This is a genomic window from Ochrobactrum sp. C6C9, assembly GCF_022627935.1.
In the GTDB taxonomy this organism is placed as follows: domain Bacteria; phylum Pseudomonadota; class Alphaproteobacteria; order Rhizobiales; family Rhizobiaceae; genus Brucella; species Brucella teleogrylli.
In genome coordinates this window covers 111295-166596 of sequence record NZ_JABXGB010000011.1, presented here as the reverse complement: position 1 = coordinate 166596, position 55302 = coordinate 111295, and the positions used below count along the sequence as shown (strand labels likewise).

Below are 55302 nucleotides of genomic sequence, written 5' to 3'. Positions count from 1 at the left end.
ATGTAACAGCGGTTTCCTCTTTTACCAAGGGGCAGGCCGGTGAGACTCGGCGGAAAATTTTGAAAAGAACGAATGAATTGCGCCAAGGCGAAAAATGAGAGGGCCTTCGCAAACACGAAAGCCCTCTTTTGAAAGCAAAATGTCCGGTCAGATGTCGTAAGTGTGCGCGGCGTTGATGGTTGCGACAAACTGCTTGGTACGCTCGCGGGATGGGCGCGTGAAAACTTCATGCGCAGAGCCGGTCTCGACAATATTGCCCGATTCCAGAAACACCACATTCTGCGAAATCTTCGAGGCGAGGCGCAGATCGTGGGTGGCAATCACCATCGTCGTGCCTTCCTTGGCAAGTTTGCTCAGCACATCCACCACTTCCGAGGCAAGTTCAGGATCGAGCGCCGAAGTGGGTTCGTCGCATAGCAGCACGCGTGGCGAAGGCGCCAGCGCACGGGCAATCGCGATGCGCTGCTGCTGCCCACCGGACAAGGTCGATGGCCAGGCGTCGGCCTTATGGGCCATGCCCACTTTCTGCAACAGTTCCATCGCGCGTTCGCGGGCCTTGGCTTTCGGCCATTTCAGCACGGTGACGAGGCTTTCCATGACATTCTGGATCGCGGTCTGATGCGGAAACAGCTGGAAATTCTGAAACACCATGCCGGTCTGGCGGCGAATGGACTGAATGGCCTGCCAGCTTGGCTTGCGCCCCGGCTCGAAAGTCAGCGTCTGTCCGCCGAGCGACAACGTGCCGGATGTCGGTACTTCCAGCAGGTTGATGCAGCGCAGAAGCGTACTCTTGCCGCCACCTGATGGGCCGACAAGGGCCGTCACCGAGCCTTCAGAGATCGTGACATTGATGTCGTTGAGGATAACAGCGTCGTCGAAACGCTTGACGATGTGTTTCAGCTCGATCATGCGTTTGTCTCCAGCGTGCCGCCATAGCGCCCGAAGCGTCGTTCAAGCCGTACCTGAAGGGCAGACAGAACCGAACTCAGCGCCAGATAGATCAGCGCGGCCTCGATATAGAGGATCAGCGGTTCGTAGGTTGTAGCGACGATGCGCTGTGCCGACTGGAAAAGCTCCGGCACGGTGATGGCGGCGGCGAGCGAGGTATCTTTCACAAGCGAAATGAACGTGTTGGAAAGCGGCGGCACAGCGATTCTCGTCGCCTGCGGCAACACGGTGCGGGTCAGCGCCTGACGCCAGCTCATGCCAATGGAATAGGCGGCTTCCCATTGGCCCTTGGGCACGGACGAGATGACCGCGCGGATAATTTCCGAACTATAGGCACCGACATTCAACGTGAAGCCAATGAGGGCTGCCGGGAACGCATCGAGATAAATGCCAATGCTCGGTAAGCCATAGAAGATCACGAAAAGCTGCACCAGTAGCGGCGTGCCACGGAATATCCAGACATAGAAGCGAGCAATTGATGAGAGCCAGACCGGCGCGAAAAGCCGGACGAGGGCCGTCAGAAGCGCCAGCGCCAAACCAAAAACGAAGGACAGCAATGTCAGTGGAATTGTGAAGATCAGCCCCGCCCAGAGAAGGGTCGGGAGCGACTCGATCATGAGTTGTAGCCAATCAGGCACTTAGGTCTGCTCCTTCGCACGCAAAGCAGTGTCGGTTCAAATCGAGATGATCAGGCACCGGCAAGGCACTCTCATTCATCTTATACTGTTTGTGGAAAACGATCTCTGAAATTCAGTGGGAATAATTTTCTACTACACAATAAAAGAAGCCGGAAATGAATTCCGGCTTCATCGTTTATGTATCCGGAAGCTTACTTGGAAACGTCCTGACCGAAATATTTCTGCGCAATCTTGTCGTAGGTGCCATCGGCCTTGATATCGTCCAGCGCCTTGTTGATGGCTGCGACGAGGTCGTCGTCGCCCTTGCGAACGATGATGCCCGAAGCGTCAGCATTTTCCTTCTCTGCGGCGATCTTGACCGGAGCCTTCGGCTGCTGCTTCTTGAAGTCAAGGAAGGATAGGCTGTCATTGAGCGTCGCATCGGCGCGGCCCGTCAGCACGAGCTGGATCGACTGGTCGAAACCATCGGTCGCCACAAGTTCCGCGCCGGCTTCCTTGGCGAGCTTGCCGTAGTTGCTGGTCAGCGACTGTGCCGACTTCTTGCCCTTCAGATCGGCAAAGTCCTTGATCGTGTCGTTCTTGTCGTTGACGATCAGAACAACCTTGGAAACGATGTAAGGGTTGGAGAAGTTGAACTTCTTCTTGCGCTCTTCGGTGATGCCAACCTGATTGATGACGGCATCATAACGATTGACGTCGAGACCGGCGATGAGGCCGTCCCACTTGCCTTCGATGAATTCCGGCTTCACGCCGAGCTTGGCAGCCACGGCTTCACCGATTTCCACGTCGAAGCCGACGAGCTTGTTTTCCTTGTCGTGATAGGTGAAAGGCGCATAGGTGCCTTCCGTGCCGATCTTCAGAACGCCCGCCGACTTGATGGCGTCGAGATTTTCTCCGGCCATTGCGCCGGTGAAGAGAGCTGCCTGAATGATGCCTGCGGTAGCGATGATCTGAGCGAATTTCATTTTCGGTATCCGTGAACTGGTTGATGTTCTATTGATCGCAGAAATTTAATTCTAAAGATGCGTCCAAAACGACGGTAAAGACGCAATTATTAGGATTGAATCCTAATTATAGATCGAATTTTGGTGAATAATTCTAACATTTTTCGGGGTGGACCGAAAGGGTGGAAAAACCGTTCGCAAATGCGTCGGCACGCATTGATTTTGCCCGGTTTTATCCCGGTTGAATGCACAACGCCGCCAGACATGAGCTGGCGGCGTTGTGCTTTGTTAATATTCATCTCGGTTATTCAGGCTTGCCGTATCCGCCACCAGTCGGCGTGATGACGGTGAAGGCTTCACCTGCTTCCAGAACAGTCTGGTCGCAATTTCCTAATACGTCGATGGACCCGTCCTTGCGACGCACTTCATTACGGCCGGTCTGGCCAGCTTCGCCGCCTTCCAGACCGAAAGGCGCCACCCGGCGATGACCGGAAAGAATGGCAAATTCCAGCGTTTTCAGCGCGCGGATCGTGCGCCTGGTGCCGTCGCCCGCGTGCCATTTGCCCCTGCCGCCGGAGTCCTTTCGAATATGGAAGTCTTCCAGCAAGACGGGGAAGCGGGTTTCCAGAATTTCCGGGTCGGTCAGGCGCGAATTGGTCATGTGGGTGTGCACAGCATTGGCACCGTTGAAACCGGGACCGGCGGGCGCGCCGGAACAGATGGTTTCGTAATACTGATATTCATCATTGCCGAAAGTTAGATTGTTCATCGTGCCCTGCGCTGCGGCCATCGCCTTGGTCGCGCCGAACAGGCAGTTGGTGACAGCCTGACTGACTTCGACATTGCCCGCCACGACCGCCGCTGGATATTGCGGAGAGAGCATCGAGCCTTCCGGCACAATGATCCTGATCGGTCGCAGGCAGCCCGCATTCATCGGAATGTCGCCCTCAACCAGCACGCGGAAGACATAAAGCACAGCCGCGCGGGTGACGGGCTCTGGCGCATTGAAATTGTCGGAACGCTGTTCCGACGTGCCGGTGAAATCGACCGTCGCTTCGCGCTTTTCCTTGTCGATGGTGACGCGCACCTCGATTTGGCAGCCCTGGTCCATCTCATAGGTGAAATGGCCGTCCGGCAGCTTGTCGAGTACGCGGCGCACGCTTTCGGCGGCATTGTCCTGAACGTGGCCCATATAGGCTTTCACGACATGCTCGCCGAATAGGCCGATCATCTTTTTCAGCTCGGTCACGCCCTTTTCGTTGGCCGCGATCTGCGCCTTCAGGTCGTTGACGTTCTGCGTCAGGTTACGGACAGGGTAGGTCGCGCCAGTCAGCAGAGCGGCAAGCGCCTCTTCGCGGAAGGTGCCGCGATCGACCAGCTTGAAATTGTCGATATAGACGCCTTCCTGCTCGATATTGACCGCAAGCGGCGACATGGAACCCGGCGCAATGCCGCCAATATCCGCATGGTGCCCACGGCTTGCCACCCAGAAGCGGATTTCACGATTGTCGTCGTCGAAAACCGGCGTGCAGACGGTGAGGTCGGGCAGATGGGTGCCGCCATTATAAGGTGCGTTGATGAGGAACACATCGCCCGGCTTGATGTCGCTGTTTTCGCGGATGGCGGTGGCGACCGACGCATCCATGGAACCGAGATGCACCGGCATATGCGGCGCATTGGCGACAAGATTGCCTGCCGCGTCGAAAACCGCACAGGAAAAGTCGAGACGCTCCTTGATATTGACCGAATAGGCAGTGTTTTGAAGCGTAACGCCCATCTGCTCAGCAATGGACATGAAGAGATTGTTGAAAATCTCCAGCATGACCGGGTCGGCTTCGGTGCCGATGGCCGTGCGCGCAGGCAGCGCCTTGATGCGCGTCAGCACGACGTGGTCATGCGCAGTCAGGCGGGCCTGCCAGCCATCTTCGATAACGATAGTCTGGTTTTTCTCGATGATGATCGCCGGGCCGGTGACAGTCTGGCCGCGTTGCATCTGCTCGCGCAAGACAACGCCCGCGTCGTGCAACTCGCCCTGCGAGAAGAAGCGGGTCCGCTTGGCGGTTGCAGCTTCCAGATCGCTGTCGAGCGATTGGGCGCTTTCGGTTTCGCCTGCGCCACCACCCACGGCTTCGACTTCCACCGCGTCGATAACGAGAGCCTTGTTCTCCGCAATGAAGCCGAAACGGCGCTTATGGGCCGCCTCGAACTCGGCGCGAAGGCGGTCGGCATTGTCCTTAGCAGGGAAGGTGGCTTCAACGGAGAGCACGGTGTCGGTGCCCGCATAGCGGATGTGGGCGCGCAGATGACGCTGCACGGCTGCGGCTTCTATGCCTTGAGCCAGAAGTTCGGCCACGCATTCCTGCGCCAGTTCTTCACCCAGTTCTTTCAGGGCTGAAGGCGCTGCCGGATCGAGCGCGACGCCGAGCGCCTTTTGACGGGTGGCGCGAATATCGGCCAGACCCATGCCATAGGCGGACAGCAGACCGGACATTGGATGGAGGAGAATATTCTTCATGCCAAGCGCATCGGCAACGAGACAGGCGTGCTGGCCACCCGCACCGCCAAAGCAGTTGAGCGCATAGCGCGTCACGTCATAGCCGCGCTGGACGGAAATTTTCTTGATGGCCTCGACCATATTGGCCACTGCAATGCGGATGAATCCATCGGCAACGGCTTCCGGCGAGCGACCATCGCCAATTTCGGCTGCGAGCGCGGAGAAAAGTTCCCGCACCCGCTCCACATCGAGCGTCTGGTTCTGGTCCGGGCCAAAGATTGCCGGGAAAAATTCCGGCAGAAGCTTGCCCAGCATGACATTGGCATCGGTGACGGCGAGCGGTCCACCGTTGCGATAGCAGGCCGGACCGGGATTGGCGCCCGCCGAATCCGGGCCGACGCGGAAACGTCCGGCGTCATAATGCAGGATCGAGCCGCCGCCTGCGGCAACGGTGTGGATCAGCATCATCGGTGCCCGCACGCGCACGCCAGCCACTTCCGTTTCGAAAGCGCGTTCATATTCGCCATCGAAATGCGCGACGTCCGTGGAGGTGCCGCCCATGTCAAAGCCGATGACTTTCGGAAAGCCTGCCGTTTCGCCGGTTCGGGCGAGGCCGACAACGCCACCAGCCGGGCCGGACAGGATTGCATCCTTGCCCTGAAACAGATCAGCGGCCGTGAGACCACCCGACGACATCATGAACATGACGCGCGCGCCGGTGCGCTCGACATCCAGCTCATTGGAAACCTGCGCAACGTAACGGCGAAGAACCGGCGACAGATAGGCATCGACGACTGTAGTGTCGCCACGACCGACCAGCTTGATCAGCGGCGAAACCTCGTGGCTAACGGAGACCTGCTCGAAGTCGAGACCGCGCGCAATGCGAGCAATTTCAGCCTCATGTGAGGGAAACTTAAAAGCATGCATGAGCGCGATGGCGACGGATTTGTAGCCCTGTTCCTTCAGCGCAACCAGTACGGCTTCGGCCTCGGAGGGATCGAGAGCCGTTTCAACCGTGCCATCCGCCTGAACGCGCTCATTCAGTTCCACGACCTTTTCATAAAGCGCTTCCGGCTTGATGATTTCGGTCGCGAAGATGTTCTTGCGTTCCTGATAGCCAATGCGCAGCGCATCACGGAAACCCCTTGTGGTAACAAGGGCCAGCCGCTCGCCCTTGCGCTCCAGAAGCGCATTGGTGGCGACCGTCGTGCCCATGCGAACTTCGCCGATGGCACCGGCGGGAATCGTTTCACCGGAGTTCAGGCCCAGATGCAGGCGAATGCCGTGAACGGCGGCATCCTTATAGGCAGACGGGTTTTCGGAGAGAACCTTGCGTGCATGGAGCTGGCCCTGCGGATCCCGCCCGATGACGTCCGTAAACGTACCGCCGCGGTCGATCCAGAAATCCCATACTCCGCGTCCCGTTCCGCTCATCGCTGGCTCCCTCACACAAGTTATAAAGCGGGTCGCATTTATCCTATTAGGGTGACGCGCTCTCAGTATTTGTTTATACGCACATCCCGAAAACCGTTTCACCCTTTTCGGGGTATATTCCAAAATCTTCTTGGCGACTGGCTGCGCGACAGCCTTGACCCCGCTTTGATCCCATTGGCAGGACTTCCCGATGAGCGTGCTTTTTGAGAAAACCTATCCGCGTACCGTTCATGCGCTTGTCGATCATTTTCTGAAACCGGAAATGCGCGACGCGAAGGTGGAAGCCTGGCTGTTCGATGACCAGCCGAGCCGCTTTGCAGCGGAAACGAAGCTGCGCGAAGCAGGCGTCGAGGCGCGCCTGCGCTCGGCTTACAAGCCGCTCCTGCATTTCTTTCTGGAAGAAGTCGATGGCGCGGCGCTGAAGTCGGCTGCGATCCGCTATCCACGCCACGAAGCCTGCGTGCAGAACCGTTTCCTGCTCGAAACCTATCCTTTGTCAGTGCTGCTGCCGGAGGCGGAGGTGGCTTTTGCAGCTTCGGACAAAGACGATTTTCATTATGAAGTCGATCTGACCTTTACCGATGGTCATAGCGAGAAGCACCGGGTTTTTGCCCCGAACCGCGTGCATGTGGATTTCATCGGCGAAACGCTGGTCTCGCCAACCGGCTGGCTGACGGTCACGCAAGGCGGCAAGACTGAAAGCGCGCGCTATGAAACATCCTATGAAAAGCTCTTTCATGACACGGTTTCGACCATCGCGGCCCATGACTGGAAGCGTGGCGAACCTTATTTCGATGAACTGAACATTACGGTCAGCTTGCCCATCACCGACCGTCGCCTGCCTTACGATGAGGAAACGCTGAGCCTCACCGAAGCCATGCACGAGGATATCTATTTCTCGCTGCTTGAAGTATTTCAAAAAAAGTCCAGTCGTCCAGTGGGTGATCGTGGGTTGCAACCGGGCCAGATTGTGCCAGAAGTCTGCTTTCGCGATGCCGAGCCGTCGGTCAGAGTGGAAACGAGACCGCTTTCCACCGATGACGCGCTGACGGCAGAACAGGTGCTGGAGACGGCGCAAGCGCCGCTTTCCGCCGATCAGATCCGCCGTGAACTCGCCCGTCTGGGCGGTGAGCCGTTCGAGGCAAAAACCCGTTCGGGCAGAGCGGTGCGCGCGACCTATCGCAAGGGCAGCGATGCCGCGATGATGATCAGCGCCGGTCAGCATGCCAATGAAACGACGGGCGTTGTCGGCGCGTTGCGTGCGGCCAATCGGCTTGTCACGCGCGAAGGCGCGCATTTCACGATCTCCCCGCAGGAAAACCCGGATGGATACGAGATACACAAGCGGCTTTGCGCACTGCAGCCGCACCACATACATCATGCGGCGCGCTATACGGCGCTGGGTGATGATCTGGAATATCGCAGCGGCGAGGGGCTCTACGAAAAGGCCATTCGTGTCGAGGCTGAAAGGCTGACGGATGCGAAACTGCACGTCAACCTGCATGGTTATCCGTCGCATGAATGGACGCGCCCGCTCTCAGGCTATGTGCCGCGTTCCTTTGCCATGTGGACGCTGCCGAAAGGCTTTTTCCTGATCATCCGCCACCATGCCTCATGGGAGAGGCACGCAGAGGAACTGATCGACCGCGTAACGAAACATCTGGCCGCGATTGACGGGCTGGTCGCTTATAACAACGCCCAGATCAGGCTTTTCGAGCAGCATGCAGGCGAAACGGGTTTCCGCATCATCAACGGATTTCCGTGCCTTGTCGGCGTCGATGACCGACATACGGTGCCAATGACGCTCATCACCGAATATCCGGACGAAACGGTCTATGGTGATGCTTTCGTCAAGGGCCATACCGCGCAGATGGAAACCGTGCTGGCATCCTACGATGCCTTGCAGGCGCTGTTCCCATCCACGCCGGTTGCCTGAACGGTCTCGATTTCGAGAGTGAACTTTTATAAAGGAAAAAAAGCGCCGTTTAGCGGCGCTTTTTCATGTTTAACATCTGCTGGTTGAGATCAACCGCTGATCAGCTTCACTTCCATGAAGTCTTCGAGGCCCCATTTGCCGCCTTCGCGACCGTTGCCCGACTGCTTGTATCCGCCGAACGGGCTGCCCGGAGCGCGGGACGTGCCGTTGATCTGGATCATGCCTGCGCGAAGCTTGCGCGCAACGCGCTTGGCGCGTTCCGGGCTGCCGGTCTGGATATAGGCGGCCAGACCGTAAGGCGTATCGTTGGCGATGGCGATAGCTTCTTCTTCCGTTTCAAACGGGATCATGGCCAGCACTGGTCCGAAGATTTCTTCGCGGGCGATGGTCATGTCGTTGTTCACATCGGCGAAGACGGTCGGCTTGACGAAGTCGCCTTCGGTGAAGCCATCCGGGCGGCCAGTGCCGCCGGCAACGAGGCGTGCGCCTTCATCGATGCCTTTCTGGATCAGCTTTTGGACCTTTTCGAACTGAATCGACGAGGAAAGTGGCCCGATATGATCGCCTTCTTCCGCAGGATCGCCAACCTTAGTGCCTTCGGTGACCTTCTTCGCGAGTTCGACGGCCTTGTCATAGACCGAGCGCTCAACCAGCATGCGCGTCGGCGCATTGCAGGACTGGCCGGTATTCTCGAAGCAATGGGCAAGGCTGCGCTCGATGGTCTTTTCCAGATCGCTATCGGCAAAGACGATGTTCGGCGACTTGCCGCCGAGTTCCAGCGAAACGCGCTTGACGGTTGCCGCTGCGGCGCGGGAAACCGCCGTGCCTGCGCGCGTCGAGCCGGTGAAGGACATCATGTCCACATCCGGGTGCTGCGACAGCGCTTCGCCGACCACCGGACCTTCGCCATTGACGAGGTTGAACACGCCCTTCGGCAGACCGGCTGCATCGACGAATTCCGCAAACAGCATCGCCGACATCGGTGCGATTTCGGACGGCTTGAGCACGACCGTGCAGCCAACCGCAATCGCGGGAATGACCTTCAGCGCAATCTGGTTCATCGGCCAGTTCCACGGGGTGATCAGCCCGCAAACGCCGATCGGTTCGTGCACGATGGTCTGGTTTGGAAATTTCGGAGAAAGAATTTCTTCGAACTCGAAACTCTCGAAGGCAGCGACAAAAGCCTTGATATGCGACACGCCAACGGCAGCCTGCGATTCACGCGCAAGCGTGATCGGCGCCCCCATTTCGTGCGAAATGGCCTTGGCCATTTCATCCATGCGGGAATCGTAGATTTCAGCAATACGGCGGATATAGGCGATACGCTCCTTCGCGGGCGTTTCGGCCCATGCAGGGAAGGCTTTGCGCGCTGCCGCAACCGCGAGATCGATATCGGCAGCCGAACCGCCAGAGATCACCGCATAGGGCTTTTCATTGGCCGGATTGACGACTTCGATGCTCTTGGCGTCGATTGGAGCCCGCCAGGCGCCGTCGATATAAAAATCCGTTTTCTGAACCAGGTTCTTCTGAAGCATGGCGCTTTCCTCCGTCGTTTTTGAATTCCCATATGTTGTTCTGCAAGCGGATCCAGATCGAACCGGTTACATTTGCGGGCAACTCTAATGCCCGGATATGGCAGCGTCAAAACAGAAGGACGGATGGAACCATCAATTTTTCTTATTCATTATCGTAGGCTTCGACATCGATGCCGAGCGACACAAGGCCTTCCTCGATATAATCGCCCAGAAGCGGTGTTCCGATCAGGTATTTTGCCTCGCGCCCATTATGGCGTTCGCTTGCGGTGGATAGCGCGTCGTCCCATTCCTCTGCCGAGAAATCGCCGCGCCCCACCCAGATCAAGGCGAGCAATTCGATACGCTGATCTTCGTTCAGCGAGCGGATGGCGGCGAAAAGCTCTTTCCGGGTTGGGTTGTCAATTGACGCATCGAGAATATCGACATCCCTGTCGTCGCCGGGATTGGAGCCGGAATCCTCGTCCACCGCAGGCACTTGCACGTCATATTCGCGCGCCTTTGATATAATGAATTCCAGATTCTCCAGATTGTTCGTCAGCTCGACCATCGAATACCTCCGTTACCGGTTTTCTCAGCGTCTTTCTGATTATAGGGCGTCCGCTTCACGCAGGCGATAGCCAACACCGGTTTCGGTGAGAATATATTGCGGCTGGTCGGGCAGGGCTTCGATCTTGTGACGAAGCTGGCGCACATAGATGCGCAAATATTGCACGTCTGCCGCCGGACCCCAGACGTAATTCAGAATAAATTGATGCGTCAAAACCTTGCCCGCATGCTGCACCAGAAGGCGCAGAATATCGTATTCTTTGGGCGAAAGCTTGATGTCGTTGCCATCGACCCTGACGATGCGCCGCACCAGATCGACCGAAAGACCACCGCTCTGGAAAATCGGCTTTTCGCCTTGCTGTTGCAGCTTGTGGCGGAGCGCAACGCGCATGCGTGCCGCAAGTTCGCGCATACCGAAGGGCTTGGTCACATAATCGTCGGCGCCGAGTTCGAGAGCTTTCACAATGCCCACTTCGTCGGTGCGGCTCGAAAGAATGAGGATGGGCAGGCTGCGCCCTTCCTGTCGCCATTGCAGCAGGAGCCGGTGCCCGTCCATATCCGGCAGGCCGAGGTCGAGCAGTACCAGGTCTGGACTTTCTGCCTCAATCTTTTCGATCGCTTCGGTAGCATTGGCGGCTTCAACGGTCGTGTAACCCTCGGTGGTCAGCCCGACGCGCAGAAGTTTGCGGATCGGCGGTTCGTCATCGACGATCAGCACTTTGACGCTTTGCATATTCATTGCGTTGTTTCCGTTTCAGCGTCGCCGGATGGAAGCGGCAGGGATATGACGAAGACCGCGCCCGCACTGCTGTGGCCGCGATTGCGGGCGGATAAGGTGCCGCCCATCGCTTCGACAAAACCGCGCGCGATAGAAAGGCCAAGGCCTGTACCCGCTTGTACGTGATCACCCTTGCGAACGCGATAGAAGCTGTCGAAAATCCGTTCCGTGTCGTCGGCGGGGATGCCCGGCCCCTGATCGGCAATTTCCAGAATAAGCCGCGTGCCGCTGATATGGGCTTCGATGGTAATTTCAGAGGCGTCCGGCGCATATTTCGCGGCATTGTCGAGAAGATTGAACAGAACCTGTTCAAACAGCACCGCATCCAGCCGCAGCATCGGCAGATCGGCGGGTACTGATACGCGCACCGCATGGCGCACAAGAATTTTGGCGGCGCGGTGCAGGGCAGCGCCGACAATATCGCCGATATAATGCGGGGAAAGGTTCGGCTCCATCGCGCCTGCTTCAATCCGGGTCATGTCCAGAAGATTGGCGATGAAGCGGTTGAGACGTTCCGACTGATCCACGATGGTCTGATAAAGATCGGCCTGATCTTCAGCGGGCAAAGAGCCGTGATATTCACGCAATGTGGTGGCCGCACCCATGATGGCCGCGAGCGGGGTCTTGAGGTCGTGCGAAATCGAAGTGAGAAGTGCGGAGCGCAACTTGTCGGTTTCCGCAGCAAGCTTCGCCCGCTCGACATCCTCCACCAGTTGCACGCGCTCGATGGCGATGGCGGCCTGATCGGCCAGCGCTTCGAACAGTCTCTGCTGCTCTGGCGTGAGTATCGGTCCCTGCCGGTCATTGTCGAGACCGATAACGCCGACCGAGGTTCGCGCCGTGCGCAGTGGCAAGTAAAGGCGGCGCGCGCCGGGCAGCGTATCCGCACCACGTCCTGCGGGCAGATTGTGCTCCCATGCCCAATGGGCAGCGGCGATATCGGCATCGTCGAGCGTGTCGTCCGGCGGATATCCGGCGCGCACCGCGATGCTTTCGCGTTCCGGCAGCAGGATGACGGCTCGCACCTTCAGCATGGACGCGATCTGGAACGCCGTTGCCCAAAGGACATCGTCCAGCGAACCGGTGCCCGCGAGCTTTTTGCTGAAAAGATAGAGATCCTCCGTCATGCGCGCGCGCTGGCGCGCCGATGCCGCCTGACGCTGCACGCGGCTTGCCAGATTGCTGGCCACGAAACTGACGAGCAGGAAGAAGACGAGGGCGACCACGCTTTCCGGGTCCGCAATGGACAGGGTGTAAAGCGGCAGGAGAAAGAAGAAATTATAGGCGAAAGCGCTGATGACGGACACAAACAGCGCTGGCCACAGGCCAAGCGTTACTGCAACGCCGAGAACGCCGACCACGAAGACCAGCGCTATGCTGCGCACGTCGAGAAACTGGTCGAGCAGCAGCCCGACGGCGAGCGCCGCCGTGATGACCGCCATGCCAATCACATAGGGCAGGAGTTGCAGGCTCGCGGTTGGCGCGGCGGTCTTGACCTTGCGGGCAGCATTTGCCGCCTCCTGATCAATGCCAGCGGTGATGTGAACATCGATGGCGCCTGCCCGGCGGATCAGATCGTGCCCGACCGAACCTTCGATGATTTCACGCCAGCGCGGCTTGGCCGATTTGCCGACGACAACCTGCGTGAAATTATGCGTGCTGGCATAGCGGATAATGTCTTCGGCCACCGACTGGCCGGGAATGATGATCGGTTCGCCGCCCAACTGTTCGGCAAGGCGCATGGTTGCCGACAGCCGGTCTTTTTCATCCTCCGACATGGTGGCCGAGCGGGGTGTTTCAATGTAAATGACCGCCCATGGCGCGCGCAGCCGGTCGGCAAGACGGCGCGCATAGCGCACGAGAGACGCGCTACGCGGTCTTTCATCCACGGCAACAAGAATACGGTCGCCGGCAGCCCACGGACCCTCAATAGCATGGGCGCGCATATGGGTGAGAAGCTGTTCGTCCACCCGCTGCGCAGTGCGCCGCAGTGCCAGCTCGCGGAGCGCCGTCAGATTGCCGGGCGAGAAATAGTTGCGAATTGCGCGCTTCGCGGTCTTTGGAAGATAGACCTTGCCTTCATTGAGCCGTTTGATGAGGTCGCCCGGCGTCAGGTCGATCAGCTCTATATCGTCGGCGCGGTCGATAATGCTGTCCGGCACGGTCTCACGAACGCGAATGCGCGTGATCTGCGCCACCACATCATTCAGGCTTTCGACGTGTTGAATGTTGAGCGTGGTATAGACGTCTATCCCTTGCGCGAGGATTTCCTCCACATCCTGATAGCGCTTGGGGTGTCGGCTTCCGGGCGCATTGCTGTGGGCGAGTTCATCCACCAGAACCAGCTGCGGACGGCGCGCCAGCACGGCGTCAATGTCCATCTCTTCCAGTTCATGGCCATGATAGGCGACGCGGGCGCGCGGAATGATTTCCAGCCCATCGACCAGTGCTTCGGTGTCGCGGCGGCCATGGGTTTCGACAACGCCGATAACGATATCAACGCCATCGGCCTTGCGCGCCCTGCCGGACATCAGCATTTCATAGGTTTTGCCGACACCGGGTGCTGCGCCCAGAAATATCTTCAGGCGGCCACGCGTTTCGCGCTCCGCCTGTTCGAGCAGGGCATCGGGAGAGGGCCGTGTGTTGTCAGCGCGAATGTCGTCCGACATCAATGATAATGCTCCTGCGAAGCGGGCGGCGACATGAGCGCCACCCGCAATCTACCTCATTTTGCTGCGGTTCTGTCCAGAACTAGATTGAGTTTCAGGACATTGACCACAGCTTCGCCGAGAAAGCCGAGTTTTCGGTCTTCCACCTGCTGCTCCACAATGCCGCGCAGCGTGGCTTCGCTGATACCCCGCGCCTTGGCGACACGCGGTATCTGATAAAAGGCTGCTTCCGGCGAAATATGCGGGTCGAGACCGCTGGCCGAAGTGGTCACGAGATCGATAGGGATCGAGGCGGCAGGCGCTGACTGTTTTAACGATTCCGCCTCGCTCTTGATCCGCTCGACCAAGGCGGGATTGGTCGGGCCGAGATTGGAGCCGCCGGAACTGGATGCATCGTAGCCATCCTTGCCTGCGGCAGATGGGCGACCGTGGAAATAACGGTCACTGGCAAAATTCTGGCCGATCAGTTCAGAGCCGATGACCGTTCCATCCTTCTCGATCAGGCTGCCATTGGCCTGTTGCGGAAAGATTGCCTGCGCAAGGCCTGTCATGCCGAGCGGATAGATAAACCCGGTAATCACGGTGAGTGCGACGATCATGACCAGTGCAGGGCGAAGTTGCTTCAACATGGGTGAAAATCCTTATGCAAGGCCAAGGGCAATGAGGGCCATGTCGATGGCCTTGATGCCGATGAACGGAACGATGACTCCGCCGAGACCGTAGATGAGCAGGTTGCGGGAGAGCAGGGCGCCTGCGCCAACGGCCTTATACTTCACGCCTTTCAACGACAGCGGGATCAGCGCCACGATGATGAGGGCGTTGAAGATGATGGCCGAGAGAATAGCGCTTTGCGGCGTGGCGAGGTTCATGATGTTCAGCGCGCCAAGCTGCGGATAAAAAGCCAGAAACATGGCCGGAATGATCGCGAAATATTTCGCGATATCGTTGGCGATGGAGAAAGTCGTGAGCGCGCCGCGCGTCATCAGAAGCTGCTTGCCGATTTCAACAATCTCGATGAGCTTGGTCGGATCGCTGTCGAGATCGACCATATTGCCCGCTTCGCGGGCGGCAACCGTACCAGTGTTCATGGCGACACCCACATCGGCCTGCGCAAGCGCTGGCGCATCGTTGGTGCCATCACCACACATGGCGACCAGTTTGCCCTTGGCCTGTTCCTCGCGGATAAGCGCCAGCTTGTTCTCCGGCGTTGCCTGCGCCAGAAAATCATCCACGCCCGCTTCCGCAGCAATTGCTGCTGCCGTCATGGGATTGTCACCGGTGATCATCACCGTGCGGATGCCCATGCGCCGCAATTCGGAAAAACGCTCACGAATGCCGCCCTTGACGATATCCTTCAGATGGATAACGCCGAGCAGCTTGTCATCCTTGATCACGGCAAGCGGCGTGCCGCCACCCTTGGCAATGGTGTCGGCGATGGCTTGCAGTTCGTGAACGGTTTTTGCATCCGAAGTCGCGTTTTTCAGCACGGCATCCACGGCACCCTTGCGAATGGACGAACCGTCAATATCAACGCCGCTCATGCGGCTCTGCGCCGTAAAGGGCACAAAAGTCGCATGCAGGCTTTGCATATTGCGACCGCGAATGGCGTATTTTTCCTTGGCCAGAACCACGATGGAACGACCTTCCGGCGTTTCATCGGCAAGGGAGGCGAGTTGTGCTGCGTCGGCCAGTTCCTGTTCGCTTACGTCGGTGATGGGCATGAAGGCTGTTGCCTGACGATTGCCAAGCGTGATCGTGCCGGTCTTGTCCAGAAGCAATGTGTCTACATCGCCTGCCGCCTCCACCGCACGGCCCGACATGGCCAGCACATTGAAGCGCACCAGACGGTCCATGCCTGCAATGCCGATAGCTGACAGCAGCGCACCGATGGTGGTCGGGATCAGCGTAACGAACAGGGCAACCAGCACGATGACGGGGATATAGCCGCCCGCATAGGTCGCGAAGCTTGGAATTGTCACCACGGCCAGAACGAAGATCAGCGTCATGCCTGCAAGCAGGATGTTGAGCGCGATTTCGTTCGGCGTTTTCTGGCGTTCAGCACCTTCCACAAGGCTGATCATTTTGTCGATGAAGGTCGAGCCCTGCGCTGCCGTGATGCGCACCCTGATCCAGTCGGAGAGGACCTGCGTACCGCCGGTGACGGCGGAACGGTCGCCGCCGGATTCGCGGATGACCGGTGCGGATTCGCCGGTGATGGCGGCTTCGTTAACCGAGGCGACACCCTCGATCACTTCGCCATCGGAGGGGATGATGTCACCTGCTTCAACGAGAACGATATCGCCGACCTTGAGGCTTGTTCCGGCCACGGTCTTGTAATCGGTCTTGCTGTCGCCGCTCAGAAGCTTGGCCTGGGTTTCAGTGCGGGTGCGGCGCAATGATTCCGCCTGCGCCTTGCCGCGCCCTTCGGCAACGGCTTCGGCAAAATTGGCGAACAGCACTGTAAACCAGAGCCACAGCACGATCTGGGCAGAAAAGCCGACATTGCCGCCGCCTGTGGCAATGTCCTTTGCAAGCAGTACCGTGGTGAGCGCCGAAACGACGGCCACGACGAACATGACCGGGTTTCGGGCGAGGCTTTTCGGGTTCAGTTTGCGGAAGGCATCGCCGACCGCCGGGATAAGAATACGGGCATCGAGAATGCTCGCAGATTTGGACTGGCTCATAACGAGGCTCCAGTGGATGTTTTGCGAAGCGGACGCTCAGATCAGCCGGATGGCGAGAAACAGGATGAGCATCACGGCAAGGATCGACAGAATGCAGTTCGATGGTTTCAGCATCACAAGGTCTTTCCCTGGATCAGAGCGAGGTGTTCGGCGACGGGGCCGAGCGCCAGCGCGGGGAAGAAGATCAGCCCGCCGACAACCAGAATGACGCCGATCAGCAAGCCCACGAACAATGGACCATGGGTCGGGAAGGTGCCGGCCGATTGCGGAGCGATTTTCTTGGCGACCAGCGATCCGGCAATGGCCATGGCGGGAACAATGACGAGAAAGCGCCCCATCAGCATCGCAAGCCCGATGGTGATATTGTACCAGGGCGTATTGCCGGAAAGCCCGCCGAAAGCCGAGCCGTTATTGGCCGTGCCGGACGTATAGGCATAGAGGATTTCCGAAAAGCCGTGCGGTCCCGGATTGGCGATGGAGCCAAGGCCAGCCGGAATGACGGCAGCGATTGCGGTAAAGCCGAGGATCGACAGCGGCAGGCACAGCACGGCCAGCATCGCCATTTTGACTTCCCTGGCCTCGATCTTCTTGCCCAGATATTCCGGCGTGCGACCGACCATCAGGCCAGCCACGAAAATCGCCACCACAACGAACAGGATAATGCCGTAAAAACCTGCGCCGACACCGCCGATGATGATTTCGCCGAGCATCATATTGATCATCGGGATCATGCCGCCGAGCGCCATCATGCTGTCATGCATGGCGATCACCGCGCCACAGGATGCGGCAGTCGTGACCACGGCGAAAAGGGCGGTCATGGCGATACCGAAACGGGTTTCTTTGCCTTCCATATTGGCACCGTCGATGCCGAGTGCGTGGATCAGCGGGTTGCCGGCAGCTTCTGCCCAGTAACAAATGGCAACGCCTGCAACGAACAACACGCCCATGGCCGCGAAAATGGCCCAGCCCTGCTTTTCATTGCCGACCATGCGGCCAAAGACATTGGTCAGCGATGCGCCGATGGCGAAGATCGCAACCATCTGGATCATGTTCGAAATGGCGTCCGGATTTTCAAACGGATGCGCGGAATTGGCGTTGAAGAAACCACCGCCATTGGTGCCCAGCATCTTGATCGCCAGCTGCGATGCAACCGGCCCAAGCGCGATGACCTGCCGCGCGCCTTCAAGCGTCGTGGCCTGCGCATAGGCGCCAAGCGTTTGCGGAACGCCCAATGCGACGAAGGCAAGCGTCATCACGATGCAAATTGGCAGCAGGATATAAAGCGTGCAGCGCGTGAGATCGACCCAGAAGTTACCAAGCGTTTTCATGGATTTGCGAGAGAAAGCGCGGATAAGCGCTATCGCGATCGCCACACCCGTTGCAGCCGAGACGAAGTTCTGCACCGTCAATCCGGCCATCTGCGTCAGATAGGACATGGTGCTTTCGCCGCCATAGTTCTGCCAGTTGGTGTTTGTCACGAAACTGGCGGCGGTGTTGAAGGCGAGGTCAGCGGGCACATTGCTCATGCCCATGGGGTTGAAGGGCAATGCACCCTGAAACCGCTGCATGGCATAAAGCAGAACGAACCCGGTCAAGTTGAACAGCAGCATGGCGGCGGTATAGCTCGTCCAGTGCTGTTCCTCGCGTTCGCCAGTGCCTGCAAGGCGGTAGAGCCCGCGTTCGACCGGAACGAGAATTGGCGAAAGGAACGTTCGTTCGCCGTTGAAGACGCGCGTTAAATAGAAGCCAAGCGGCTTTACGAGCAGAATGATGATCCCGCAAAAAACGAGGATCTCTATCCATCCATTGATTGTCATGGTTTTTCCCAAGCCCCATTGGGCTGCAGCTCAGAACCGCTCCTCAGAACCGCTCTGGGCGAATGAGCGCATAAAGAAGGTAGATCGCGATGAAGATGGCGACCAAAGCGCCAGCGATATATTCGATCAGCATGTCACGCCCTCAAAGCTTTTCGCAGACGCGCAGATAACCAAAGAGCAGACCGAAAAAGCCGATGCCGATTGCCAGGACGGCGATGTCCATAATGTCGTCCCCTTGCGGGGCTCCCTGTTGGTGAAGGCTTTCGCCAGGCAGGGATTATGTGACGTTACGGCATAGGGTTTCGAGACAGGGAAACGGGCCGCGATATAAAAATCTCATATAGAAAATGGAATAGTGGACGGCAGCTGTCCGGCTGACGATCCAGAAAAAATCACGTAAAATCGAATTGTTACGGAATGGTGCTCACGCTTCAGATCGAAGCGACTGCCCGGCCTGCCGCCCGCCCGGAGAATATACAGCCGCCCAAGAATGTGCCTTCCAGCGCGTTATAGCCGTGATAGCCGCCACCGCCAAAACCGGCGGCTTCGCCTGCTGCATAAAGGCCGGGAACCGGTTCGCCGTCCTCGCCCAGAACTGCCGATTGTAGGTTGGTGTGCAGGCCACCCAGCGTCTTGCGGGTCAGGATATGCAGTTTGACGGCAATCAGCGGGCCGTTGGCAGGGTCGAGCAATGCATGCAACGGCACGGCCCGCGTCAGCCGGTCGCCGATATAGGCGCGGGCATTATGGATCGCCATGATTTGCGCATCTTTCGTGTAGCGGTTGACCACTTCAAGATCCCGCGCTTCGATCTGGTCGCGAATGCGCCGCACATCGAGCAGTTTATCGCCGCTCAAAGTGTTCATGGCCGCGACCAGTTCTTCAATCGTCTTGGCGGTGATGAAATCCGCACCTTTGTCGATAAAGGCCTTCACGGGCGGCGGTGGCGCTTTGCCGAGGCGACTTTTCAGCAGCAGCTTCCAGCTTTTGCCGGTCAGGTCCGGGTTCTGTTCGGAGCCGGATAGTGAAAACTCCTTGCGGATGATCTTCTCAGTCAGAATGAACCAGGAATAATCATATCCGGTGGAGAGAATATGTTTGAGCGTGCCGAGCGTATCGAAGCCGGGCAGATAGGGAGCCGGTAGCCGGTTGCCGCGCGCGTCGAACCACATGGAGGAAGGACCGGGCAGAATGCGGATGCCATGATTGGGCCAGATCGGGTTCCAGTTGCGGAGACCTTCGGTGTAATGCCACATGCGGTCGGCATTGATGACGTGCCCGCCTGCATTGACAGCCATATCGATGCCGCGTCCGTCCACATGGGCTGGAACACCAAGCACCATTTCCTTCGGCGGATTGCCGAGCCTTTCGCGCGGCCATGCCCGGCGCACGCGTTCTGGATCGCCGCCAATGCCACCGGATGTTACGATAACGCTGTCAGCGCCAAAGGCGAATTCCCCAATGATCTCGCGGGATGATGGTTGCCCGCGCTCAACGGTGGAAGGGGCCAGCACTTCTCCGAAAACGCCGGTGACGCGTCCGTTTTCGGTGGTGATTTCATTGACGCGGTGACGGCATTTCAGAGTCACCAGTCCTTTCGCCATTGCCGTCCGCAGCCGCTGTTCGAAAGGGGCCACCACACCCGGCCCGGTTCCCCAAGTGACGTGAAAACGCGGCACGGAATTGCCATGCCCATGGGCCTCAGCGCCGCCACGTTCGGCCCAGCCGACAACGGGAAACCAGCGCATGCCAAGGCTATGTAGCCATGGGCGCATTTCTCCGGTTGCAAATTGCAGATAGGCTTCGGCCCACTTCCGGGGCCATAGGTCTTCCGGCCTGTCAAACTGCGCCGAGCCGAACCAGTCCTGCGCGGCAAGATCGAAACTGTCCTTGATGCCGAGACGGCGTTGTTCCGGCGTGTCGATCATGAACAGGCCGCCCAGCGACCAGAAAGCCTGACCGCCGATGGAATTCTCGCCTTCCTGTTCGAGCAGGATGACTTTTTTGCCCGCGCTGGTCAGCTCGCTCGCTGCGGTAAGGCCCGCCAGCCCCGCACCGATAATGATCGCATCCGCATCAGCCATTCCCACATCCTCCCCGCATTTTGTGCGCATGGTGGCGGAAGCGGAAGCATCTGGCAAGAACCGGCGAAAGCCTCTCAACCAAAGAAATACGGCATGACCCAATCGGCGATCAGCTTGATGGAAAGGCCGAACAGCGTCAGTTGTACCAGCAGGAAGAAGGGACCGTCAGGAAGAAGCCGCGTCAGTTTGGCGCCGGCAAAAGTGCCGATGACTGCCGACGGTATCAGCCAGAGGCCCATCGACAGGTCGAGATTGGAAAACTGCTGCAACTGCCAGTATGGCACCAGCTTCACGGCGTTGACGATGGCGAAGAGGATCGTCGATGTGCCCGCGAAAACAAGCTTTTCCAGATGCTGCGGCAGCACATACATCTGAAAGGGCGGCGCGCCGGAATGCGACACGAAACTGGTGAGGCCGGTGAGAATGCCCCAGAAGACGCCGCCCGGAACATCGGCCTTGCGGGCTTTTCTGCGATAGCGGGCGCCGATCCAGGCATTGAGGCAAAACAGGATGCCGACCAGCCCGACCAGCATGCCAATGAAAGTGGCGGAGAGGTGCGAGCTGAACACCCAGCCCACACCGACACCAACGATGGCCGCTGGCGTAAGGATGGCGAGATTGCGCGCTGAATAGTGATGTCGGTAGAGATAAAGCCCGAACATGTCGCTGATGACATAGATCGGCAGCAGCAAGGCGGCGGCTGTCACAGGCGAGATGACAAGCGCCATCAGCGGAACGGCAAGCGTACCGACCGAGGGCAGGCCGCCTTTCGACATGCCGACCAGAAAGGCCGCAGTGACAGCGATTGCCAGATAAAGGGGGGTATGTTCGATCATGCGGCCGCCGCTGTCGGGGATAGGCTCCGGGCAGGATGGCCCGAAGGGTCAGGAGAATGGAATTTCGTGACGGAAAATCAGGCGTGCGCCCATTCCCAATAGAGGCTGCGGGCGCGCTTGGTCACGGCACCGTAATCGAGCTTGCAGTCGTCAAAGCCGATGATCGGCACAACCTTGCTCATATTGCCGGTTGAGAAAATTTCATCCGCCTGACGGAAATCTTCGATCTTCAGCGTGGTTTCATGCACCGTCACGCCTGCGGCGCGCAACAGCTTGATGACGCGCTGGCGCGTGATGCCGTTGAGGAAGGTGCCGTTTGGCACCGGGGTGAAGACTTCACCGCCGCGAACCAGGAAGATATTGGAGGTCGCCGTCTCTGCGACGTTACCCAACACATCGGTCACGATTGCGTTATGAAAGCCCTTGGCCTTGGCTTCGAGCAGCATACGGCCATTGTTCGGATAGAGGCAGGCCGCCTTGGCATTGACCGGCATTACTTCCAGAAAAGGACGACGAAACGAGGTCGTGGTGATGGTGAAGCCCTTCGGCTCAACCATCGGAATGGCTTCAAGGCACAAGGCGAAATCGGTGGAAGAGGCAAGTGGCGCAACCGTGCTGCTGTCACCCTCCTCGGCCCAATACATGGGGCGGATATAGACATCCGTGCCGGGGGCGAATTTCTTCAGGCCTTCCAGCGCCAATGCTTCGATGTCATTGGCCGAAAGCGTCGGCGACAGACCGAGCGCGCGCGCGGAATCATTGGCGCGTGCGGAATGCAGGTCGAGGTCCGGCGTAACACCTTCGAACAGGCGCGCCCCGTCGAATACAGCAGAACCGAGCCAGGTCGCGTGCGAGGCCGCACCCAGAATGCGCACGTCGCCTTCGCGCCATTCGCCCTTGTAATAGGTCCACATTGCCTTCGAGGCCTGCTTGTCGGTCATTTCTCTCGTCCTTAATTCGTTTGTCTTGCGACGGTAACCCATGGCACCGGCGAGCGTGGATACGCTGTTGTCTGCTGCTGATCTGTCGGGGAAAGGTGCAGTCGGCCGGTGAGTTTTGGGTATCGTAGGATCGCTTGTCGGTGGAAACAAGCGGGAAGCGGGCAACGAGAACAGTTTTTATCGGGCAATGCCGTAAAAACGAAGAAGCCAGCCGGGTGGGCTGGCTTCCGGTAAAATTCTGAGTGAATGGCTCAGAACATCGTATTGTTATTCTTGGACGTTTCCGGCACCGCCTGGATTACGTCCCAATGTTCGACGATCTTGCCGTTATCGACGCGAAAAATATCCACGATGGCGCGACCGCGATCCTCTTCATTCATTTTCGACTGGAGATGCAGGAAGACAAGATCGCCATCCGTGGCGCTGCGCACAATGCGTGCGGTGGCCTTGGGATTGTCCTTGAAGCGCTGCGTGAAAAATTTCACGAAAGGCGCTTTACCGTCGGGTACGCCCGGATTGTGCTGGATATAGTTTTCAGCAAGTACTTCGGAGTATTTTTCCACTTCATGCTTATTGAAGACACCATCGTAAAATTCAAGAACGAGTTTGCGATTGGCTTCTTCTTTGGCAATGTCCCGCGTTTGCTGGGCAAATACTGGTGTGGAAACCGATGCAACACTGATCAGCAAGGCACTGCAAACGGCAAGAATGGATATTTTCATGGGAGAGGCCTCTTTGTTAGGCTGGGAGGAAGCCTCTATTCTAGGGCATTCTGGCGATTGGAAAAGGCCTTATTCAGCATTTCGCCAGATTCTCAGAAAGCTGGCGATCGATGCGTCGATCAGTTTTTGATTGACCTGTTCGTCGGGATCAACCGTGCCAAGCAGCAGACGGGGAAACAGAAACCCGCTGATACTGCCCAGAAAAAGCATAACCTGCGTTTCCGGGTCCTTTACATGAAACTCGCCGGTCCTGGTTTTTGCCTCCAGATATTCGATCATTTTTTTCAGGACCTGGCCGGTTTGATCCGATCGCAGACTGACGCTGATCTCAGGAATGTCCTCGACGGCCTGAATCATTGCGCGCAGCAACTTGGCCATTGCCAGATCCAGAAAACTATCCGCTACAATACGCGCGATCACCGGGAGCAGAACTTCGGGTTCAGCGTCCCATGGAGCATTGTCAAGACGAGCATGAATCTGCTGGCGCAGATCGTCGAAAGCAGCGCGGAGAAGGGTTTGCTTACTGCCAAACCGGTTATAAAGGGTCTGGCGCGTCAGTCCGGCCTCGGCGGCCACGAGTTCCAGACTGACGGCAGAACCGTGTTGGGACAGCATCTTTCTCGTGGCGTTGAGAACCGTTTCGGTACTCACATTCAATTTTCTATCCATGTTTCTCAGGCCCTCCCACGCCCCGTGCGTTCGTCAAGAGACTGATATCACAGAAGATATTTTCACTTTACTGTAAAGTCAAATATGTTGAAGGCTAACAATTAACTGCCATTCGACCTGACGCGTGGGAGAGAACGCGGTGTGGAATCAAGCGCGATAGACTGCTGCGCCGCCCATCATTCCGGCACCTGCGGCGGTTAGCAGGATGGTTTCGCCATCTGCAAAAGCTTTGCTTTCATTGACAATCGACAGCGATAGCGGAACTGTCGCAGCGGAGGAATTGCCAAAGGTTGCGATTGTCCGGACCGTTTTAGCCGGATCGATTCCCAGATTATGTGCCACAGCATCGAACATGCGCGCATTGGCCTGATGCGGGATGAAGCGATCAATGTGTGCCGATTCGATTCCGGCTTTCGCAAGCGCATTTTTGGAGGCGACGGTCATAAGATCGACCGCGCGGGAAAACACCTCGCGACCATCGCTCATCGTCATCAGAAATTGCTCTGGCGGCAAATCGGGAGAAAATGGCTGGTTGCTGCCGCCGGACGGAATCGAAATCAGGTCATAACCGCTTCCGTCGGAAGACAGATCAGCCGAGAGGATGCCGCGTTGCGGGTCTTCATCCGGCACCAGTACAACGGCTCCGGCCGCATCGGCGAAGAGGACGGCGCTTGCGCGTTCAGCGGGATTGATGCGGCGGCTCAAAATATTGGCGGCGACCACAAGGACAGGCCGCTTATGGCTGCGCACAAAGCCATCGGCCAGCGTCAGCGCATAGAGAAAGCCCGCACACGCCCCCGCCAGATCGATGGCGCCGGATCGTGCAAGGCCGAGCTTTTGCGCCAGCAGCGGCGCTGACGGCGGCAGCAGATGATCCGGGGTGGAGGTGGCAAGCAAAGTCAGCGCGACGTCTTCGCGGGCGATGGCGGCATTGTTGAGCGCCATGTCTCCAGCCATGGCTGCAAGCCTGCTCAATGTCTCGCCATCGCCTGCCCAATAGCGCGTGCGGATACCCGTGCGGCGTTCGATCCAGCCCGGTTCCAGACCGAGTTGCTGTTCGATCTCACCGTTTTCCACGCGGCGTTTTGGCACTGCATGACCAAACCCCACCATGCGGGAGGAGCGGCACGAGCTCATAGTGCCCGCCCCGTCACGATGGATGCCACATCGTCAATCGCGTCGTAGAGGGCGGTCAACTCCTCGCTGGTTACACAATAGGGCGGCATCAGATAGATCACATTACCAAGCGGGCGGATCAGCAAGTTCCGCTCGCGAAACAATTTGCGCATCTGTTGGCCGATTTCTGCAAGATAGCCGCCGGAAGGTACGGCAATATCAAGCGCGGCAATCGTTCCCGCCTGCCGGATGCTGGCAAAGCGCCGGTCGCCTGCAAATCGCGTCAGATTGTGTTCGTGAAACTCCTCGATGGAGCGAATGCGGCTCAAGACCGGCTCCTGCTGCCAGACTTCGAGATTGGCGACAGCGGCGGCGCAGGCAATCGGATTGGCGGTATAGGAGCTTGAGTGAAAGAAGGTCTTGCGTCGGTCGGTCGACAGATGCGCATCGAAGATCGCCGGGGTGCAAAGTGTTGCCGCGAGCGGCAACGCCCCGCCTGTCAGCCCTTTGGAAACGCATAGGATATCCGGCGTGATGCGCGCCTGTTCACAGGCAAAGACGGTTCCGGTTCGTCCCCAGCCGGTCATGACCTCGTCGGCGATCAGCAGGCATTCGAAACGTTTGGCGATCTGTTTCAGTTCTGTCAGGAGCGCTGGGCGATAGGTTTTCATGCCGCCCGCACCGAGAACAAGTGGCTCGATCAGCAAGGCCGCTACGTGACCTGACCTGCAATACTCCTCGAACATATCGAGTGTGCGCTGTTCATTGCCTTTTTCGGGAAAGGGCAGCCGGTCAACGCCAAACAGCAAGGGTTCATAGGCGGCATTGAACACGCCGCGCTCTCCAGTGGACATGGTGCCGATGGTATCGCCGTGATAGCTGTGTTCCATCACGACGATACGGTCGCGCTTTTGCCCGGTATTGTGAAAATAGCCGAGCGCCATTTTCAGCGCCACTTCCACCGCGGTCGAACCGCTGTCCGAATAAAAGACGTGCTGCAGGCCGGGCGGTGCGATTTCAATCAGCCCTTCCGCCAGCTGTTCGGAAGGCGCATGGGAATATTCGGCAAAGATGATCTGGTCGAAGCTTTCCGTGGCGTCGCGGATTGCCTGCATGATTAAAGGGTGTCGGTGACCATGGGTGATGACCCACCAGGAGGAGATTGCATCAAGAATGCGCTTGCCGCTCTCGTCGATCAGATAAGCGCCCTCCGTCGAAACGATGCGCTGCATCTCCGGTTCCAGCGCGTGCTGGGTGAAGGGGTGCCAGACGGTCTGCCGCTTCATGCCCACACCTCCACGAAGCTGCCGAGATCGAAATTTTCTTCGAAGGCATGCATCAATACGCCTTCGGAAAGTGACGGCAACAATGGCAGGCGACCGAGAATGCGCACACCGCTCATTTTGGCGACGATGCGCTGGGTTTCGGGATTCTCATCGCCGATAAAGGCAATGCCGCATATTGGCGTCCGGCGATGCTTCAGCGCTTCGACCGACAAGAGCGTGTGATTGATCGTGCCGAGATTGGTGCGGGCGCAGACAATGACAGGGATTTTCCACTGCGCGAATATATCGGCAAAAACCAGATCGTCCGAAAGCGGCACCAGCAAGCCGCCAGCGCCTTCGATGACCAGCGGTCCGTCGGTTGCGGGGACAGTGAGTGCGTCGGCGGAGATTGCCGCGCTGTCCAGCGCTGCCGATTGATGAGGCGAAAGCGGTGCGGAAAGCCGGTAAGCTTCCGGTAAAATGCGGCTTTGGGGCAGGCCGACGAGCTTTGCTACCGCTTCACTGTCCGTCTCCGCATCAAGGCCGGATTGCACCGGCTTCCAGTAATAGCCGTCGAGGGCGGCGGTGAGTGCGGCTGAAAAGACCGTTTTCCCGATGCCGGTATCTGTGCCGGAGACGACGAGGCGCGTTGTCATGGTCTGTCTTTCCCGATTGCGATGGAAAGCCGTTCGAACATCTCGGTGATCTGGCTTTCATTGGCATTGAGCGTGATGGATAGTCTGAGCCGGGCGGTCCCTTCCGGCACGGTCGGAGGGCGGATCGCCCTGATATCGAAACCATCGGCGCGCATGGCCTCGGCGATGCGCATGGCGCGGAAATTATCGCCGATCAGGATCGGCATGATTTGCGAACCACTGGGTGTGAGACCCAGAAGCGAAACGACCAGCGATCCAGCATGGCCGGTCAGCGTCTGCAATTGCTGACGACGCTTTGGCTCGTCTGCGATCATCCGCAGGGCCTCGCGCACGCCCGCTGCCATCAAGGGCGATGGCGCGGTCGAATAGATGAAGTTGCGGGCACGGTTGACCAGATAATCGCCGAGTATGGCGGGCAATTGCAGCAATGCGCCGGACAAGCCCAAAGCCTTGCCACACGTATGCAACACCAGCACATTGTCGCGATTTTCGAGGTCTGCCGCCAGTCCACGTCCTTGCGAGCCATAAATGCCCGTGGCGTGGGCTTCATCGATGACCAGAAATCCGTCGTGGCGGGTCGACAGTGCGGCCAGCTCTGCGATGGGGCCTAAATCGCCGTCCATGGAATAAAGGCTTTCAACGGCAATCCACGGATGGCCCTTGCCGCCCTTGCGTCGCCAGCCATTGATTGCCGTGTCGAAAGCATCGACATCATTGTGTTGCACGAAGACCGCGTCTGCCTTGCTGGATGAAATCCCTTCATGGGCGCTGGCATGGATCAGCGCGTCGCAAACGATCAGATCCCCGCGTTGCGGCAGGGTCGCGAAAAGCGCCGTATTGGCAGCAAAACCAGTGCCGAAATAGAGCACTTTTTCTGTGCCGAAAAAGGCGGCTGCTTCACTTTCGAGCGCTTCATGCTCGACGTGATTGCCGCGCAACAGCCGCGATCCGCCAGCACCCGCCGGGACGCCCCGGTAGAGAGCCGCAGCGATTGCGGCCTTGAGGCGTGGTGAATTGGCGAGGCCCAGATAATCGTTCGAGGTGAAATCGACGCCCTTTTGCGGGGAAAGGGTGCGCAGGCGCGATTTCCGCTCAAGACCCTCAAGCGTTGCCTGATAACGGGCGAGTGCGGGAATGCTCAACGCATCTGCTCCAGTGTCATCGGCTTGAGACCGAGCCGCCGGAAGAGCGCGCTGTCGTGATCCTCGCCGGGATTGTCGGCGGTCAGCAGCGTGTCGCCGACAAAGATCGAATTGGCCCCGGCTAAGAAGCATAGTGCTTGCGTTTCATCGCTCATATCGGTGCGCCCGGCGGAAAGCCGCACATAGGAGGTTGGCATCAGAATGCGGGCCAGCGCGATGGTGCGGATGAAATCGAACGGGTCGATGGGCGCGGCATTGGCAAGGCGCGATCCGGGGATGGGGATCAGCATGTTGATCGGCACGCTCTCGGGCGGTGTCGGAAGGCTGGCCAGTGTGACCAGCATCGAAATGCGGTCATCGACGGTTTCGCCCATGCCGAGAATGCCGCCCGCACAGACCTTGATGCCTGCCTCGCGGACATTCGCCAGTGTTTCCAGCCGGTCTTCGAAAGTCCGGGTGGTGATGATTTCAGGGTAAAACCGCTCCGACGTGTCGATATTGTGGTTGTAGTAATCGAGCCCGGCGTCGGAAAGGCGTGCCGATTGTTCCGGCGTCAACATGCCAAGCGTCATGCAGGTTTCCATGCCCATCGCCTTGACGCCTTCGACCATGGCGACAAGCATGTCCATGTCGCGCTCCTTGGGGCTGCGCCATGCCGCACCCATGCAATAGCGCGTCGCGCCGCCTTCCTGTGCCTTGCGCGCTTCCGCCAGTACGCGCTCGACTTCCATCAGCTTGGAGGCTTTCAGCCCGGTCGGATAATGCGCCGACTGGCTGCAATAGCCGCAATCCTCCGCACAGCCGCCCGTCTTGATGGAAAGCAGCCTGCTCATCTGAATGGCATCGGGGTCAAAATGCTGTCGATGGATTTCCTGCGCGCGGAAGATCAGCTGGATGAAGGGTAAATTATAGATAATTCTAGCAAGATTGAGCGACTCATTTTGTTCGCCTGGTGAATCAACGCCACGTTTTTGGCCAATTATCTCATTAATCTCAGTCATATAGCGGCTCTTCCCATCTTTAATAGATTTGATTCTTAATTTATCTATATTTTAGATGGGCGCATTCATGCAAGCGGCTAAAGATTGCCAGATGTCGACATTGGTGAGCTTCTAGGGAGCGCGTCACTGGCTGGAACGCTGCGTTCCGCGTAGTGCAAGGCGGTGGACACGAAACTGGCGAGGGAAGAAGAGAGCGCTTCAGAGAGGAAGTCAGAACAGCTGAAGCCGCATATCCCCGCGCTCTGAAGCGCGGGGAGGGAGGGGAATTCATTTCACCCAGATGACGCGGCGCGTCTGCGGCTCAACGAGTGCCGGGCGCTGATCGATATAGACGTAGGAATAATTCGGCTGATCCGGGACGGCCACCAGTGGCACATCTTCCGGTATCACCATACCTTCCGTCACCTCGCCTTCGATGGTGATGGGCTCAATTGGATGGCTTTCAATGAAGGTCACGACATCATCCGGCACAACGGGCACGGGCGGTCCTGCATTTGGTCCTTCGTCATAATAAACCACCTGCCGGTTCTGCATCGAAACGATCACCGGTTCGCCATTCACATAGATATAGCCGAAGTCGGGATTGTCTGGGATGGGGCGCACGACAACAGCTTCCGGCACCACATAGCCCTGAGCGATATCGTCCTGAATAACAACCGGATCGACGGGATGGGCGATGACATAATCGCGTGCGGACTGGGGCACTTCGATGATGACAGCATCCTGCGCGGCGGCCAGACCGGTTGTCGCAAGAAACGCTGCCGCTGTAAGAATAAGAGCCTTTTTCATTGCATCGTCTCACTTTCTGTCTTGCCCCGCAGCGGTGGATAAACCTGCACGCGGACAATCTGTTCCCCCTGCGGCGCGCACATCGTGCAACAGGCTGCAATATTCGACCCGTCGCTAGCGATCAGGGCCATGCAAAAAGCGAGCAAAGAGGAAGGGTAAGCGTAGGACGCTCCCTCAACCATAAACTGCGTGAAATCGAGTTTCCGTTGCGACTGGCAAAAAATAGTTGGCTTTGTTGTGGTAATCCGCCGTCGTTCGGATTACTCAGACTTATCCCCTCAAGACAGACCGTCACCCGTTTCGGGCGGCTTAGAGTATGGCGTATGACCCCCAAGAGCCAAGGCTACTTCTTCACGATCCTCGCGGTGACCATTTTTGCGGCGCAGGACGGCATATCGAAATATCTTGGCACGCATTATTCGCCGATTTTCATCACGATGATTCGCTACTGGGTGTTCGCAATTTTCGTCATTCTGCTGGCCATGCGGTCTGGCGGAATCGTCAAGGTCGCTTCCACGAAGCGCCCCTTTCTGCAGATTACTCGTGGTGTGTTATTGGCGGCGGAAATCGTCACCTTCATTTTCGGCCTCAGCCGGGCCGGAATGGCCATGGCGCAGTCGGTCTTTCAAGGCGCGCCACTGCTGGTCACCATGCTTTCCGTGCCGTTTCTGGGCGAAAAGGTCGGCTGGCGTCGCTGGACGGCGATCATTATCGGCCTGTGCGGCGTGCTTTTGATCATCAACCCGGTCAATGCGCATTTCGATGCCAATATCCTGTTTTCCGTGGCTGCGACCTTCATGTTCGCGATCTATGCCGTGGCAACGCGTGCGGTGAGCAAGGATGACGACGCCATGACCAGCTTCTTCTATACGGGGATCGGGGGTGTCGTGGTGCTGACGGCGGTGGGCGTTTTTTATCTCGTACCCATCGCGCCGCATGACTGGTTCTGGATGGCCGCGCTCTGTGTTTGCGGCATTTCGAGCCATTATTGCCTTATCCGCGCTTATGACATTCTCGAAGCGGGCGAAGTGCAGCCGCTGACCTATCTCCAGCTGGTCATCGGCGCTTTTATCGCCACGCTTGTTTTCCACGAAACCTTGACATGGAACGTTATCGCTGGCGCTTTCATCGTTGTTGGCGCTGGTCTGTTCTCCATGTTCCGCGAGCGGAGCCTGTCGCTGAAACGCACCACAAGCGCGACGACGCCCTAAACCAAAAATGAATTTAAAATTCCTCTGCTGCCGACGACGAAAAATAACGGGTTTCGTTGTAGCAATCTGTGATGGCGGGGATTACTCAAAACTATTCCTTTAAGCAGATTTTCACCTGTTGCGGGCGGCTTTGAGTATTGCGTATGACCCCCAAAAGCCAAGGCTACCTGTTCAAGATTGCCTCCGTGTCCATCTTTGCGGTGCAGAATGGCCTGTCGAAATATCTTGGCACGGCCTATTCGCCAATCTTCATTGCGATGGTCCGTTACTGGGTGTTCGCGGCCTTTGTCATTCTGCTGGCCATGCGGTCCGGGGGCATCGTGAAGGCTGCGTCCACGAAGCATCCCTTTCTCCAGATTGCCCGGGGTGTCATATTGGCTGTTGGTGTTGTCGCAGCGATTTTTGCCTTGAGCCGGGCAGGCCTTGCCGTAGCGCAAACGATCTTTCAAAGTTCGCCTTTGCTGGTCACCATGCTTTCCGTACCGTTTCTGGGCGAAAAGGTCAGGTGGCCGCGTTGGATGGCGGTCACCCTTGGTCTGGGCGGTGTGCTTTTGATCATCAACCCGGTCAATGCGCATTTTGATGCCAATGTTCTGTTCGCCGTGGCGGCTTCCTGTCTCTTGGCGATTTATGTCGTGGCAATGCGTGCGGTCAGCAGGGATGACGACACTATGACAAGCTTCTTCTATACGGCGATCGGCGGCGCTGTGGTGCTGACAGCCGTGGGTGTCTTTTATATCGTACCTATCGCGCCGGAGGATTGGCTGTGGCTGGAAGCGTGCTGCGTGTGCGGCATTGCGAGCCATTGCTGCCTCATCCGGGCTTACGAAATCCTTGAAGCGGGGGAATTGCAGCCGCTGACCTATCTCCAGCTGCTCATAACCGCTTTTATCGCCACGCTGGTTTTCCACGAAATGCTGACATGGAACGTCATTGCTGGCGCTTTCATCGTTGTTGGCGCTGGTCTGTTCTCCATGATCCGCGAGCGGAACCTGTCGCTGAAACGCACCACAAGCGCGACGTCGCTCTGATCCATAAATGAATCCGAGGTCAAATTCTCTTGAGCGGCTATGTTTCGCCGTGATCTGTGATATATGCCGTCAACGGTGGAGGACTGAGTTTACTGCTCGCAGTTTTGTGTGAGTCGTCCATTGTTTACTCGCTGATCGGCATTGTCTCGGCGAGCGAGACCGCAGCGCTGGAATAGCCATGAGTGTCAGCCTCGAGAGCCAGAATTCAACCGCCGAAGCCGCAGCTTCGGAGGGCAAAAGCAATTTTCGCATCATCGCACTGATCGTCGCCAGCGCCATGCTGATGGAACAGCTCGATGCGACCATTCTGGCCACGGCACTGCCGACCATGGCGCGCGATTTCAATGTCGGGGCGCCTTCCATGAGCGTGGCACTGACTTCCTATCTGCTGAGCCTTGCGATTTTCATCCCGGCCAGTGGCAAGATCGCCGACCGCTTCGGCACGCGCACGGTTTTCCGCTTCGCGATTGCAATCTTCATTCTGGGTTCCGTGCTCTGCGCGCAGGCGCCGAACCTGCCCTGTCTGGTCGCGGCCCGGCTGTTGCAGGGCGCAGGCGGCGCGATGATGCTGCCGGTCGGTCGTCTGGTGCTGATCCGCTCCGTGGAACGCAAAGACCTCATCGCCGCCATGTCGTGGATGCTGGTGCCAGCCCTTATGGGCCCCATTCTCGGGCCGCCGCTTGGCGGTCTGTTTGTGACATATCTGGACTGGCGCTGGATTTTCTACATCAATGTTCCCATCGGCATTCTGGGCATGATTTTCGTGTCGCTTTATATCGGCGAATATAAAAGCGAAACGCGTGAACCGTTCGATTTCATGGGCTTGATCCTGTCCGGTATTGCGCTCGGTGCCCTGCTGTTCAGTCTGGAAACGGCGAGCAATCACGAAGGCGGGAACCTGGCGCTGAAACTCTTTGTGGTCGGCATTGTCTTCGGGGTTGCCACAATCGTCCATTCGCGCCGTCATCCGGCGCCGATGCTCGATTTTTCTCTGCTGCGGATTGAAAGCTTCGGAACCTCGATGATTGCGGGGTCGATCACTCGTATCACGCAGGGCGCGCATCCGTTTCTGCTGCCGCTGATGCTTCAGATCGGCTTTGGCCTGTCTGCCGTGGCGGCGGGCAATATGGTGCTTGCGACTGCGCTTGGTGCGCTGGCCATGAAGGCCTTCGCGCCGCGCATTATCCGGCAGTTCGGCTTCCGGATGTCGCTGGTCGTCAATGGCATATTCTCTGCATGCAGCTATGCGATCTGCGCCTTTTTCACGCCGGACTGGCCGCACTGGCTGATCTTCATCGTGCTGGCCATGTCGGGCTTTTCCATGTCGTTCCAGTTCACTGCCTATAACACCGTGGCGTATGACCGGGTGGACGCAAAGCGGATGAGTTCCGCCAACAGCTTCTATTCAACGTTCCAGCAGCTCATGCTGTCGGTCGGCGTTTGTGTGGCGGCACTGATACTGCATGCATCCATGAACCTGCATGCCCGTGACGTGCCCGTCATCTCCGATTTCTCGACGGCGTTTCTCGTCGTCACCGGCATTTCGCTGACGGCAACCTTCTGGAACCTGCGTTTTGCCAAAAATGCAGGCGAACAGATGCGGGGCAAGTAAGCGACAACGAAAAAAGCCTCCTTGCCGAGCGTTCCCGACAAGGAGGCTTTTGTTCAGATACGCTTCTTGTGTTCGGTCGATTATTCCTCGAACCAGATTTTTTCCGCCAGACGATAGCCGCTCATATCGCCGCCGGATGGCGTCGGGGTAAAGCCCTTGATCTTGTCCGTTGCTGCGGCAAGGTTGTCGGCAAAGAGCGGGATAAGCTCGCCGCCTTCATCCACCATGATTACCTGAATGTCATGGTAGATTTTCTTGCGCTTTCCCTCGTCCAGTTCGACGCGGGCTTCAGCAAGCAGCTTGTCGAAGGCTTCGTTCTTCCAGGCGGTTTCGTTCCACGGCGCATCCGATTGCAGGATCATCGACAGCATGGCGTCGGCGGTCGGGCGAACGGCCCAGTTGGAGGCGACGAACGGGCGCTTCAGCCAGATTTCGTCCCAATAGCCGTCGGACGGCACGCGTTCCACGTCGATGGTGATACCGGCCTTGGCGGCTGCTGCCTGATAGACCTGCGCCGCATCAACCGCGCCGGGGAAACCGTTTTCGGAAACGACCAGCGGAATATTTCCGCTATAGCCTGACTTCTTGAAGTGGAAGGCCGCCTTTTCCGGGTCGTAGGCGCGCTGCGGAATGTCCTTGGAATAATACGGGTTTGACGACGAAATCGGATTGTCGTTGCCAATTGAGCCGGTGCCGCCGAGAATGCTCTTCTGCAGTTCTTCGCGGTCGATGGCGTATTTCAGCGCCAGACGCACATCGTTATTGTCGAAAGGCGCCGTGTCGACCCGCATTGGCAGGCAATACATGGTGTTTTCCGGCGTTTTCAGGATCTGCACGCCGGGACGCGACGAAACGAGACCTACCGAGCGGGCGTCTACGCGATTGACGACATGCACCTGCCCGCTCAGCAATGCGGCCATGCGGGCGGTCGCATCGCTCATGGCGATGGTTTCGACGGATTCCACATTGGCGCGATCCGGCGCCCAATAGTTCGGGTTGCGGCGAGTCAGCGCCCGGACGCCCGGCTGGAAATCTTCCAGAATGAAAGCGCCGGTGCCGATACCCTTGTCGAAATCCGCATCGAGCGGCGTGATACCAAGATGCACGTCGGTCAGAGCTGCCGGGAAGTCGGCATTGCCCTTGTCGAGCGTGATCGTCACTTCGTAAGGATCGGTAGCCTTCAATTCCGTCACGGCGAGCAGGAAGCCTTTGCCACCGGAATTGCTGTTTTCGCCGCGATGATGGTTCAGCGAATAGATGACGTCCTCGGCCTTCAGCTCTTTGCCGTTATGGAACTGGATGCCCTTCTTGAGCTTGAAAACCCACTGCGATGCATCGGGCTTGGTCGCTTCCCAGCTTTCGACAAGCGCACCGTAGAGGCGACCGTCCGGGGTCGGTTCAAGCAGGGTGTTGAAGAGCTGGAAACCCACCGAATACATATAGGCTTCCGGATAATAGGCCGGATCGAGGCGGTCTGAACTCGACGCCGTGTCGAGACCCATGATCAGGTGGCCGCCCTTGCGTGGCGCGGCATCCTGCGCGCGCGCCTGACCGGGCATCCAGAAGCTGCCGGTCGCGCCAAGCGCCAGCGCGCTGCCTGCTCCAAGCAAAAACTGACGGCGATTTGGGGAAAGAGAGTTGGGGTTGTGATCCGACATGGCGGGTACTCGCATTGTATGAATTGGGCCTGGGTTGCAGGCGTACTCCTGGGTTCCGTTCTATCGGGACCGCTGGTTGCATTCGTGGTAATTTTTTCTAATTTCTACGCAATTTCTGTAATAATTTTCAATAGCTATTATCATGATCCTGCGTGTACGGAGCGTTTCGCGTAACTTATGATTGCCTGCTTCCATTTGGAATTTGACTGCGCGGTATCACACTGTCAAACGTCTGCGTGAAATCCTGCTGGTGTTTTCCTGATCGTGCCTTTCAGTGAACCGCGGCATATATGAAATGATGCGATTGAACAGTCGAATGCGCAGATTGCCGGATCAGAACATTGTTATCGTCGGAGCAGGGCTGGTGGGCTCGGCCATTGCCTGGGGGCTACTCCGCTCTGGCATACGCCCGCTGCTTCTTGATGGTGAAGACCTTTCGTTGCGCGCATCACGTGCCAATTTCGCGCTCATCTGGGTGCAGGGAAAGGGTGTCGGCGCTCCACATTATGCGCGTTGGACGATGCAATCGGCGCGGCTGTGGCCGACATTGGCAGATGATCTGCGTGAAGTAACCGGCATCGATGTCGCCTTGAAACAGAAGGGCGCCTTCATTTTCTGCTACGACGAGCGAGAGCTTGAAATGTACACGGGCGATGTAGAGGCCGTTGCACGTGAACTGGGCCATGACGCGCCGGAGCATGTCGTGCTCGACCACAGCGGAACGGCAAAAATGCTGCCGTCAATTGGTCGTGATGTTATCGGCTCGATCTATTCCCCCATGGATGGCGACGTGAATTCACTGCGTCTGTTTCATGCTTTGCATGAAGGCATGTTGAAGCTCGGCGCTTCCTATCAGCCGCACAGCGAAGTGACCTCGGTTACTCCGCAAGACGGCGGGTTTCTGCTGCGTGGCACTTGGGGCGAAGTTTTCACCGAGCGCGTTGTCCTTGCGGCTGGCAATGGCAACCCCGTCCTGGCTCAAGGTGTCGGCTTGCATACGCCGGTGGTGCGCAGCAAAGGGCAGATTCTGGTGACGGAAAAATGTGCGCCATTCTTTCCCTATACGGCGGCGACGCTGCGCCAGACCGATGAGGGCGGTGTCATGATCGGCGATAGTCAGGAGACGCATACGGACCGGATTGCCACCAATCAGGATATCAGCGCGGTTCTCGCCAACCGGGCTGTGCGGGCCTTTCCGCATCTGGCGGAGGTCAATGTCGTGCGAAGCTGGGCCGGGTTTCGCGTCAAGACACCGGATGGCTTGCCGATCTATGAGCAGTCCGCGAGCCATCCCGGCGCTTACGTGGTCATGTGCCATTCCGGCGTAACGCTGGCAGCCAATCACGCCATTACGATTGCGCAGCAAATCGCAACCGATGCAAAGCATCTGGCGGATGATGCATTCTCCGGGCGGAGGTTCCATGTTTCGTAAAACCGACATTCCGAACGAAACCGTGTCGATTACCTTCGATGCGCGCCCGCTGACCGTGTCTGCACATGTAACGGTCGCCGCCGCCTTGCTTGGCGAGGGCATAACCAAGCTTAGAAACAGTGTCGTGGGCGATCAACCACGCGCCGCCTATTGCCTGATGGGCGTCTGTTTCGAGTGCCTTGTTACCATCGATGGCGTGCAGAACCGGCAGGCCTGCATGACACAAGTGTCTGACGGAATGGTCATTTCATCCCAAAGTGGCGCTCGCGCTGTGGAGGGGAGTGATAATGTTTAGGACAATTTCCGACATTCACGCGCTCGATATGTTGTACGACCTCGCCATCATTGGTGCAGGCGCGGCAGGCATGGCTGCTGCTGCCGAAGCGAGCGCAATCGGCGCAAAGGTGGTGCTGTTCGACGAAAATCCGGCAGCGGGCGGGCAGATTTATCGTGGCATTGAGCAGAATAGACCTGAGCGCCGACCCTTTCTCGGCAAAGACTATTGGCACGGCAAGGATGTTCTGAAAGCTTTTCTGGCAAGCGAAACAACCTATGTGCCGCAGGCGCTTGTCTGGAGCGTCGAACAGCGGGAAGAACCGAACGGAACCGGCGTTGAACTGCGGGTGTCGGCAGGCGGCAAAAGCGGGATCGTTCATGCGCGCTGCGTTGTCTTTGCGACCGGAGCGATGGAACGCCCGATGCCCGTCAAAGGCTGGACATTGCCGGGCGTGATGACCGTTGGTGCGGCGCAGATTGCATTGAAGGCTGCCGGGCTCATTCCAGAAGGGCGCGTCGTGCTGGCGGGAACAGGGCCGCTGCTCTACCTGTTCGCAGAGCAGCTTTTGAAAGCTGGTGGCAAGATCGCTGCCTTGCTCGATACGACACCGGCGGAAAACTGCCGAAAAGCCATGCCGCATTTTCTGTCGTTCCTCACCTCGCCTTATGGATTGAAGGGGCTTTCGCTGCTCTTGAAAGTGCGAAAATCGGTGCCTGTCTTTTCCGGGGTTACGAGCATCGCCATTTCTGGAGAGGAGAGGGCCGAGGCCATCGTTTTTACGGCAAATGGCAAGGAACACAGGCTTGCCGTCGATAGTGTGTTTCTGCATCAGGGTGTTATTCCGAACAATAATCTCGCCAATGCGTCCGGTTGCGCGCTTGTCTGGAACGATGGGCAGAAGTGCTTCCAACCGAAACTGAGCGAGAACGGTCGAAGCTCGGTCGAGGCGATCTATGTTGCGGGCGATGGCGGCGGTATCGGCGGTGCCCTGCTTGCTGAGGTGAGCGGGCGCATTGCGGCACTGGCCGCCTGTCAGGATATTTTTCCGGAACGAGCAGCAGGCTTGCAACCGAAGATCGATGTTCTGCGCAAGCAGGGCCGACGGTTGGGGCGGGGGCGGGGTTTCATTGATGCGCTTTATCAGCCGGGGCAGGCCTTTCGCGCCCCAGCGGATCGCGGTGTGATCGTCTGTCGCTGTGAAGAAGTGACCGTGGGAACAATCCGCGATGCCGCGCCGCATGTCGTTGGTCCCAACCAGCTCAAGACCATGGTGCGCTGCGGCATGGGGCCATGTCAGGGACGTCTTTGCAGTTCCACGGTGACTGAAATTCTGGCCGAAGTGCGCAATTGCACGCCGGAACAGATCGGTTTTTATCGTCTGCGCGCGCCGGTAAAGCCGGTGCCGTTGGGCGAGATTGCCGCTTTGCCGCAAACACCAGATGCGATTTGCGCTGTGGCGGGGGAGTATTCGGAAACAGTCGAAACCCCTTGAAAAGATTGAAGATAAAACATCGGGGGATGCTTGATTTTTATTGGCTCGGTTCGGGTCAAGAAGTAAAAAATTTCTGCCCGCCGCGCGGTGGCAGTAAGAATTTGATCTTAACTTAAATAAGTAAGTATCGATTCTTTGGCATTCTGTCGCTAAACTCCCGCTTCAATATGGGCGAGAGCACGCGCCGAAAACCGCGAAAGACGGGTCTCGGGCAGAATGTGCGCGACAATAAATAGTTAGAGCGCCGATCCGGCACTGTCGGATCGCAAGCGCTTTACAGGGGTGCGGAGTTAATCTTGGAGCTAGACCAGAACACGCTATTCTTCGCAGCGGGCTTGTGTTCGCTTGCGGTGGCGCTGACGATTTTGAGTGTCTGGTATCAGAACCGGATGGACAGGTTCCTGCTCTGGGGTTGCCTGGGCATGATCCTGCTCGGCGCGGGCGCCGTGCTCAACTATTCCGGCCTCCTGGCGCTGGTTCCGTCGCTGGTCATTGCTTTCAGCGTCATGACGGTGGGCTTCGTTTTGCTGTTTGTCGGCGCAAGGCAGATATCCAGCAATCCGGTCAACAGGAAGCAACTCGTCGCATTTTCGATCATAGCGATTGCCGCTGTTCTGGGGCCGATTGTCTTGGGCGTTGCCGGTATCGGCATTGCGCTCTTCAACTTCATTGCCGCATTTCTGCTGTTCATCACCGCCAGGGAATATGTCTCGGTCTATGAGGAGGCTCCGGTTCCCGTTGTTGGCATGATGGTGCTTTATCTGCTGACGGCCATATCGTTTTTGCTCTGCGGTTCCGTCATTGTCTTTGACCGGCAATGGACGCTGACCAGTATGCCGAGCAATCTGGCGGAAGATTTCAATGCCATCATGGCGATCATCGGCATTACGGGGATCGGGGCGCTATCACTGACCTTCACGCAGTCGCGTGTGGCGCGTCGCCATGCGAACGAAGCGCGCACGGACAGCCTGACAGGGTTGCTCAACCGGCGGGCGCTTTACGACAGTCTGGCCATCGATGTGATGCGCATCGGCGATTCCGTTATCGTGTTCGATCTGGATGCCTTCAAGTCGATCAATGACAGTCACGGCCATACGGTCGGGGATCGCGTATTGCTGGAATTCGCAGGCATCATTCGTGCCTATGCCGGGCAGGATGCGCTGATTGCGCGCATAGGCGGCGAGGAATTCGTGCTCATCCTGCGCCAAACGTCCAATGTGAATGTTCTGGCGATCGCGGACAAAATCCGCAAGGCTTTTGCTTCGGCGTCTTTCGATACGACGCATGCTCCTTTCAGCACCACCACCAGCGCCGGTATCGCTTTTCTGACCGCGGCGGATACCGGGTTTGAGACGGTTTTCCGTCGCGCGGATGCCGCGCTTTATCGCGCCAAGGATCTGGGACGTAACCGTATCTGTACGGAATTGCAGATTGTAGCCTGATTATTTCTTCCAAAATGGAAGGAATTAGCTTCGTTTCACCCGGCTAATCAGCGGGTGTTTTCTCTGACAATATCCGGTTCAATAATCAATGGTTTGAAACGAGGCATCTATCCGGCGTCTCGTACTTCATGCGAACATCAAGGACAGACGCCATGCTGGTAGACGGAAAATGGACTGAAGACTGGCAGCCGGTTCAGGCCAAGGATGAGAAGGGCGGCTTCGTGCGCCAGATTTCCGGTTTCCGCAACTGGGTCACACCGGATGGCAGCGCGGGACCGACCGGCGAGGCGGGTTTCAAGGCGGAAGCCGACCGCTATCATCTCTATGTCGCCTATATCTGCCCATGGGCCTCGCGCACGCTGATCGCGCGCAAGCTAAAAGGGCTGGACAAGCTCATTTCGATCTCGGTGGTAGAGCCTGCGCTGACGGATCAGGGCTGGCGTTTCGGTGACTATCCGGGGTCCAACCGCGACAGCCTCAATGGCGCAACCTATATGCATGAGCTCTATACCAAAGCCGATCCCCACTATACGGGACGCGCCACCGTGCCGGTACTTTGGGACAAAAAGACCAAAACCATCGTCAACAACGAATCCGCCGACATCGTGCGTATGTTCAACACCGGTTTTGGCGATCTCGCCAATAACGATATCGACCTTTATCCCGAGCCGTTGCGCGGCGAAATCGATGCGCTCAACGAACACATCTATCCGAGCCTGAACAACGGCGTCTATCGGGCGGGCTTCGCCACCACGCAGATCGCCTATGACGAAGCCTTCCGCGACGTGTTCCGCACGCTTGATGAACTGGAGGCAAGGCTTTCGGCCAAGGGGCCGTTCCTGTTCGGGGAACAGTTCACCGAAACGGATATCCGCCTCTTCGTTACTCTGGTGCGCTTCGATGCGGCCTATCATGGCCTGTTCAAGTGCAATCTGCGTCGGCTGGTTGATTATGCGGCGCTCAGCGCCTGGCTGACGCGCATTTTGGATATTCGCGGCATTCGGGAAACGGCCAACATCGACCATATCAAGCGCGGTTATTATTCCATCAAGGCGCTGAACCCCACCGGCATCGTGCCGCTTGGCCCTGATCTTCCGGGACTGGCTCCCGTCCAAATTTGAAAGCGAATGACAGACAAATGCGTTCTTTGGTAATTTTCCTTCACGGTGTCGGCAGTCGCGGCGCGGACCTCGCTTCGCTTGGCACGTTCTGGGCCGATAGCTTGCCCGGCACCGTATTTGCAGCGCCTGATGCGCCTTTTGCCTTCGATCAGGGGGGCTCGGGCCATCAGTGGTTCAGCGTCAGCGGCGTCACCCCGGCCAACCGTCCGCAGCGGATTGTTGAGGCGCGTGCGCCTTTTGATGAAACACTGACAAGGATCATTTCCGAACACGGCTTCGCCGACAAACTCGACCGCGTGGCACTGGTCGGTTTTTCGCAAGGAGCGATCATGTCGCTTGACGCTCTGGTTTCGGGTCGCTGGCCCATTGCCGCTGTGGTTGCCTTTTCTGGCAGGCTGGCTTCGCCAGAACCGTTTACGCCGACGCTTGCGACGCAGGCCATGCTTGTGCACGGCAGCGCCGATCCGGTTATTCCGGCAAGCGAATCCGAAAGCGCGAATGCGCGCCTTGGCGAGATTGGCGTGAATTCCACCTGCCACATCTTTCCCGGTGTCAGCCATACGATATCAGCCGACGGAGCCGTCATGGCTGCAGCCTTTCTGCGGTCTGCTTTGAAGCTTGGATAATTTCCATATTCAGCTATTTTCCTGTTCTTAAGCGGAAGAAAATAGCTGAAATGGAAGCAATCGATGGATCGGCTTGACTGCGAACGGATGTTCGTTGCGGTGCTGGATACGGGCAGTTTTTCTGCGGCGGCGCAACGGCTTGGAACGAGCAGCGGTCAGGCGTCCAAACTCGTGTCACGGCTGGAAGCCGATCTGGGTGTCCAGCTTATCAAGCGCACCACGCGCGCCTTGTCGCCGACCGAGGTGGGGTACGCCTATTATGAGCGCATGAAAGGCCTGTTGCAGGACTTTGACGCGCTGGAAGCCGCGGTGCGCAATGCATCGGGCGCTCCGACTGGACGCATCCGGCTGACGGCTCCCTTGTCATTCGGCACCTTGCGGCTGACGCCCGTATTGCTGCAATTCGCGCAATCTTTTCCAGATATCCAGATTGATGTGAGCTTTTCTGATCGGGTTGTCAGTCTGGTCGATGAAGGTTTCGATATCGGGGTTCGGATCGGAAAGCCGCTCGACAGCAGCCTGATTGCCCGCAAACTGTGCGATGCGCGGGTGGTTCTGGTGGCCGCACCCTCCTACCTTGCCGAACATGGAACGCCGGTTCATCCACAGGAACTGACGCAGCATAGATGCATCATTGATACGAATTTCCGCGATCCTTATGTCTGGCGTTTCGCTTTCTCACAAGGCGGCGAGGGTGAGGCGGTCAATGTTGCAGGCCGGTTGCATTTTTCCAATGGCGAAGCCTGTCTCGATGCGGCCCTTGCCGGATTGGGCATAGCCCACGTCCCAACATTCATTGCCGGGCCGTCCATCCGTGAGGGGCGGGTGCAGCGGCTCCTTGGCGAGTTTGAAAGCGCGCCGCTTGGCATCCATGCAGTCTATCCGCCTGCGCGCCATCTGGCGATCAAGGTACGCACCCTCGTCGACTATCTAGCGGAGAGTTTTCGCGGTGAGCCTGACTGGGATCGCGGTTGGAACTAAACAGGTTGCGGCCGCCGGAAGGCGGGCGTCGGCTCGCAGGTTTTAGCCTGCGGTGTCTTGTTCAAGCCGGCGCCAGTTGACGACAAGCTCTTCACGGAAAGCAAAGCGCACCAGATGCCGCACGACCACATCCTGCAACTGTGTCAGCGAAGGCTGATCGGGCGAGGTGAGGGCGATATGCAGAAATGCATCATCGGCCCGTAACCGGCAGTCGCCGATGGAGAAGCTGATCTGCCCCGCTGCCGGATCGAAAGTGACCGGCAGCTTATGCGCAAAATGCTTGGCCAATTGCTGCAAATAGCGGCTGGCATGGGCGGTCGCGATGGACGCTTCAGAATCCACAACCGTATTCGACGTGTCCATCAGCTTTCCTCCACAATGCGGGCAGCTTCGTTGAGTGCGGTGACGATGGCTTCAGCGCTTGCGGCATCCATCGGTCCACGATGCAGCCTTTGGCGAACCGTCATCTTCAGACTTTTCAGCGCGTGAATGACGGTGTGCGGCATCTCGCCGTTGTTTTCGGCAAAACTGCTTATTCTGCTCAAAAGCGCATCGGCTGCGGCACGGTTTGCGACCAGAAAGGCCTCACCCTCTGCCGTGATGCGATTGAGCTTCTTGCCTGAAACGCCGGGTTCGGTGACGGTGTAGCCCATGTCGTCCAGCCATGAGAGCGTCGGATAGATCACGCCTGGGCTTGGCGTGTAAACGCCTTGCAGCCGTTCGGAAATATCCTTGATCAGCTCATATCCATGACGGGGACGTTCGGCGATCATGGTAAGGACCAGCAGGCGCAGGTCGCCATAATCGAAAATCCGCTCACGACGGTGACCGCCTCGGCCACCACGTCGTTCGCCCCGATGGTCGTCATGTTCGCCATAGGAATGTTCCCCGCGATGACGGCCATGCCCACCGAAGGGACCACCCCGGTGACCGCCGCGATGATCGCCATGGCGACCGTGACGATGGCGGGTTTCTTCTTGTTCCGGATGATTTGGGCGATCCGGATCGCCATTGCTTGTGTTTGTCATGACCACAAGATAAATCCCGATATATCGAAAAACAAGATATATCGGGATTAATTTTTCGTAATGCGTTTCGGTCTGTCACTTGAACAGAAGGTCGACCTGCGCTTCGAACATGGTTGCGCTGTCGATCAGGCTATCCTGTCCGAGAAGGCCGTTATGGACGATGCTCATCCACACGGGCGCGGTCAGCAGATGCGGATAGGTTTTCAGGATGGTGCCCTTCAGCTCTCCGCGTTCTTCAGCCACGTCGATCAGCCAGCGTATCCGATCCAGAAAAGGCTCGTAGACCTCGGTGCGATAAACTTCCGTGAGATAGGGAAAGGCATGTCCTTCGGCGAGCACAAGCCGCGCCACAGTCGCGCGCCCCTTGTCCTCGATGGTCCGCATCACCGGGATCATGGTGCGTTTGCAATAATCGGAAACCCGCTCGTCCGCCCTGATCGGGAAGTTTTCAATCTCACCGAGCGGGTTGGTCACGATATCGCGGACGATGCCAGCAAAGAGATCTTCCTTGGTGTCGAAATAGCGGTAGGCCGTGCCTTTGGCGAGGCTGGCGCGTTCGGCGATACCGGCCATGGTCGCATTGGCATAGCCCTTGTCCAGAAACTCACGCATCGCAGAGCGAATGATCTGCCTGCGGGTGCGCGCCGTCTTCTCTGGGCTGGGACCGCGCGTTCTGGGCACCCTTGTTGCCGTGCGAGGCTCGGTCTTCTGCGCTTCAGCACGATTGGTCGTCGGATTGTTGACCATGGCTGTATTCCCTTCCTCATGGCATCGTCGTGTCAAAGCAGCTTGCAGAACGATTCCAGTTGAATTGGTGTTTTTGCGTGCTCCATCTTAGTGTTGTCGCGCATTATGCCACACAGAACTATTGCAGTTTTTTGCCGGGAATACTTTACGTGCACTATTGGCGATTAATTTTTGAAACCGCACCTACAGCGCGATTACATAAAACTTGGAGTCCACCGCCATGACAGGAAAACTCTCTGGCAGGGCAGACCGTTCCACCACGGTAAAACCATTCTTTTCATAAAAACGGTGTGCGCCGAGAAACTTATCCGTTGTTCCAAGATAAATGCGGCGAATGCCTTTTTCCCGGGCATGAGCGAGCAGGGCAGACAACAACTTGCTGGCAGTCCCAATCCCGGAACCCCGATAGGCAGCGGCGACGAACATTTTCCGCAGAGCGGCTTCGTTGTTGCCGATATCCTTGAGCGCGATTGTTCCTACGACATGCCCATCGTGTTCCGCAACCCAGAACTCCCCGCTGCCTAACCGATAAAAGCTGTCGATGGAATTGAGGTCGGGCTGGTCCTCGGCGGTTATGGCGATGCCATATTCGTCCCGCTGGATCGGCAGGATAACGGAAAATACGCCTTCCAGATCAGTTGGTTGAAAAGGGCGAACGGAGACGAAAACGGGTGTGGTGGTGTCGGCCATAAGGGGAGCATTTCATCAAAGGAAAGGATGACGGATTGTTAGCGCAAAATCAGCTGAGATCAATCGGTTCTGACGAGCGTGGGTGTGTCGCTCCGCAGTCAGAACTTGCGATAGATAAAGCTATCCGGGATGGGAGCAGCGGCGTTTTCCTGCGCCATGGCCGTCACCGTATCGCGCAGCGGTGAGCGTACACAGACCGGATCGGTCGCGCTTGCATCACCAGCCAGCGCCATCGCCTGACAGCGGCAGCCGCCGAAGTCTATCTCCTTGCGCTCGCAACTGCGGCAGAGGTCGGGCATCCAGTCATCGCCGCGATAGGCATTAAAGGCCTCGCCATCAAACCAGATATCGGCCAGTCCCTTATCGCGAACATTGTCGAAGCGAAGCGACGGGATTGTTTCTGCGGCATGGCACGGCAGCACGCGCCCGTCGGGCGTAACATTGAGGCCAACCCGGCCCCAACCGCCCATGCAGGCTTTCGGATAGGACGAATAATAATCAGCCGGAACATAGTCGATCACAAGTCGGCCTTCGAGACGCTTGCGCGCTTCAGCGACGGTCTGGTTGGCTTTGGCGACCTGATCGCGTGTCGGCAAAAGCGCCGCCTTGTTTTTCTCCGCCCAGCCGTGAAATTGCACGGTTGCAATTTCGATGCGGCGCGCGCCAAGCGTTAGCGCAAGCTCCAGCATCGCGTCGAGCTGGTCCATGTTCTGCTTGTGGCAGACGGCATTGACGGTCAGCGGAATGCCCGCCGTCGTGACCCAGTTCGCGACGGCCATCTTGCGTTCGAACCCGCCTTTATATCCGCCGATACGGTCAGCCGATGCGGCGTCGGTGCCTTGTATGGAAAGTTGCACATGGTCGAGACCAGCTTGCCCGAGTGCGTCCACACGCGCTTGCGTGAGACCGATGCCCGAGGTGATGAGGTTCGTGTAAAGCCCAAGCTTGACTGCGGCCCCAGTCAACTCAAGAAGATCGCGCCGCGTAGCCGGTTCTCCACCGGAAAGGTGCAGGTGCAAAACGCCCATTTTGGCGGCCTGACGAAAGACCTCTATCCACTCTTCAGTCGAAAGCTCCTGCTTTACGCCAATCAGTTCCAGCGGGTTGGAACAATAGGGGCAGGCAAGGGGGCAGCGATGCGTCAATTCGGCAAGCAAAGCTATCGGCGGCGGTGCCAGCCGTTTCAGCTTTGCTTCCTGAATTGCCAGATTCATGTCTGAACCTCGATCATGCGGCGGTTGGCCAGTTCCTGAACGAAGGCCAGCACATCGCTGCCGACCTGTTCGCGTGGCGCATTGAATTCCAATGCAAAAGCATCGCAAATCGCATCGATGCTGCGCACACCATCAAGCGCATTGACGATCAGGATCGCAATATCGTCGAGCGCCATGGCGCGCTCTGGCGCCAGAAGCACGGTTTGTCCGCGCACCTCATCGACGCGCAGTCTCACACCACGCGCAAGCGTTACGATATCGGCCGGTTTGATGGCGACGCTGCCTGTCTCGCTCATGCGGAAACCCTCTTTTCTGCCAGAGCCTTGTCCCATGCGGCATTCACGCCTTGCCTGCCATCCCACGCGCCAGGCGGGATCATGCCGGGGGCCACATAGGCCGCATAAAGCGCATCAAGCTGCGCCCACAGCACATCCGTTTTGAAGGTCAGGGCAGCGGCCACAGCATCCTGCTTTTCCAAAGTGTCGGCATGTTCCAGCACATAGGCAAGACCATATTCGACATCGACCGGCGCTTCATTGAGCCGCTGGCGGAAATAGGACAGCGCGTCTTCATCGGCAAAGGCATAATGCTTCAACAGACCCGCAATGCGGTCTTTATGGATCTTCGGTGCGAAGAGTTCTGTCAGCGACGATGCGACCGCATCCAGCAGCGGCTTGTCACGGACATAGTGGACATAAGCACCCACCGCAAAGCGGGTTGCCGCCAGAATGCCCTTGCCGGACGCCACATAGTTGGGATCAAGGCCAACGGCTTCGGCCAGCTTGAGCCAGCGCCGGATGCCGCCGCCTTCATGGATGCCGCCGTCGTGGTCTTCGATCCGCGAGCGCCAGGCGCGGCGCATATCGACATCCTCGCAGCGTGAAAGGAACGCTGCATCCTTCATGGGAATGCTGCTTTGATAGCAATAGCGATTGATTACCCAGGCGCGCACTTCCGTGATGGTGCATTCGCCGCCATGCAGCCGGATGTGGAACGGATGCTTGTCGTGATAACGCTCGTGACCGATGGCCAGAAGTCGGGCGTGGAATGTGTCCTTGTCGGCAGCGTCTTTCATAAAGCGATCTCCTTGCCGTCAAAGGCGATTTCGAACCCGTTATCCTCGACCAGCTTCCGTTCGGGGCCATCACGCCAGACCGGGTTCGTATTATTGATATGGACATATATCTTGCGTCGCACGGCCACCTTGGCGAGCGCTTTCAGGCTGCCCTCGTTGCCCGAGATGGACATATGCCCCATGCGTTGACCGGTCTTGATGCCGGTGCCGGATTTGATCATCTCGTCATCGGTGAAAAGCGTGCCGTCGAAATAAAGAATTTCGGCGCCGCTGATCCGAGCCTTGAGATCGTCGCGCAGCAGCGCACAACCCGGAATGTAATAAATCCGGTGCCTGACCGTGATGAGTTCGACCCCAACCGTCTGCTCGCCCTCAAGTGCCGTGTCCGGGTTTTCGCTTTCCATGAAGAGCGGCACTTTTCCGGGCACGGAAAACAATCGCGCCTCGATGCCGGGCACCAGCATGAAGGGCTCATTCAGCGCCACGATTTCCTGCGTTACGAAAGCCGGATCGAGCGCATTGAAAATCGGATTTGCAGCGAGAATATCGCGAATGGCAGCAGTCATCACCAGCCGGAACGGCTGCTTTTCCCGCAGCGTCAAAAGACCGGCGATGTGATCTATATCGCCATTGGTCAGGAGCACGGTCTTGATCGGACTGTCACGCAACGCTCGCGGATGCAAGGCGGGTGTGTTGATCAGTTGCTGTCGCAGGTCGGGCGATGCGTTGAGCAGCGCCCAGCTGTCGCCATCCGATGTGACGGCCAGCGAGGACTGGGTTTGCGGCATAATTCCATCCGGCAGGCCCAATCGCGCCAGACGGCAGTTTTCACAACCACAATTCCACTGAGGGAGACCGCCGCCAGCGGCGGCCCCAATCACGATTGCGCGGAACTCCGTCATGAAACTGTTCCCGCGTCTGGGGAGACAGTTCAGAACAGGATTGGTTCGTCACCGTCTGCCGGTGCATAGCGATTGATTTCCATGCCGCAGCTAACTTCGATGAACTTCGGTGCATGCCAGGACAGAGATTTCGTCATGCGGCTTCTCCTTGGTTGGACGAATGATAACATTGTACCACCTATAAACTAGGAAGAGCCGCGCCGTTTGGTAGGCCAGATCAACCCAATTTTACCACAGGCTCAGCTATGTCGATAAACGCCTTGTCCTATCTTGCGCTATCCGTTCCGCCCTTCTTGTCCTTGATCGGCGCGTTGCCGTGGATGAGATCGCGCCCGGCATAAATGCCTTCGGTCAATTCGATTGTGAGGCGATCACTGTCGCGGCGGCGAACATCTTCCATGACACGCGCGCGCTCCTCTTCATCGACGTCCAGCATTTCCAGCGCTTTTTCGCCAAGAGCCAGCGCCGATTCAAAGGTCTCGCGGATTTGATATTCGACACCCGCATTGATCAGTTCGATGGCATGTTCGCGGTCGAGGGATCTTGCCAATACCGGAACAAGCGGAAATTCCGCCTTCACCAGTTCCGCGATTTTCAGGCTGGCTTCGCGGTCGTCAACGCTGATGACGATCAGTCGCGCATGATGTGCGCCCGCAGCATGCAGTATGTCGAGGCGCGAGCCGTCGCCGAAATAGACCTTGAAGCCGAAGTCCTTCGCGTTGCGGATGGCATCGGTGTTGGTTTCAATAATGGAAATCGAACAGCTGTTTCCAAGGAGCGGCTGGCTGACGATCTGCCCGAAACGGCCAAAGCCGATCAGGAGGACGCTGGCGGACAGATTGTCCGCCGTCTCGACATCTTCCATGGAAGGCACGGGTTTTGGCATCAGCCGGTCATGCAGGATGATCATGATCGGCGTGAGCGCCATGGAGACAATGATCGTCGCCGTCAGAATCGCATTGGCCTCGGCATCGATGATGTTGACCGCCGTGGCGGCAGCATAAAGGACGAAGGCGAACTCACCGCCCTGCGCCATCAGAACGGCCCGTTCGACGGCTTCACGGTTGCTGGCGCGAAACAAGCGGGCAACCGCATAGATACCGTACATTTTCATGAGCATATAGGCGATGACCGCAACGATGATCAACTGCCAGCTGGCCGCAATCACCGCAAGGTCGAGCGACATGCCAACGCCGAGAAAGAACAGGCCGAGCAGCACACCGCGAAATGGTTCGACATCGGCTTCAAGCTGGTGGCGGAAGGTGGATTCCGACAGCAGTACGCCAGCAAGAAATGCGCCCATCGCCATCGATAGCCCGCCGAGTTGCATGGCAAGCGCTGCACCCAGCACGACGAAAAGTGCTGCCGCCGTCATCACCTCGCGGGCTTTGGCTTTGCCGAGAATGCGGAATAACGGGTCGAGCAGATAGCGCCCTGCCAGGATCAGGCCGACGATGGAGGCAAGCCCGATGGCAATGCCGGTCAGACGGTCGGCGAGCGTCGTTTCTTCGCCGCCCGGCGCCAGAAAGGCAACGAGCGCCAGAAGCGGCACGATGGCGAGGTCTTCGAGCAGCAGAATTGCAACGATGCGGCGACCTTTCGGCAGACCCATGGCCCGCCGTTCTTCCAGCATTTGCATCACGATGGCAGTCGACGTCAGCACGAAACCGGTGCCTGCGACGAAGCTTTGCGCAACCGGATAGCCAAGCGTAAGGCCGACGATAGTGAGAAGACCGATACAGAGTGCCACCTGTGCCAGACCGAGACCGAAGATTTCACCGCGCATAGACCACAGGCGCGAGGGCTGCATCTCCAGACCGATGATGAACAGGAACATCACCACGCCGAGTTCGGCAACATGCAGGATCGCCTGCGGATCGGAAAATAGTCCAAGACCGAACGGCCCGATGATCAGCCCGGCTGCGAGATAGCCGAGCACCGAGCCGAGACCGAGTCGTTTGAACAAAGGCACTGCAATGACGGCTGCGCCCAAAAGCACGACGATGGGGATAAGATCGAAACCGCCATGATGGGCGGCTTCGGCGGCGTGGGTTGCGGTTTCAGCAGCGGCCATTGGCTATTTCCTTGCCATTGCCAGCATTTGGCTGGCAAAAATGTGGGGGAGAGCAAAGATTACAAGAAGAATCGGGTGTTCCGAAGTCAATGTATCGCTACGCTTGACGAGGAGCGAGTCTCGGCATGTTCTGCACAAAGCAAATATTGCGGGGCTATGGTCTATTGAAATTATTTTTTGTAGTCTCCATGTAGTTTGTGCCCGCTAGAGGAAGCGGGCTATGGGGAGGTCCGCCGCAAGGCGGCTTTGCGTCTGATTTGGGAGGACATATGCGTAGGTTTATTCTGGCCGTAACGTCGGTCGCTGCTTTGGCAATGATGGGAGCCGGTTCGGCGTCGGCGGAAGATTACAAGCTGCTCGCGCCGGCTGCTCCGGGCGGCGGCTGGGACCAGACGGCACGCACGATGCAGAGTGTGCTTCAGGACGAAAAGATCTCCAGCAGCGTACAGGTTATCAACGTACCGGGTGCAGGTGGCACTATCGGTCTGGCGCAGTTCGTCAATCAGAACAAGGGCGACGCCAGCCAGCTGATTGTTGGCGGTTATGTGATGGTCGGCGCAATCCTGACCAACAAATCGCCGGTAACGCTGGATCAGGTCACGCCTATTGCGCGCCTGACAGGCGAATATGAAGCCATTGTTGTTCCCGCCGCATCCGATATCCAAAATCTCGGCGATCTCGTCGCCAAGCTGAAGGCCGATCCTGGTTCCGTATCCTGGGGTGGCGGTTCGGCAGGCGGCACCGATCACATCACGGCTGGCCTTTTTGCAAAGGCGGCTGGCGTCGATCCGACCAAGGTGAACTACATCGCGTTTTCGGGCGGCGGTGAAGCTCTTGCCGCTATTCTCGGCAATCAGGTGACGGTCGGTATTTCCGGTTACGGCGAATTCGACTCGCAGATCAAGGCCGGTACGCTGCGCATCATCGGCATTTCCAGCGATCAGCGTGTGGAAGGCATTGATGCGCCCACCTTCAAGGAAGGCGGCGTGGACGTCTCCATCCAGAACTGGCGCATGGTTGCTGCCGCTCCGGGCATCACGGCTGAACAGGAAGCCGCGATCAACGCCGATGTCGAAAAGCTCGTGAAATCGGAATCCTGGCAGAAGGCGCTGAAGGATAAGGGTTGGGCCGATACCTATCTCGCCGGTCCGGCATTCAAGGAACAGCTCGCCAAGGATGTCGCGGCGACTGAGACAATCCTCAAGGAAATCGGCCTCGTCAAATGACAGGGTCTCAACAGCACGATGAGCGTCGCCCTGACAGGGCGGCGCCGGATATCGCCGCTCTTGTCATCGCTTTCATTCTGGCTGCCGTTTCGATCGCCATTGCCTGGTCCACGGCCTATGGCAACGAGGTGACGAGTTACTCGCCGGTCGGCCCGAAAACCGTTCCGTATGTCGTTGCTGCAGGATTGTTCGGCCTTGCCATATGGACAGTTATCGAAGCGCTTCGCGGTGATTTTCCCGAAAGAGAGCATCAGGAAATTGCCCCCATGGCGTGGATCATCGGCGGTCTGGCTATCCAGATGCTGACGATGAAGACAGCCGGGTTTTCGCTGGCCACCGGATTGCTGTTCGCGGCAACCGCACGCGGCTTTGGCTATCGCAAGTTCTGGATCAGCGTTCCGGCAGGCATCATCTTTGCCTTCGTGATCTGGTTCATCTTCGCGCGTGGTCTTCAGCTGTCGCTGCCATCCGGCTGGCTTGAACGTTTCGTCTAACGGCGAGGGCACATTATGGATACTGTAGCACTTCTCGCCAACGGACTGCTGGTGGCGTTGGAGCCATCGAACCTCCTCTATGCTCTGATCGGCGTGACGCTCGGCACGGCAGTCGGCGTTTTGCCGGGCATCGGCCCGGCGCTGACGGTCGCGCTTCTGCTGCCGGTTACCTACAAGCTGGACCCGTCCGGCTCGCTTATCATGTTTGCCGGTATTTATTATGGCGGCATGTATGGCGGCTCGACCACGTCAATCCTTCTCAATACGCCGGGTGAAAGCGCCTCCATCGTCACCGCGCTGGAAGGCAACAAAATGGCAAGGGCCGGGCGCGGCGGGCCAGCACTGGCCACGGCTGCCATCGGCTCATTCATTGCGGGTCTTATCGCCACGCTTGCGCTCGCCTTCGTCGCGCCGTTCGTGGTGAAATTCGCGCTATCCTTCGGCCCGTCAGAATATTTCGCGCTGATGTTGCTCGCCTTCATGACAGTCTCGGCGGCTTTCGGCGATTCCACCCTTCGCGGCCTCACATCGCTGTTCATCGGACTTGCGCTTGGCCTGATCGGTATCGATCAGCTGACCGGACAGGCGCGCCTTGTGATGGGCACGCCGAACCTGCTCGACGGCATCAATGTCACGACGCTTGCCGTGGCGCTGTTTGCTATCGGTGAAACGCTCGCGGTGGTGTCGAAGAAGCTCGGCCCCGACGATGAAGTCATTGCCGTCAAAGGCTCGGTCTGGATGACCAAAAACGACTGGAAGCGCTCTTGGATGCCATGGCTGCGGGGCACGGCCATCGGCTTCCCGATTGGGGCCATGCCTGCGGGCGGTGCCGACGTATCAAGCTTCCTGTCCTATTCGGCGGAACGCCAGTTCTCCAAACATCCGGAAGAATTCGGCAAGGGCGCAATCGAAGGTGTTGCCGGGCCAGAAGCTGCCAACAACGCTTCGGCTGCCGGAACGCTCGTGCCACTTCTGACGCTTGGTCTGCCGACCACTGCAACAGCCGCGATCATGCTGGCTGGTTTCCAACAGTTCGGCTTGCAGCCGGGACCGCTTCTGTTCGTGACCAATGCTTCGCTGGTCTGGGGACTGGTTGCGAGCTTGCTCGTCGCCAATCTGATGCTGCTGGTTTTGAACCTGCCGCTGATCGGCCTGTGGGTGAAGATGCTCACCATCCCGCGCCATTGGCTTTATGCAGGCATTCTGGTGTTTGCGACGCTTGGCACGATTGGCGCCAATGCGTCCACGTCGATGCTGCTTGGACTGCCGGTTTCCTTCGAACTTGGCCTGCTCCTGGCATTCGGCCTGCTCGGCTATGTGCTGCGGCGCTTTTCCTATCCGATTGCGCCAGTGGTCGTTGGTCTGATCCTTGGGCCGATGGCGGAAAAGAGCTTGCGTCAGGCGTTGCAGATCAGTCAGGGCAACCCGATGGCGCTCGTCCATTCCTGGGTGTCGGTCGCGCTGATCGCGCTCGCAATTGCCGCTGTCGTCGTGCCGATGATCATGCGCCAGCGCGGCAAGGGCGATCTTTTGAAGCAGATGGCCACCGACGAAGATTGATCAAAAAAGAGGCTCCGGCAGCACCGGGGCCTCTTGATAGCTCCGATTTGGTGACACGGAGTTGGACATGTAGTCATCGGGACAAGAAGCTAAAATTGATCTCATTGAAAGGGAGATCATTATGCATAAGTATTTTTTATTTATCGTATTCGGCGCTGCTTTTTTTCCGAACTCCGGTGCTTACGCCAACATCCGGACCAGCCTTCATAACCCGCCTGCAATGACACATATTCACCTGGCTCGCGATGCGAGGCAAGTAAATAAGCGGTATATAGGTGGTTTTGATACGGAAGATGAATGTAAGAAAGTTTGCCGTATCACTGCAGGAGATAACTACTGGTACTGCACGCGCTATTATACTATTTGGGATTGTCGTATATGGAGCAACTAGGGAAAGTATAGGTTGATTTTGATTGCTAGTAAAGATAAAAAGCCCCGGTGTTTGGCCGGGGCTGTTCAAAACGCGGATACTTGATACTCTTTACGCGAAAATTATCCGTGAATTTCGCGGAACTGCTTTGCATTGATGCCGAGCGTCTCGAGGTCTTTCGCGGCAGGCTGATGACCAACCCGCACCGCAGCCGAAGCGCGGACAGCGCTACCAAATTGCGCGAATGCACGACCGAAACGATTGTTAAAACGGGCAAACATTTTTCATCTCCAGTCCGGACAGTTTCTTCGTCCGTGACTTTTAAATGGCGATGAAGCCGGGCGTTTTGAAGAGAGTTCCGTGCATGCCTGCCATGCAGCACGTGCATGTGGTGGCCACCGCCATCAGGCGGTGGCTTTTCCCGCTGAATATCGTTCATCGCGAAATGAGACGTTTTTGCGTGGGGTTTTCTTCCACGAGCGCAGGCGTCGGGTCGGATGTAGCGACGGCGGGCGGTCCTTCGACGCCGCGCTGGCGTTCGCGGATGAATGTGAACATGCCGGAAATGACGATCAGCACAATGCCGATCAGCATCGCCATATCGATATGATCGTGGAAGACGAAATAGCCGAACAGGATCGCCCAGATCATCTGGCTATATTGCGGCGATGCAATCGCACTGGCAGGCGCGTGATGTGCCGCCAGCATGAGCAGAATATTGGCGAGTGCTGCCAGCAGGCCATATCCAGCCAGATAGACCCATTGCATCGTATCGGGTGCCTGATAGGTCGGCAGCATCAGCGCGCCGCAGATGACGATGGGGCCGATGAGCCCGCTTGTATAAAGCGAGATGCGCTTTTCCTGTTTACCCATCACGCGGAAAATGATGATGCCGACTGCGCCACCCATGCCGCCGGCGAGCGCACCGAGATGGCCAATGGACAATTCGCGGAAGCCGGGCCGCAGAACCACCAGAACACCCGCAAAGCCGATGGCGACTGCCAGCCAGCGCCGCCAGCCGACCTGTTCCTTGAGGAACACGACGGACAATATAGTGACGAATGCAGGCAACAGGAAAATCAGGGCGAAAGCTTCCGCCATTGAAAGATGTGTAAATGCGGTGACGCTGCCGACAGTCCCCATCGTGGTCGTGACCATGCGCAGAAACCACATCTTCACATTGGTGGTTCGAAACATATCGAGCCAGCTGTCGGTGGCTTTCTTGGTGAAAGGGACGGCAAGCAAACCGAGCACTGCGCCGAAAAAGGCGGTTTCGTAGGGAGACAGCGAGCCGTCAATGAATTTGACGCAGGCATCACTGATAGCGAATGCAGCATAGGAAGCAAACGCGAGGAAAATTCCGTAAAGCATGACTATGTCCGTAAAGACGGGTCC

The 55302-nt window shown here is 57.7% G+C and carries 51 protein-coding genes; 15 read left to right on the top strand and 36 right to left on the bottom strand.

The window, feature by feature from the left end; translation table 11 throughout:
- Nucleotides 1–147: 147 nt before the first annotated feature.
- The 4 genes from HWD97_RS11380 to HWD97_RS11365 all read right to left on the bottom strand — a co-directional run bounded on the left by HWD97_RS11380 (nt 148) and on the right by HWD97_RS11365 (nt 6458).
- Nucleotides 148–909, bottom strand: a complete 762-nt coding sequence (locus HWD97_RS11380; RefSeq protein ID WP_109367225.1) for an amino acid ABC transporter ATP-binding protein — start codon at nt 907–909, stop codon at nt 148–150.
- Complete coding sequence (locus HWD97_RS11375) at nt 906–1586, bottom strand: amino acid ABC transporter permease (RefSeq protein WP_121538242.1); 681 nt, start codon at nt 1584–1586, stop codon at nt 906–908. Before HWD97_RS11375 ends, HWD97_RS11380 begins: the two co-directional genes overlap by 4 nt.
- Nucleotides 1587–1777: 191 nt before the next feature.
- A complete protein-coding gene (locus HWD97_RS11370) occupies nt 1778–2551 on the bottom strand; it encodes an amino acid ABC transporter substrate-binding protein (protein WP_109367227.1) in 774 nt (257 codons plus the stop codon).
- 283 nt (nt 2552–2834) lie between these two features.
- The gene (locus HWD97_RS11365; RefSeq protein WP_109367228.1) at nt 2835–6458 is read right to left on the bottom strand and encodes a hydantoinase B/oxoprolinase family protein; all 3624 of its coding nucleotides are present in this window, start codon (nt 6456–6458) and stop codon (nt 2835–2837) included.
- A 190-nt stretch (nt 6459–6648) separates the two neighbouring features.
- On the opposite strand from HWD97_RS11365, the gene HWD97_RS11360 reads away from it, so the two are divergent.
- The gene (locus tag HWD97_RS11360) at nt 6649–8394 is read left to right on the top strand and encodes a M14 family metallopeptidase (protein WP_109367229.1); all 1746 of its coding nucleotides are present in this window, start codon (nt 6649–6651) and stop codon (nt 8392–8394) included.
- A gap of 89 nt (nt 8395–8483) precedes the next feature.
- Here HWD97_RS11360 and HWD97_RS11355 read toward each other — a convergent pair whose 3' ends face one another.
- From HWD97_RS11355 to HWD97_RS11265, 19 genes are all read right to left on the bottom strand, one after another.
- On the bottom strand, nt 8484–9929 hold the full coding sequence (locus tag HWD97_RS11355) for an aldehyde dehydrogenase family protein (RefSeq protein WP_109367230.1): 1446 nt from the start codon (nt 9927–9929) through the stop codon (nt 8484–8486).
- 142 nt (nt 9930–10071) lie between these two features.
- Nucleotides 10072–10476 carry a DUF3775 domain-containing protein gene (locus HWD97_RS11350; RefSeq protein WP_121538243.1) on the bottom strand — a complete coding sequence of 135 codons (405 nt, stop codon included), beginning with the start codon at nt 10474–10476 and terminating at the stop codon, nt 10072–10074.
- A 39-nt stretch (nt 10477–10515) separates the two neighbouring features.
- Complete coding sequence (locus HWD97_RS11345; protein ID WP_109367232.1) at nt 10516–11214, bottom strand: response regulator transcription factor; 699 nt, start codon at nt 11212–11214, stop codon at nt 10516–10518.
- Entirely contained in the window at nt 11211–13922 is a 2712-nt protein-coding gene (locus tag HWD97_RS11340; protein ID WP_109367233.1) for a sensor histidine kinase KdpD, read from the bottom strand. The genes HWD97_RS11345 and HWD97_RS11340 overlap by 4 nt, the downstream gene beginning before the upstream one ends.
- A gap of 56 nt (nt 13923–13978) precedes the next feature.
- Nucleotides 13979–14551 carry a potassium-transporting ATPase subunit KdpC gene (gene kdpC, locus HWD97_RS11335; protein WP_109367234.1) on the bottom strand — a complete coding sequence of 191 codons (573 nt, stop codon included), beginning with the start codon at nt 14549–14551 and terminating at the stop codon, nt 13979–13981.
- Nucleotides 14552–14563: 12 nt separating this feature from the next.
- Nucleotides 14564–16606, bottom strand: coding sequence for a potassium-transporting ATPase subunit KdpB (gene kdpB / locus HWD97_RS11330; RefSeq protein WP_109367235.1), 2043 nt, complete (start codon nt 16604–16606; stop codon nt 14564–14566).
- A gap of 113 nt (nt 16607–16719) precedes the next feature.
- Nucleotides 16720–18423: a potassium-transporting ATPase subunit KdpA gene (gene kdpA / locus HWD97_RS11325; protein WP_371835019.1), complete on the bottom strand. Its 1704-nt coding sequence runs from the start codon at nt 18421–18423 to the stop codon at nt 16720–16722.
- 43 nt (nt 18424–18466) lie between these two features.
- Nucleotides 18467–18556 carry a K(+)-transporting ATPase subunit F gene (gene kdpF, locus HWD97_RS11320; protein WP_078336841.1) on the bottom strand — a complete coding sequence of 30 codons (90 nt, stop codon included), beginning with the start codon at nt 18554–18556 and terminating at the stop codon, nt 18467–18469.
- Nucleotides 18557–18854: 298 nt separating this feature from the next.
- On the bottom strand, nt 18855–20507 hold the full coding sequence (locus tag HWD97_RS11315) for an FAD-binding dehydrogenase (RefSeq protein WP_109367237.1): 1653 nt from the start codon (nt 20505–20507) through the stop codon (nt 18855–18857).
- 74 nt (nt 20508–20581) lie between these two features.
- Complete coding sequence (locus HWD97_RS11310; RefSeq protein WP_109367238.1) at nt 20582–21343, bottom strand: sulfite exporter TauE/SafE family protein; 762 nt, start codon at nt 21341–21343, stop codon at nt 20582–20584.
- Nucleotides 21344–21420: 77 nt separating this feature from the next.
- A complete protein-coding gene (locus tag HWD97_RS11305; protein WP_109367239.1) occupies nt 21421–22284 on the bottom strand; it encodes a branched-chain amino acid aminotransferase in 864 nt (287 codons plus the stop codon).
- A gap of 251 nt (nt 22285–22535) precedes the next feature.
- On the bottom strand, nt 22536–23006 hold the full coding sequence (locus HWD97_RS11300) for a nuclear transport factor 2 family protein (protein WP_109367240.1): 471 nt from the start codon (nt 23004–23006) through the stop codon (nt 22536–22538).
- Nucleotides 23007–23075: 69 nt separating this feature from the next.
- Nucleotides 23076–23675: a TetR/AcrR family transcriptional regulator gene (locus HWD97_RS11295; protein WP_109367241.1), complete on the bottom strand. Its 600-nt coding sequence runs from the start codon at nt 23673–23675 to the stop codon at nt 23076–23078.
- A gap of 147 nt (nt 23676–23822) precedes the next feature.
- Entirely contained in the window at nt 23823–24812 is a 990-nt protein-coding gene (locus HWD97_RS11290; RefSeq protein ID WP_121538247.1) for a beta-ketoacyl-ACP synthase III, read from the bottom strand.
- Nucleotides 24809–26077, bottom strand: coding sequence for an adenosylmethionine--8-amino-7-oxononanoate transaminase (locus HWD97_RS11285; RefSeq protein WP_121538249.1), 1269 nt, complete (start codon nt 26075–26077; stop codon nt 24809–24811). The genes HWD97_RS11290 and HWD97_RS11285 overlap by 4 nt, the downstream gene beginning before the upstream one ends.
- Nucleotides 26074–26712, bottom strand: coding sequence for a dethiobiotin synthase (bioD, locus tag HWD97_RS11280; RefSeq protein ID WP_121538251.1), 639 nt, complete (start codon nt 26710–26712; stop codon nt 26074–26076). Before bioD ends, HWD97_RS11285 begins: the two co-directional genes overlap by 4 nt.
- A complete protein-coding gene (locus HWD97_RS11275) occupies nt 26709–27854 on the bottom strand; it encodes an 8-amino-7-oxononanoate synthase (protein WP_121538253.1) in 1146 nt (381 codons plus the stop codon). The genes bioD and HWD97_RS11275 overlap by 4 nt, the downstream gene beginning before the upstream one ends.
- Complete coding sequence (gene bioB, locus HWD97_RS11270) at nt 27851–28855, bottom strand: biotin synthase BioB (protein WP_121538255.1); 1005 nt, start codon at nt 28853–28855, stop codon at nt 27851–27853. Before bioB ends, HWD97_RS11275 begins: the two co-directional genes overlap by 4 nt.
- Before the next feature lie 267 nt (nt 28856–29122).
- Nucleotides 29123–29644 (bottom strand): DUF1236 domain-containing protein, encoded by a 522-nt coding sequence (locus HWD97_RS11265; protein WP_121538257.1) that lies wholly within the window; start codon nt 29642–29644, stop codon nt 29123–29125.
- 323 nt (nt 29645–29967) lie between these two features.
- Between HWD97_RS11265 and HWD97_RS11260 the strand changes: the two genes are divergently transcribed.
- The 3 genes from HWD97_RS11260 to HWD97_RS11250 all read left to right on the top strand — a co-directional run bounded on the left by HWD97_RS11260 (nt 29968) and on the right by HWD97_RS11250 (nt 33498).
- Complete coding sequence (locus HWD97_RS11260) at nt 29968–30855, top strand: DMT family transporter (RefSeq protein ID WP_171317425.1); 888 nt, start codon at nt 29968–29970, stop codon at nt 30853–30855.
- A gap of 143 nt (nt 30856–30998) precedes the next feature.
- Nucleotides 30999–31886 (top strand): DMT family transporter, encoded by an 888-nt coding sequence (locus HWD97_RS11255; RefSeq protein WP_121538261.1) that lies wholly within the window; start codon nt 30999–31001, stop codon nt 31884–31886.
- 178 nt (nt 31887–32064) lie between these two features.
- On the top strand, nt 32065–33498 hold the full coding sequence (locus HWD97_RS11250) for a DHA2 family efflux MFS transporter permease subunit (protein WP_121538263.1): 1434 nt from the start codon (nt 32065–32067) through the stop codon (nt 33496–33498).
- Nucleotides 33499–33578: 80 nt separating this feature from the next.
- Here HWD97_RS11250 and HWD97_RS11245 read toward each other — a convergent pair whose 3' ends face one another.
- A complete protein-coding gene (locus HWD97_RS11245) occupies nt 33579–35156 on the bottom strand; it encodes an ABC transporter substrate-binding protein (RefSeq protein ID WP_109367252.1) in 1578 nt (525 codons plus the stop codon).
- A 316-nt stretch (nt 35157–35472) separates the two neighbouring features.
- Here HWD97_RS11245 and HWD97_RS11240 point away from each other — a divergent pair, with 316 nt between their 5' ends.
- The 7 genes from HWD97_RS11240 (at nt 35473) to HWD97_RS11210 (ending at nt 42527) form a co-directional block, all read left to right on the top strand.
- The gene (locus HWD97_RS11240; protein WP_109367253.1) at nt 35473–36588 is read left to right on the top strand and encodes an FAD-binding oxidoreductase; all 1116 of its coding nucleotides are present in this window, start codon (nt 35473–35475) and stop codon (nt 36586–36588) included.
- Nucleotides 36578–36883: a (2Fe-2S)-binding protein gene (locus HWD97_RS11235; protein ID WP_109367254.1), complete on the top strand. Its 306-nt coding sequence runs from the start codon at nt 36578–36580 to the stop codon at nt 36881–36883. Before HWD97_RS11240 ends, HWD97_RS11235 begins: the two co-directional genes overlap by 11 nt.
- On the top strand, nt 36876–38357 hold the full coding sequence (locus HWD97_RS11230) for an NAD(P)/FAD-dependent oxidoreductase (protein WP_371835018.1): 1482 nt from the start codon (nt 36876–36878) through the stop codon (nt 38355–38357). The genes HWD97_RS11235 and HWD97_RS11230 overlap by 8 nt, the downstream gene beginning before the upstream one ends.
- A 296-nt stretch (nt 38358–38653) precedes the next feature.
- The gene (locus HWD97_RS11225) at nt 38654–39799 is read left to right on the top strand and encodes a diguanylate cyclase (RefSeq protein ID WP_109367256.1); all 1146 of its coding nucleotides are present in this window, start codon (nt 38654–38656) and stop codon (nt 39797–39799) included.
- Between the two features lie 152 nt (nt 39800–39951).
- A complete protein-coding gene (locus HWD97_RS11220; RefSeq protein ID WP_109367257.1) occupies nt 39952–40920 on the top strand; it encodes a glutathione S-transferase family protein in 969 nt (322 codons plus the stop codon).
- Nucleotides 40917–41546, top strand: coding sequence for an alpha/beta hydrolase (locus tag HWD97_RS11215; RefSeq protein WP_268967059.1), 630 nt, complete (start codon nt 40917–40919; stop codon nt 41544–41546). The genes HWD97_RS11220 and HWD97_RS11215 overlap by 4 nt, the downstream gene beginning before the upstream one ends.
- 63 nt (nt 41547–41609) lie before the next feature.
- Nucleotides 41610–42527 carry a LysR family transcriptional regulator gene (locus HWD97_RS11210; RefSeq protein ID WP_371835017.1) on the top strand — a complete coding sequence of 306 codons (918 nt, stop codon included), beginning with the start codon at nt 41610–41612 and terminating at the stop codon, nt 42525–42527.
- A gap of 42 nt (nt 42528–42569) precedes the next feature.
- Here HWD97_RS11210 and HWD97_RS11205 read toward each other — a convergent pair whose 3' ends face one another.
- From HWD97_RS11205 to HWD97_RS11160, 10 genes are all read right to left on the bottom strand, one after another.
- Nucleotides 42570–42890, bottom strand: a complete 321-nt coding sequence (locus HWD97_RS11205; protein WP_109367260.1) for a DUF2218 domain-containing protein — start codon at nt 42888–42890, stop codon at nt 42570–42572.
- A complete protein-coding gene (locus tag HWD97_RS11200; protein WP_121538269.1) occupies nt 42890–43555 on the bottom strand; it encodes a PadR family transcriptional regulator in 666 nt (221 codons plus the stop codon). Before HWD97_RS11200 ends, HWD97_RS11205 begins: the two co-directional genes overlap by 1 nt.
- A 75-nt stretch (nt 43556–43630) precedes the next feature.
- The gene (locus HWD97_RS11195; protein ID WP_109367262.1) at nt 43631–44302 is read right to left on the bottom strand and encodes a TetR/AcrR family transcriptional regulator; all 672 of its coding nucleotides are present in this window, start codon (nt 44300–44302) and stop codon (nt 43631–43633) included.
- A gap of 183 nt (nt 44303–44485) precedes the next feature.
- Nucleotides 44486–44992, bottom strand: coding sequence for a GNAT family N-acetyltransferase (locus HWD97_RS11190; RefSeq protein WP_109367263.1), 507 nt, complete (start codon nt 44990–44992; stop codon nt 44486–44488).
- A 98-nt stretch (nt 44993–45090) separates the two neighbouring features.
- Nucleotides 45091–46206: a pyrroloquinoline quinone biosynthesis protein PqqE gene (pqqE, locus tag HWD97_RS11185; protein ID WP_109367264.1), complete on the bottom strand. Its 1116-nt coding sequence runs from the start codon at nt 46204–46206 to the stop codon at nt 45091–45093.
- Entirely contained in the window at nt 46203–46502 is a 300-nt protein-coding gene (pqqD, locus tag HWD97_RS11180; protein WP_109367265.1) for a pyrroloquinoline quinone biosynthesis peptide chaperone PqqD, read from the bottom strand. The genes pqqE and pqqD overlap by 4 nt, the downstream gene beginning before the upstream one ends.
- Nucleotides 46499–47281 carry a pyrroloquinoline-quinone synthase PqqC gene (gene pqqC / locus HWD97_RS11175; RefSeq protein WP_109367266.1) on the bottom strand — a complete coding sequence of 261 codons (783 nt, stop codon included), beginning with the start codon at nt 47279–47281 and terminating at the stop codon, nt 46499–46501. Before pqqC ends, pqqD begins: the two co-directional genes overlap by 4 nt.
- Nucleotides 47278–48183, bottom strand: coding sequence for a pyrroloquinoline quinone biosynthesis protein PqqB (pqqB, locus tag HWD97_RS11170; protein ID WP_121538271.1), 906 nt, complete (start codon nt 48181–48183; stop codon nt 47278–47280). Before pqqB ends, pqqC begins: the two co-directional genes overlap by 4 nt.
- 29 nt (nt 48184–48212) lie before the next feature.
- Complete coding sequence (gene pqqA / locus HWD97_RS11165; RefSeq protein ID WP_078337071.1) at nt 48213–48308, bottom strand: pyrroloquinoline quinone precursor peptide PqqA; 96 nt, start codon at nt 48306–48308, stop codon at nt 48213–48215.
- 140 nt (nt 48309–48448) lie between these two features.
- Nucleotides 48449–50257 carry a monovalent cation:proton antiporter-2 (CPA2) family protein gene (locus HWD97_RS11160; protein WP_371835016.1) on the bottom strand — a complete coding sequence of 603 codons (1809 nt, stop codon included), beginning with the start codon at nt 50255–50257 and terminating at the stop codon, nt 48449–48451.
- A gap of 269 nt (nt 50258–50526) precedes the next feature.
- Between HWD97_RS11160 and HWD97_RS11155 the strand changes: the two genes are divergently transcribed.
- From HWD97_RS11155 to HWD97_RS11140, 4 genes are all read left to right on the top strand, one after another.
- Nucleotides 50527–51483, top strand: a complete 957-nt coding sequence (locus HWD97_RS11155; protein ID WP_121538273.1) for a tripartite tricarboxylate transporter substrate binding protein — start codon at nt 50527–50529, stop codon at nt 51481–51483.
- Nucleotides 51480–51977 carry a tripartite tricarboxylate transporter TctB family protein gene (locus tag HWD97_RS11150; protein WP_109367270.1) on the top strand — a complete coding sequence of 166 codons (498 nt, stop codon included), beginning with the start codon at nt 51480–51482 and terminating at the stop codon, nt 51975–51977. Before HWD97_RS11155 ends, HWD97_RS11150 begins: the two co-directional genes overlap by 4 nt.
- A 15-nt stretch (nt 51978–51992) precedes the next feature.
- Nucleotides 51993–53537: a tripartite tricarboxylate transporter permease gene (locus HWD97_RS11145; RefSeq protein WP_121538275.1), complete on the top strand. Its 1545-nt coding sequence runs from the start codon at nt 51993–51995 to the stop codon at nt 53535–53537.
- Nucleotides 53538–53658: 121 nt separating this feature from the next.
- Complete coding sequence (locus tag HWD97_RS11140) at nt 53659–53928, top strand: hypothetical protein (RefSeq protein WP_371835015.1); 270 nt, start codon at nt 53659–53661, stop codon at nt 53926–53928.
- Between the two features lie 101 nt (nt 53929–54029).
- Here the strand turns inward: HWD97_RS11140 and HWD97_RS11135 are convergent, their stop codons facing one another.
- Nucleotides 54030–54188, bottom strand: a complete 159-nt coding sequence (locus tag HWD97_RS11135; RefSeq protein WP_167836079.1) for a hypothetical protein — start codon at nt 54186–54188, stop codon at nt 54030–54032.
- A gap of 154 nt (nt 54189–54342) precedes the next feature.
- Nucleotides 54343–55278, bottom strand: a complete 936-nt coding sequence (locus HWD97_RS11130; protein ID WP_371835014.1) for a DMT family transporter — start codon at nt 55276–55278, stop codon at nt 54343–54345.
- Nucleotides 55279–55302 lie beyond the last annotated feature (24 nt).

Coding starts and splice junctions, on each gene's coding strand:
- HWD97_RS11380 (WP_109367225.1), bottom strand. CDS start 909: ATGATCGAGCTGAAACACATCGTCAAGCGTTTCGACGACGCTGTTATC.
- HWD97_RS11370 (WP_109367227.1), bottom strand. CDS start 2,551: ATGAAATTCGCTCAGATCATCGCTACCGCAGGCATCATTCAGGCAGCT.
- HWD97_RS11365 (WP_109367228.1), bottom strand. CDS start 6,458: ATGAGCGGAACGGGACGCGGAGTATGGGATTTCTGGATCGACCGCGGC.
- HWD97_RS11360 (WP_109367229.1), top strand. CDS start 6,649: ATGAGCGTGCTTTTTGAGAAAACCTATCCGCGTACCGTTCATGCGCTT.
- HWD97_RS11355 (WP_109367230.1), bottom strand. CDS start 9,929: ATGCTTCAGAAGAACCTGGTTCAGAAAACGGATTTTTATATCGACGGC.
- HWD97_RS11350 (WP_121538243.1), bottom strand. CDS start 10,476: ATGGTCGAGCTGACGAACAATCTGGAGAATCTGGAATTCATTATATCA.
- HWD97_RS11345 (WP_109367232.1), bottom strand. CDS start 11,214: ATGAATATGCAAAGCGTCAAAGTGCTGATCGTCGATGACGAACCGCCG.
- HWD97_RS11340 (WP_109367233.1), bottom strand. CDS start 13,922: ATGTCGGACGACATTCGCGCTGACAACACACGGCCCTCTCCCGATGCC.
- kdpC (WP_109367234.1), bottom strand. CDS start 14,551: ATGTTGAAGCAACTTCGCCCTGCACTGGTCATGATCGTCGCACTCACC.
- kdpB (WP_109367235.1), bottom strand. CDS start 16,606: ATGAGCCAGTCCAAATCTGCGAGCATTCTCGATGCCCGTATTCTTATC.
- kdpA (WP_371835019.1), bottom strand. CDS start 18,423: ATGACAATCAATGGATGGATAGAGATCCTCGTTTTTTGCGGGATCATC.
- kdpF (WP_078336841.1), bottom strand. CDS start 18,556: ATGCTGATCGAATATATCGCTGGCGCTTTGGTCGCCATCTTCATCGCG.
- HWD97_RS11315 (WP_109367237.1), bottom strand. CDS start 20,507: ATGGCTGATGCGGATGCGATCATTATCGGTGCGGGGCTGGCGGGCCTT.
- HWD97_RS11310 (WP_109367238.1), bottom strand. CDS start 21,343: ATGATCGAACATACCCCCCTTTATCTGGCAATCGCTGTCACTGCGGCC.
- HWD97_RS11305 (WP_109367239.1), bottom strand. CDS start 22,284: ATGACCGACAAGCAGGCCTCGAAGGCAATGTGGACCTATTACAAGGGC.
- HWD97_RS11300 (WP_109367240.1), bottom strand. CDS start 23,006: ATGAAAATATCCATTCTTGCCGTTTGCAGTGCCTTGCTGATCAGTGTT.
- HWD97_RS11295 (WP_109367241.1), bottom strand. CDS start 23,675: ATGGATAGAAAATTGAATGTGAGTACCGAAACGGTTCTCAACGCCACG.
- HWD97_RS11290 (WP_121538247.1), bottom strand. CDS start 24,812: ATGAGCTCGTGCCGCTCCTCCCGCATGGTGGGGTTTGGTCATGCAGTG.
- HWD97_RS11285 (WP_121538249.1), bottom strand. CDS start 26,077: ATGAAGCGGCAGACCGTCTGGCACCCCTTCACCCAGCACGCGCTGGAA.
- bioD (WP_121538251.1), bottom strand. CDS start 26,712: ATGACAACGCGCCTCGTCGTCTCCGGCACAGATACCGGCATCGGGAAA.
- bioB (WP_121538255.1), bottom strand. CDS start 28,855: ATGACTGAGATTAATGAGATAATTGGCCAAAAACGTGGCGTTGATTCA.
- HWD97_RS11265 (WP_121538257.1), bottom strand. CDS start 29,644: ATGAAAAAGGCTCTTATTCTTACAGCGGCAGCGTTTCTTGCGACAACC.
- HWD97_RS11260 (WP_171317425.1), top strand. CDS start 29,968: ATGACCCCCAAGAGCCAAGGCTACTTCTTCACGATCCTCGCGGTGACC.
- HWD97_RS11255 (WP_121538261.1), top strand. CDS start 30,999: ATGACCCCCAAAAGCCAAGGCTACCTGTTCAAGATTGCCTCCGTGTCC.
- HWD97_RS11250 (WP_121538263.1), top strand. CDS start 32,065: ATGAGTGTCAGCCTCGAGAGCCAGAATTCAACCGCCGAAGCCGCAGCT.
- HWD97_RS11245 (WP_109367252.1), bottom strand. CDS start 35,156: ATGTCGGATCACAACCCCAACTCTCTTTCCCCAAATCGCCGTCAGTTT.
- HWD97_RS11240 (WP_109367253.1), top strand. CDS start 35,473: ATGCGCAGATTGCCGGATCAGAACATTGTTATCGTCGGAGCAGGGCTG.
- HWD97_RS11235 (WP_109367254.1), top strand. CDS start 36,578: ATGTTTCGTAAAACCGACATTCCGAACGAAACCGTGTCGATTACCTTC.
- HWD97_RS11230 (WP_371835018.1), top strand. CDS start 36,876: ATGTTTAGGACAATTTCCGACATTCACGCGCTCGATATGTTGTACGAC.
- HWD97_RS11220 (WP_109367257.1), top strand. CDS start 39,952: ATGCTGGTAGACGGAAAATGGACTGAAGACTGGCAGCCGGTTCAGGCC.
- HWD97_RS11210 (WP_371835017.1), top strand. CDS start 41,610: ATGGATCGGCTTGACTGCGAACGGATGTTCGTTGCGGTGCTGGATACG.
- HWD97_RS11205 (WP_109367260.1), bottom strand. CDS start 42,890: ATGGACACGTCGAATACGGTTGTGGATTCTGAAGCGTCCATCGCGACC.
- HWD97_RS11200 (WP_121538269.1), bottom strand. CDS start 43,555: ATGACAAACACAAGCAATGGCGATCCGGATCGCCCAAATCATCCGGAA.
- HWD97_RS11195 (WP_109367262.1), bottom strand. CDS start 44,302: ATGGTCAACAATCCGACGACCAATCGTGCTGAAGCGCAGAAGACCGAG.
- HWD97_RS11190 (WP_109367263.1), bottom strand. CDS start 44,992: ATGGCCGACACCACCACACCCGTTTTCGTCTCCGTTCGCCCTTTTCAA.
- pqqE (WP_109367264.1), bottom strand. CDS start 46,206: ATGAATCTGGCAATTCAGGAAGCAAAGCTGAAACGGCTGGCACCGCCG.
- pqqD (WP_109367265.1), bottom strand. CDS start 46,502: ATGAGCGAGACAGGCAGCGTCGCCATCAAACCGGCCGATATCGTAACG.
- pqqC (WP_109367266.1), bottom strand. CDS start 47,281: ATGAAAGACGCTGCCGACAAGGACACATTCCACGCCCGACTTCTGGCC.
- pqqB (WP_121538271.1), bottom strand. CDS start 48,183: ATGACGGAGTTCCGCGCAATCGTGATTGGGGCCGCCGCTGGCGGCGGT.
- HWD97_RS11160 (WP_371835016.1), bottom strand. CDS start 50,257: ATGGCCGCTGCTGAAACCGCAACCCACGCCGCCGAAGCCGCCCATCAT.
- HWD97_RS11155 (WP_121538273.1), top strand. CDS start 50,527: ATGCGTAGGTTTATTCTGGCCGTAACGTCGGTCGCTGCTTTGGCAATG.
- HWD97_RS11150 (WP_109367270.1), top strand. CDS start 51,480: ATGACAGGGTCTCAACAGCACGATGAGCGTCGCCCTGACAGGGCGGCG.
- HWD97_RS11145 (WP_121538275.1), top strand. CDS start 51,993: ATGGATACTGTAGCACTTCTCGCCAACGGACTGCTGGTGGCGTTGGAG.
- HWD97_RS11140 (WP_371835015.1), top strand. CDS start 53,659: ATGCATAAGTATTTTTTATTTATCGTATTCGGCGCTGCTTTTTTTCCG.
- HWD97_RS11135 (WP_167836079.1), bottom strand. CDS start 54,188: ATGTTTGCCCGTTTTAACAATCGTTTCGGTCGTGCATTCGCGCAATTT.
- HWD97_RS11130 (WP_371835014.1), bottom strand. CDS start 55,278: ATGCTTTACGGAATTTTCCTCGCGTTTGCTTCCTATGCTGCATTCGCT.